The following is a 57,671-nucleotide window of genomic DNA, read 5'->3' as shown; positions in this document are numbered from 1 at the left end:
GAAACAACCAGAAGGTGGTCACTTTTAGTCAGGGTATCCATCGTTCGCCCGACCACGCCATCAGCAAGCTTGTAGGCCCATTCAATATACTTCATATGCTCCTTTGACCTTGCCTCTGTATACTCTGGCTGCCTTGGATCTGTCAGCAGGAAATGGTGTGATTCATGGTCAATTTGCGGTGCGTAGAACATCAGCAAGTCGGGCTGGTATTTTTCTTTTATATAAAGAGAGACATCTGTAGTCCAGTTGACAAAGCGTGAACTGATTTCTTCGTACTCGTCTCTGGAAATCCAGCCTTTCTTAAAAGCCTTTGTGTCATCCTGGACAGGAAAGAAACCGAATTCCGAGATGATTTCTTCTTTGAAGCCATCAGGTCCTTTAATAAGCCCTGAAGTGACAGATGTCCGGTAAATGCTTGCCTTTTCTAGAGTTGGATCTGTCTTCAGTTTAAACCAGAAGCCTGCCGATTTGCGATCCACCTCAACAGGGAAGGAACCCCATTCATTAACTTGTGCTACAGAATCATCCTGAGCAGCAGAACGATTATCCGAAAAAATAAACCGGTCATAATTTGTTTTGCCATCATCTGTTGTGTCCATTGCCAAAATATTGATTTCTCTATTTTTGGCTTTTTGCAGGGGCAGCTTCATTTTTGCTTCTTTTAAAGGACTAAAGCTTTTTTCAGTGTGTTTCCCGCCGTCCGCAGCTTTGAAGTTTAGCTTGTTCAGTGAACTTTCTGCCCAGGTTTCACCGTAATAGACAGCGTAATCTGCCTGCGAACCGGCATCGGGGTTTGACCCGGGAAACAGGACGGTAGCTGTTGTTTTGCCGTTCTTTTTTGCTTCCTTCCAAAGCGGGCTTTTATCAAGAGGCTGGTGAAAGGCACTCTCTCCGTTTGCCAATTCCTTGTGGGGGTCCTGCCACTTGTTGCTGACCATGCCGGTTTCGGAAGGAGTTGTACCCGTTGCAATCGCCGCATGGGAGGGAGCAGTTAGTGATGGAGTAACAGTCTTGGAATCTTTGGCAGCCACTCCATTTTTCATAAGAGACTTGATATGAGGGAGGTTTCCGTCCTTGACATACTCCTTTGTCAGATCGTTGCGCATCCCATCAAAGGAAACCAAAATAACCTTGTTATCCTGATCCTTCATTTCTGACGCATAACCTGGAGTTGGAGAAACAATGGAACCAACCAATAAAATGATTATATAAAAATAGTGCTTTTTCATTATGTTTTCCTCCGTGTTGTATGAAAATTGGTACAAGAGGTTATTCCCTATTAATCTGCCATTTAAACAAAGGTTGAATGAACCCTTTGCATCTATGGACATCAAATTCTAATTTTTTTGGAATAAAGAGGGCGTATCTTCGGATGCCGATTTTCCTGTATTTATGAAACTAGTTAATCCTTTAGTTTCAATAAAATTTTTCCAGTCCCAAAAAGGTAGACTAGCTGTATCTTAATCTATATTTTTATAATAGTTCGTAAATTCGACATTGTTTGGAGGAGAGAATATGAATATATTGAAAGGGCGGTCTGGAAGAAGGGCTCTATTAAAGGGATCAGTTGCTGCTGCTATTTTGACAGGAGCTGTGTTTTCGCCACTTGTTCCTTTAAGTTCCAATCAGAGCGTGGCAGAAGCAGCTTCTTCATCTTACATTGTTGATGCGACCAGCCTTAATGTCCGTTCGGGACCCGGAACAAACTATGAGCGGATAGGAAGCTTGCCTCAAGGCAGCAGTATTCAGGTAATCCAGAGGCTGGATAACGGATGGTATAAGATTACTTACAAAAGCCAAACAGGCTATGTCAGCGGCCATTACGTGAAAACTAATGATAAGCTCTACCGGGTGGACGCAACTGCTTTGAATGTCCGCAAGGGTCCAGGATTGAATTACAGTAAAATCGGCCTTTTGAAGAATGGATCGGTATTGAGCGTTATACATAAGGAAAGCAATGGCTGGTATAAAGTTTCATATAATGGCACTTCAGGCTATGTGAGCGGCGATTATGTAACTATAAGTGACTCCCGAGCAGCAAAGCTAAATGTCCCGCTTATTGCACAGCGGCCTGAATTGCCAAGCGGCTGTGAAGTGACGTCACTTGCCATGGCGTTAAAATATTACGGTGTAAATATCAGCAAAACTACCCTTGCGAAACAAATGCCTTATGATTCAACAGAGTTAGTGAGAAATCCAGACGGATCTATTAAAACTTGGGGAGATCCGGATATTGGGTTTGTTGGAACGCCTTTTGGAAATGGCCACACTATAAACCCGGGACCACTTAAAAAATTGCTGGATCAGTACCGTCCAGGCGGAGTGAACCTGACAGGAAAAGATTTTTCCGAAATAGAGAAGCATGTTTCTCAAGGCAGTCCCGTGCTGGCATGGTTTACGATCAGCCATGAAATGCCTAATAAAAGAAGCTGGAAAACGCCTGCGGGAAAAACCATTAGTTCCCCAACTCCATTGCACTGTATTGTTGTAACAGGAGTGGATGCAGACTATGTTTATTTTAATGATAGCGAAGCAGTCAAAAAAGACGTGAAAATGCCAAAAGACAAGTTTATTAAAATTTATAATTCTATGGGCAAGCGCGCATTGGCAGTGAAATAGCAAGGCAGCTGCCCAAATTCATAGATAAAATCTTATATAGCTAAAAGCATTTGCGGGGTTCGGCGCAAATGCTTTTTTATATAGGAAAAACGAATTAAATACGTCTCAGGTCTTAGATGTCTTTACTTATGTGGTCTATGGCGGGGCTGCGGGGTTTTTTGTATCGTTATACTTGAGAAGTTTTTTAAAAGTGTTTTAATAGATTTAAGGGCGGGTGCCTGAATTTGATTAAATAGTGCTGTTTTTTTCCTGTGGATGAAACTTTGTGTTTGCGAGTAACGTATAAATAGTAGGACTATGAGTCAGGAGTCGATAGAGATGAATTCTTTTGTAGGTTTTGCATTCCGTGTGCTGACGGCTATTCCATTGTCTGTAAGTGTTTGGCTGGTAAGTTATTTTGCCTTTGATCAAACCTTTCTCCTGTCGGGTGCTTTTGGTGTTGGAACGGGACTGCTCACTTATTGGGCGGGCGGAGTGATCCAGAGGCACCGTTTTTTGAAAAAGCATGGATTGACGAGAAGGGAATACCAATATATAAAGAGAAACCTTGATGAAGCGAAGCGGAAGTTAACCCGTTTGCATAAGGCGATGTTTTCGATTCGCCATTTTCCAACGCTAAAGCAGCGGATGGAATTCATGAGGGTGACGAGAAGAATATATAGACTGACAAGAAAGGAACCGAAGCGCTTTTACCAGGCGGAACAGTTTTATTTTTCACATCTGGATTCCGCAGTGGAGCTTGCGGAGAAGTATGTCTTTCTGTCATCCCAGCCGAAAAAGACGCGTGAGCTTGATCAGTCTCTTCAGGAAACGCGCCGTACACTTGATGCGCTAACCCATCATGTTGAGGAGGACCTTCATCGGGTTATAGCGGAAGATATTGATCAGCTCAACTTTGAAATTGATGTTGCCAAGAATTCTATTGAAAAGATAAAAGATTCAAGAATTCACGATGAAAGCAGGAGATTAAAATGACTGAAGAAAATCCGTCCCTGTTAAAAAATACAAATAGTGCGAACTTAATGAATGACCTGTTGGCAGACCCATTTGGGGAAAAGCAGGAGCTTGTTTCTTCACCGTCCCGGGAGGAAAAGAGGACAAGGCTGATTGATGTCATTCCAGAAGAAAATCGGGAAAAGGCTCATCAGCTGGCCAAGCAAATTGACCCGGCCAATCATCAGGCGATGATTTCTTATGGAACGCCGGCCCAGTCAAAGCTATTATCTTTTTCCCATACGATGCTGGAGCATGTCCAAAAAAAGGACGTCGGCGAAGTGGGGGAGATTATTAATGATTTAATGAAGAAATTTAATGATGTTAACCCTGACGAGCTGAAGCCGGAGAAAGCCTCTTTTTTGGCACGGATGTTTGGGAAACTGTCGGGGTCTGTGCAGGAAGTGCTATCCAAGTATCAGAAAACAGGAGCGCAGATTGACCGGATTAGCGTGAAGCTGGAGCGAAGCAAGAACCTCCTTCTTTCCGATATAGTCATGCTTGATAAGCTCTATGAAAATAATAAAGAGTATTTCCATGCATTAAATGTATATATTGCGGCAGGTGAGCTGAAGCTTGAAGAGCTTCATGATCAGACCATTCCGGAGCTTAAGAAGAAGGCAGAGGAAACAAATGACCAGATGAAGTTCCAGGAAGTAAATGACATGATTCAGTTTGCGGACCGCCTGGATAAGCGTCTTTATGACCTGAAGCTAAGCCGTGAAATCACGATTCAAAGTGCGCCTCAAATCCGCCTGATCCAAAACACGAACCAGGCATTGGTGGAAAAAATCCAGTCGTCCATCATGACGGCCATTCCGCTTTGGAAAAACCAGGTGGCGATCGCACTGACACTGCTCCGCCAGCGCCATGCGGTAGAAGCCCAGAAGAAAGTTTCGAAAACAACGAATGATCTTCTTTTGAAAAATGCCGAAATGCTGAAAATGAATACCATTGAGACAGCACGTGAAAATGAGCGCGGCATTGTTGATATTGAAACATTAAAGAAAACGCAGGAGAATCTGATTTCCACTCTTGAAGAGACTTTGAGGATCCAGGAAGAAGGCCGGAACAAACGCCGCCAGGCTGAGCATGATCTCGCCAACATGGAAAGCGATTTAAGGCAGAAGCTGCTGGAGATTAAGGGGAGCTAGCGGCTGAGTCAGGGGAAGATTTCTGAGATTCGTTGATAAAAACGGATTTTCGTTGAAATATTAAATTTTTCGTTGATATATCTTCCAATTTCGTTGATAAAACGGAATTTCCTTTAAATTACACTCTGGATTTCCATTGTTAAAGCAAACATCATCAACATATCAACTTCATAGGATATTAAAAAGAGCGATTTTCAATCAAACGTTTGATTGAAATCGCTCTTTTCTTGTTTAGATCGTCAATTCTGCTTCCACAACGGGAGTTTGCTTTCTAACAGGCAGCTTAATGACTGCCTCGGTTCCATTTCCTTTTTCGCTATTAAAATGGATGGATCCGTTATGGGATTGCACGATTTTGAAGCTGACAGTAAGGCCGAGGCCGGTTCCTTTTTCCTTGGAGGAGTAAAAAGGTTCGCCGATCCGGTTTAGCCGTTCTTCTGACATGCCGCAGCCATCGTCCTTCACAAGGATGGTAACCTGTTCATCTTCAGACAGGAGCGTAATGACCACCTTGCCTCCTTCATTAGAAGCTTCAATGGCATTTTTAATAATATTAATAAAGAGCTGTTTTAACTGGTTTGGTTCGCATTCAATCATGAATACATCGGATTTTAGCAAAAATTCAATTTCAACACTATGCATGCTGGCTTCTGTTTTTAGAAGTGAAATCACATTAAACAGAATAGTCTGGATGTCTGCTTTTGTAAAACAAATGTCCTGCGGCTTAGCCAGCAGCAGCAGCTCGCCGACAATATGGTTAATACGGTCCAGCTCTTCCTGCATGATTTGATAATAGAATTGATGTTTTTCATCCTCCAGCTGCATCAGCTGTACGAAACCTTTTAAGGAGGTCAGCGGATTTCTGATTTCATGGGCAACACTTGCAGACAACTCCCCTACAACGGAAAGCTTTTCTGTTCGGCGCAATCTTTCCTCTGCCTGCCGAAGCTTTGTCACATCTTTGCCATAGCCGATGATTCCTGCAATTTGCCCGTTGACGATAATTGGCAGGGCAGTGCATTGTAAGGTTATTTGGCCGCCATTCTTATGCCTAAACTCAAATTCACAGGTTCTTGGCTTTTTATGTTCAAGAATCGATGTTAAATCTTCTTTCACTTTCTCTTTAAAACGGTCAGGAGAAATATCATAAATATTTTTACCGAGCGTTTCTTCAGGGCTATAGCCTGTTACTGCTTTAAATTGAGGGTTCACCTTCATGATGGTTCCATCAAGATCAGTCATATAGACAATTTCTGTATTGTATTCAAACAGTGATTTGTATTGCTGCTGGCTTTCTTCGAGCAATTTTTCCACTCGTTTTCTTTCCGTGATATCACGCCCGATAATCACGAGGCCTTTACGGCTTCCGTCTGAATGGAAAAGGGGCACCTTAATCGTGTCAAAGGTCTTTTCTGTCCCATCAGGCAAGGGAATGACTTCTTCCAGGCGGGTGATTTTCCCGTTTTTCCACGCCTCTTCATCTGATGCCTCACAGTACCGAAGTGCGTCAGCATAAAAATCAGTATGTTCAGCAAGCTCCGAGTCTTTCTTGCCTTTATAGTCCACATTTTCAAGGTTGAATAATTTTAGGCCGAATTCATTGGATTCAATCCAGCGACCTTCTCCATCTTTAAAATTAACAAAGTCCACCATGGAATTGATTAAAGTGGAAAGCCGTTTTTCATCCTCCCTGGAAGCATTGAGCTCTTCTCTTTTGCCCATAAAATAATAGAGCAGCCATCCTGTAACCAAAATATACAGAAATTCTTTACCCCTTTTAAGGTAAAAAGCAAGAGAAGAAGGTTCAAGCAAGTCTAAGAGGTAGTTGGTTCCAAATACCCACACTAGGCTTACAAAAATATAGAAGCCCAATAACCTTTTCTTATTCATAAGCTTGTCATCCTCCTGTTCTCTATTTGGCTGAAAGGAGGGCTGGTATTCAGTCAAATAAGTTAATTTTTTATTCCTCCATTATAGCTGTATAATAGAAAAGATATTAGCATTCTAAAAATAGTATATACAGGTATTATTTTATATGATTTTGAAAGAGTCTTCCAGTGCCTGTAAATTGGCAGCTGAGAATAATAGACGAAAATAAAAAAGGAATGATTTACATGTACCTTACCATTAAAGAAACCGCAGAGTATTTATCCTATCCTGAAGCATACGTAGAAAGCCTGATTCAGCAAAAAAAGATTCGCGCTATCCATGACGGGAAGCAGTGTCTGGTTTATAAGGAACAGTTTAACTCCCATTTGAAGCAGATGGAGAAATATAAAGAGCTTGTTGAAGAAATCTTAAATGAGCCTATACCAGAGGACCGTGATATTAAAGACGAAGATTAGGGTTGAAAACCATTATGGAGTAATGGAAATTACAGGTCCGGAACTAGTTGAAACAGGCAAAAAGCAAGCAGAGAAATTTGGAGCAGAGATCATAGAAGCGACTGTTGAAAACATTGAAAAAGCTGATGAAGGCATTACTGTTACAGCAGGTGAGAATACATATTCAGCTAAGCATGTAATTGTAGCAGCCGGCTTTCAATAGACCTTGCTGAAAAAGCAGGATTGAAAACAAAGCCTGGTACAGAGCCGCGCATTAAAACAGTTTTAAATGTTGATGCTGAAGGCAAAACGAATGTAGAAGGCATCTGGGCAGCAGGAACGATTGCCGGTGTGAGTGTCCATACGATCATTACGGCTGGAGACGGTGCAAAGGTTGCCATTAATGTAATCAGTGAATTAAACGGCGAGCGTTATGTGGATCATGATTTGATGAAGTAATATTATAAGAAGTAAGAGATGGCCGCCATTCCGTTATGGAGTGGCGGCCTTTTTTTTATGTTTTTTCTTTTATTTGGCTTGAATCTGGGCTTTGGAAAAGTGGAACACAGACAATCTTTGAAGTGGAAGTTGTCTGAATTTCAAAATGAATAGACTTTAATAATAATTCTGAAATTTGGTATTGATTTTGAAAAGGTTTTCATTTATACTTTCACTAAACCGGTTTACTAAACCGATTTACCAAAATCGGTTTTGCGAGAGGAAAGTCACATGAAAAAAATAACGATGTTAGACGTTGCGCAAAAAGCAGGAGTATCAAAGAGTACAGTTTCACAGTACATTAATAATCGATACGAGTATATGGCAGAATCCACTAAGCTGCGCATTGAAGAAGCCATTCGCGAGCTGGGGTATATACCCAATTTCGTAGCTAAAAGTTTGAAGCAAAAGAAGTCATCAACCATTGGAGTGATCGTTGCCAACATACTGCATACATTTTCGACAGAAATTATCAGGGCCATTGAAGATGTCTGCGAAAAAAATGATTTTCATTTGTTTGTCTGCAACGCAGATGATAATCCGGAAAAAGAACGTGCATACATTGATATGCTTTTAGCTAAACAGGTTGATGGTCTGATTATCTTTCCGACCATCGGAAATGAAGATCAATATAAACGTCTAAAGCATTCAAATTTTCCTATTGTTTTTGTGGATAGAAAGCTTGATAAAACCATTTATCCCACATTGCTTTTGGATAATGAGAGAGCAGCTGAGATTGCCGTTCAGCAAATCATCCAAAAAGGCCATGGGAAAATTGGGCTGGTATCCATGTCTGTAAGCCAAAAAGTGACACCCCGGATTGAACGGATAAATGGATACAAAAAAACGCTGAAACAAAATGGTTTGCATGTAAATGATGATTGGATTATTGCGGCAGAACGAAAAGACATTATCCCTGAACTGGAAAAAATGTGGCTGAATGAAGAAACTCCAGAGGCATTTTTTGCTACAAACGATCTTTCGCTCATTGAACTTTTGAAGTTTTTAAGAAAAAAGAAATTAAAAGTACCTGAAGATGTAAGCGTTATCGCGGTAGATGACTCTGATTTTTTGGAAATTTCGGCAACACCGATAACAGCCATCAAACAGCCAACTTTTGAAATTGGCAACGATGCTGCTTCTGTTTTATTAGACTTAATTTCAAATCCTCACTTTGAGGAACAATACGAGATTAAAAGATACGCTCCTGCTTTAGTTAAGCGGGAATCTTTATAGAGTGTTAGGAGAGAAAATAATGTCATCACCATTCAAAGTTTTAACAATCGGAGATGCCATGATAACACTGAACCCAGCTGTAAAAGGACCACTTAGATATGTCACCCAGTTTGAACGTAAGGTGGGCGGTGCAGAACTGAACTTCGCAATCGGATGTGCAAGGCTTGGTTTAGGCAGTAAGTGGATTAGCAGGCTGGGGGAAGATGAGTTTGGCAGAGTCATATATAACTTCACAAGAGGAGAAGGGGTAGATGTATCGGGTGTAGAGTTCGTGAATGGTTGTCCGACTTCACTTAATTTTAAGGAAATCAATGAAGATGGATCCGGAAAAACGTACTATTACCGATACAACTCACCTATTCTGACTATGGCACCAGATATGATCCATGAAAGACTTTTGGAGGAAGTTGACCTGGTGCATTTAACAGGAGTTTTCCTGGCTATTGATCCGAAGAATATAGAAATTACAAAAAAAATTATTGAAGTAGCAAAACGTAAAAATATCCCGATTTCTTTCGACCCAAATATCAGGCTTAAGCTTTGGTCAATTGAAGAAGCAAGAAAAGCTTATAATAGTATTTTTCCCCATGTTGATATTTTACTGACCGGATTGGATGAGATTAGGTTAATTAGTGGAATGGAAGCAGAAGATGAACTTGCTATGTTCGCGAGGGAATATGGGATTAAAGACTTGGTAATTAAAGATGGTGCAAACGGATCAAAACTATTCCGGGATGGTAAATGGACTCGGGCAGAAAGTTTCCTGGTTACTCCTATTGATACGGTAGGTGCAGGGGATGGATTTGATGCAGGATATGTATATGGTTGGCTAAACGGATTCAGTAAGGAAAGGCTTCTCAAATTTGCTAATGGAGTTGGGGCATTAGTGACAACAGTCTCTGGGGATAATGAGGGGCTACCTTATTTAAATGAAGTGAACGCATTTATTGATGATGAGCTCATCATTGAGAGATAAGAGGTGGGCAATGAATACTGTACTTAAAGTTCTTGAAGAAATGAAGGCAGTTTGCTCGAATGTCGTTCCTGAAGACTATGAATCGTTTGTTAAGCTTTTAAAGGAAGATAAACGTTTTTTCTTTACAGGTGAAGGGCGTTCAGGACTGGTTGTGAAGGCCATTGCCATACGTCTTATGCATAGCGGGAAGACTGTCTATGTATTGGGGGAAACTACCACCCCGGCAATTCAAGAGAATGATATATTAATAGTCTTGTCTGGATCAGCCAAAACAGGGCAAACAATAAGTTTTTCTGAAAACGCCTCCAAATCAGGGGCAAAAGTATTTCTGATAACGACTAATAAAGAAGCTATCAATCAACCGTGCTTTACCGGAGGAATGCACATACCTGCGGCAACGAAATACCGTCTTTCAGGTGAACCGGATACGATTCAGCCGCTTGGGAATCAGTTTGATCAAGCTGCACATCTTATTTTAGATGCAGCGATTATTGATAGTTTATCAGAAAGAAATTCGAATGAAGAAAGAAACCTTGGAAAAGGGATAACGATTGCTTCAACGGTACATCAGTTTTTAACAAACTAAATCTATAGTAAAAAGGGGAGAAAAACAATGAAAATAAAGTGGTTATCTGGTGTTTTAGCAGCGACATTGATGCTTAGTGCTTGTGGTTCAGGCGGTTCAAATGGTGCAAGCGGAGAGAAGCAAGAAGGAGAGGTAATCAAGTGGAAGTTTGGCCACTTGGCAGATGAAAATCATATTTGGCATAAAACAGCTGAGGAATTTGCAGATCTAGTTAGTGAAAAAACAGACGGTCAAATTGAAATTCAAATTTTCCCTAATAACTCTCTTGGCGGAGAAACGGATACAATTAATGCGATTAAGGCGGGTACCGCTGACATGGTCATTTCCGGTGAAACCATGCAAAACTGGGCGCCTAAAGCTGCTTTGATGGCAGTTCCGTATGCCTTCCGCGATCTTGACCATGTGAAAAAGGTTGTAGAAGGGGAAATCGGTGAAGAGATTGAAAAGGAAATCACTGAAAAAGTTGGATTGACTCCTTTGTATTATCATACACGTGCTCCGCGTAATTTAACTTCAAGTGAGCCTATTGAGTCACCATCAGATTTAAAAGGTTTTTCAATGCGTGTGCCAAATGTTCCACTGTTCCTGAAGGTTTGGGAAGAAGCAGGTGCTAAACCGCAGGTTATGGACTTCAATGAAGTATTCACTGGCTTACAGCAAGGAGTTATCAAAGGACAGGAAAACCCTGTGGACTTAATTCAGAGCGGTGGATTGTATGAAGTACAAAAATATGTGAATCGTACAGAGCATGTATATTCCTGGATTTATATTCTAGTTGGCAACAAACAGTTTGAGGCCCTTAATGATGAACAGAAAAAAGCTGTAACTGAAGCAGCTGCAGAAGCACAAGCATTTGGAGAGAAACTTTATGATGAAGAAATTTCAAAGATAGAGTCTGAGCTGGAAAGTGAAGGAATGGAGTTTGTCGATGTTGATCAGGATGCCTTCCGTGAAAAAATGCAGCCTGCGATCAAAGATAGCCTCAAGCCTGAACAGTATGATCTATATGAAACAATTCTAGAAGTGAAGTAATAGTTTAATTGGATCAAATTAAAGGCACCGCTGAAGATTCTGCCAGCAGTGCCTTTAATTAAGGGAAGGAATGAAACGATGAAAATCCGAATTTGGCTTGACCGCTTATTAGCCTTTTTGACCGTTTTTAGTTTTTCTGGGGTTATTATTGTGGTTACCATTCAAATCATGTCTCGTTATCTTCCGTATACAGCGATCTGGACGGAAGAGCTTACACGTTATTTGTTTATATATGCCATTTGTTTTGGGGCACCGCTTGCATTATTAAGAGGCGAGTTCATAAATGTTGACATAATCCTCACCAGGATGTCACATGGCTTTCGCCGCTTTTATGAAATCGGCATCTACATACTGATTTTTGCTTTGAGCGCAGTATTAGTGAAGGAAGGGTGGTTCTTTATACAGCTGGGAAAAACTCAGACTTCCGCCACCATGCCATTCCAAATGTCGGCAATTCATGCTGCAATTTTGATTATGAGTTTGTTTTTATTGCTGTATTCAATCGTAAAAATCATTAGACTGATTCGAAATGAAGAGGATTTTAATTCACAAATGGGCGGTGGAGAACTTTGATGGCAGCCATTCTCTTTTTCTCTTTCATAATTTTAATATTCCTGGGCGTGCCAGTTGCGTTCAGTCTTGGCCTGTCTTCGCTATTTTATTTGATTTTGGCTGATATTCCGTTAAATATCATTCCCCAAAAAATGTTTGGAGGGCTAAACTCCTTCGTTTTGCTTTGTATTCCTGGATTTATTCTTGCAGGAAACTTAATGAACGCGGGGGGTATTACAGATCGCATCATTCAGTTTGCAAATAATTGCTTTGGGCATATCCGCGGGGGTCTTGGCTTAGCAAATGTAGGCTCTTCGATGGGGTTCGCAGGTATTTCAGGTACAGCATTGGCAGATACAGCCAGTATAGGAGCTATTCTCATTCCTGCGATGAAAAAAGAAGGGTACGGAGCAGGTTTCTCTGCTGCTGTAACGGCATCTTCATCAACGGTTGGCCCTATTATTCCTCCGTCTCTTCCAATGATTATCGTCGGAACACTTGCGTCGGTATCAATTGGTGACTTGTTTTTGGCTGGTGCTCTTCCAGGTTTATTACTTGGCGTTGGTTTAATGATACCCACCTATATCATTTCAGTTAAGAGAAATTATCCCAAAGGTGAAAGAAAGTCTTTAAAGGAAATATGGAAAAGCTTTACTGGGGCATTCTGGGCACTATTTATGACAGTCATTATTTTGTATGGAATTCTTGGAGGCTACTTCACACCGACTGAAGCTTCTGTCATTGCGGTATTGTATGCCTTTGTCATTGGGATTTTCGTTTATAAAGAACTTCCGATTAAAAAAATCCCGGAAATTATGCTTTCTTCCATGACAGGTACTGCTTCTATCATGCTTCTCGTAGGATTTGCCAACCTATTTGGCTGGATAATGGTAAGTGAGCAAATTCCTCAAATGGTTGCAGATACAATTCTTGGGATATCATCAAACCCAATTGTCGTTATTTTATTGATTAACTTGCTGTTATTGTTTGTTGGAACGTTCATGGAAACGATCGCTGCTCTAGTCATATTATTCCCGGTGTTATTGCCGGTAGCGGCATCTATCGGTATGGATCCGGTGCAATTTGGAGTCATGATGGTACTGAACCTTGTTATTGGCCTTGTAACTCCTCCGGTGGGTGTATGCCTATTCGTAGCATCACAAATTGGTAAAATCTCAATTGGAAAAACAGCAAAAGAATTACTGCCGTTCTTAGGTGTCAGTCTGGCTGTCTTAATGCTTGTGGCTTTTGTGCCGCAAATCTCACTGTTTCTTCCAAGTTTATTTGAATAGGGGGCAGAAAAATGAAAGCAGTTCAAATTCCAAGAGCAATGGAAATGGAAGTCATAGAGATAGAAAAACCAGCTATCAGCAGTCCGGATGAAGTTCTGGTGAAAGTTAAAAGGATGGGAATATGCGGTTCTGATATGCATATTTACCATGGTACAAATCCACTTGCCACCTATCCGAGAATTGTTGGCCATGAAGTAGCAGGTGAAGTCATTGAAGTGGGGTCAAATGTTTCAGGAATTAAGCCGGGTGACCATGTTGTAGTGGAGCCAATCCGCTATTGCCGAGAGTGCTATGCATGCCGAAAAGGACGTCCGAATGTATGTAAGTCTTTATCTGTTTTTGGTGTTCATGAAGATGGAGGCTTACGGGAATTCTTTGTCCTGCCTGAAAAACAGCTTCATGTTGTGAATTCATCTTTAGAATGGGATGAAGCCGTATTGGCTGAACCCTATACTATCGGAGCTCAGGCTGTGTGGCGCGGGGCCGTTGAAAAAGGAGATACTGTATTTATCCAGGGAAGCGGACCGATCGGCATATGCATTTTAAAAATGGCGAAGCTGCAGGGAGCAAGAGTAATTATCAGTGATTTGAAGCAAGAGCGCCTAGCATTTGCAAAGGAAAATGGAGCTGATGAAGTCATTCATGCATCGGAAGAATCAGTGGAAGATCGGATATTGGAATTAACAGATGGCGAAGGGCCCAATGTTGTCATCGATGCGGTATGTCTGCCTTCTACCGTTGAGATGGGGGTTAACCTTGTTTCGCCGGCAGGCACGGTAGTTGTGCTGGGATTTGATGAACGGCCATCTTCCATTCCGCAGCTTCCAATCACTAAAAAGGAAGTAACCATTGTCGGTTCGCGGCTTCAGACAAACCAATTTGAAAAGGTTGTTTCTTTGCTGAATGAAGGAAAGCTTCAATCAAACGGTTTTATCACCCATCAGTTCTCGATTAGTAAAGTTCAGGAAGCATTCCAATATGTAGAGAAAAATCCGGAACAAGTTCGTAAAGCAGTCATTGTTTTCGATTAAGGGGAGATTAGATGAACTTAAAAATAGATAAGCTTAACCAAATAGTGAAATCGAAAGTGGTTGCAGTTGTCCGCGGAAAAACACCTGATGAAGCGATTGATATTTCTGAAGCAGCTGTGGCTGGCGGATTTCGTGCAATCGAAGTGACTTATACTACACCTGAAGCGGAAAAAGTGTTTCAGTCTTTAAGAGGATCGGATAGTGTAATCGGTGCAGGGACAGTGCTGGATCCGGAAACAGCCCGTCATGCCATTTTAAATGGTGCCGAATTTATTGTAAGTCCGCATTTTAATAAAGATATTGCCTTGCTTTGCAATCGCTACAGCATTCCATATCTGCCTGGATGCATGACGATTACTGAAATAATGTCAGCTCTCGAATATGGCTGTGACATTGTAAAATTGTTCCCGGCAAATCGTTTTGATCCGTCATTTATTGGCGCAGTCAATGGCCCCTTGCCTCATGTGCGCATCATGCCCACTGGAGGGGTAAATTCAGAAAATATTCGAGCATGGATTGAAGCTGGTGCGGTCGCAGCCGGCATTGGAAGTGATTTAAATAAGGCATACAGAGCTGGCGGTAAAGAATCTGTAAAAGTACTTTGTGAAAAATACGTCGAAGCGGTTAATGGAGGCAAGGGAATATGAATATGACCTTTCGCTGGTATGGAAGAGGTAATGATACTGTTACACTTGAACAAGTGAAACAGATTCCTGGTGTAAAAGGAATCGTATGGGCTCTTCACCGAAAACCAGTCGGGGAGATTTGGGAAAAAGACGAAATTAAGTCTGAAGTTGAGTATATAAAGTCCTCTGGATTTCATGCAGATGTGGTAGAGAGTGTTAATATACATGAATCTATCAAATTGGGAAATCATGAACGTGACTTATATATAGGTAATTATAAGGAAACGATTCGTAATCTGGGGGCATTTGGGGTTAAGGTTATTTGCTATAATTTCATGCCTATCTTTGATTGGACGCGAACCGACTTATACCGCGCACTGCCAGATGGCTCAACGGCATTATTCTATGAAAAGAATAAGGTGGAAAATCTTGATCCGCAAGAATTAATAAAAACGGTTTCAGAGGCTTCTGATCTGACTCTTCCTGGCTGGGAGCCCGAGAAAATGTCCCGGATTAAAGAGTTATTTGCAGCGTATAAGGATGTAAGTGCAGAGGACTTATGGGACAATCTGCGCTATTTCTTACAGGAAATTCTGCCAGTGGCAGAAGAAGCCGGCATCAAGATGGCTATCCATCCGGATGATCCGCCTTGGTCCATTTTTGGCTTACCGCGAATCATGACGGGAGAAGAGAGTCTGCAGAAACTCCTTTCTATTTCTGATTCTCCTACCAACGGCATTACATTTTGTACGGGTTCATTAGGAGCTAATCCGCAAAATGATATGGTTGACCTGGCAAGCAAATTTGCAGAAAGATCACCATTTGCACATATCCGAAATGTGAAGATTTTTGGAAATGGTGATTTCATTGAAACTTCTCATTTAACAGCAGATGGTTCAATCAATATTAAAGGGGTCGTCAAAGAGTTATCCGAGGTTCAATTTGAGGGTTACGTACGTCCTGACCACGGTCGGCATCTTTGGGGTGAAGACTGCAGGCCGGGATACGGATTATATGACCGGGCTCTTGGGATCATGTATCTTCACGGATTATGGGATGCCTATCAATCTAATAAACAAGGAGAATGTTAATGTTTCCAATTCATGAAAACTTAGAAGGAAAAACAGCTGTCATTACAGGGGGAAGCGGAGTATTATGCTCTGAAATGGCTCGGGAGCTTTCAAGACATAGGGTAAAAGTGGCAATCCTTAATCGAACAGCAGAAAAGGGAGCCGCTGTGTCGGAAGAAATAGAAAAAGCTGGTGGAACAGCTATTGCGGTTGCTGCCGATGTTCTTGATCGCAAATCTTTGGAAAAGGCAAGGGAAGAAGTGATTAAGAATTTCGGACATGTTGATATTTTAATTAATGGAGCCGGCGGAAATCATCCAGATGCTATTACCTCAGTAGAAACATATAATGGGGAATCTCAAGAAAAATCATTCTTTGACATGGATGAAAAAGGATTCTCTCAAGTATTCGCCAGTAATTTTACAGGAACATTTTTAGCTAGCCAAGTGTTTGGTAAGGAATTGTTAAAGCAAGAGTCCCCAATTATTATAAACATATCATCAATGAGTTCATACTCACCAATGACTAAAGTTCCTGCATATAGTGCAGCTAAATCAGCAATCAACAACTTTACAATGTGGATGGCTGTACACTTTGCAGAAACTGGATTGCGTGTAAATGCAATTGCACCAGGTTTCTTTTTAACTACACAGAACCGCAATTTACTATTAAATGAAGAAGGTTCATATACGGCCAGATCCGAAAAGATTATAGCCCATACACCTATGAAAAGATTTGGACAGCCAAAAGATTTGCTTGGTGTGTTACTGTGGCTGGCTGACGAGGAATACTCAGGGTTTGTAACAGGTGTTACTGTGCCAGTTGACGGGGGTTTTATGGCATATTCAGGAGTTTAATATTAAAAAAATCGGCCACGGGGACATCCTGTGGCTCTTTAATTCCATAAGAATTTTTCAAAAAGGAGATTGAAGTGAAAATACAGTTGGCACTTGACCGTCTTACCGAGGAGGAATGTTTCCAATTGGTAGACGAAACATACGAGAATATCGATTGGATAGAAGTTGGAACGGGAGTTATTAAAGAATATGGAATGAATATTGTAAGGAAAATGAAAATTGCTTATCCTGTAAAAACGATCGTTGCTGATATGAAAACATGCGATGCTGGTAAACATGAAGCAGAGCAAGCATTGAATGCAGGGGCGGACATTATTACTGTGATGGCCTTTTCAGACAATAGTACAATAATAGAGGCTTTAAAGGCTACCAAAAACCACCATAAAAAAGTTAAGATTGATTGATTTATTGGGAGTTAGAGATTCCGAAAGAGTAAAAGAAATTTATCATTTAGGTGGGGAATTATTCTGCCTCCACATTGGAAAAGATATGAAGAAGCAAGGAAATCTAGCAGATTCTACACTTTACAAACTAGGCAAATAAAATATGTACAGCGAATCCGAAAAAGCCGATTTGAAAAATATGTTCCCGATCAATTTTAAAAAAAACAAGGATTAAGGGACCCACCAGCAAAACAGTTACGGTCCAAAACTGCCAGGTGCCAAGGTGCGAGTACAGATTCCAATACTCCATTGACTGAGATGCGAGTTCCTCTTGCAATGATACGAGCTTCTGAAAAAATTTCTCCTGCTTGGGTGTCAATAAGATCCCTCCCTGCCAATCGCTGATGGTTATTTTATCCTTCCGGATATTTTTTCATGCAGACTAACATAATCTCTATGGAGCTTTAAAAGGCCAAAGTTTAATCGAATTGTGATAAAATGGAAGGCATTATAAAAGTTGATTTTTGGAAAGAAGGATCGATTGTGAAAAACCTGCAAACTTATTTTATTCTCACTTTTATTATGGCCACATGGGGATTGAATGTTAGCATTATTAAAATTCTTGTCAGCTATTTTCCGCCAGTTACGATTACTTCCCTGCGGATACTAGCTGCGGGTCTAAGCGTATTTATCATATTGGGCGCTATGGGAAAAGTGAGAAAGCCGAGTTTCAGGGAAATGAAATTTATTGTGTTCGGAGGCCTTCTCAGCGTTGTCAGCCATCATCTCCTTTTGGCAATAGGGCTGACTCAGACAAGTGCAGTAAATGGCGGGCTTATTTTAGGTGCAGGGCCGCTTCTGACGGCGATTTTGTCTACTATCATACTGCGAAATAAGCCTACAGGTCTCCAGGTGCTTGGATTCCTGCTTGGGGGTGCTGGTGTTACGTTCATCGTACTTTCAGGAGGAAAAGGGGTCTCCAGCTTATCACAGGGTGATTTTTACGTGTTTTTATCCATACTGTCACAAGCCTTTAGCTTTATTGTTATCAGCAAGGCTTCGAAAACACTTGATCCGCGGCTGCTGACCGGCTATATGCTGATATTTGGCGGAGTGATTTTGTTTGCACTTGGGAGCTTCATGGAACCTGGCGGGCTGAAGGGCATGTCCGAAGCACCAGCATATGTGTGGGCCGCATTTGCAGCATCTGCGGTTCTGGCAACCGCTGTTGGTCATATGGTTTATAACACGGCCATCAGTAAAATCGGACCTGCAGAAGCCAGTATTTTTCTGAATCTGAACACGTTCTTCTCTTTAGCTGGCTCTGCGCTGATTCTTGGCGAAGTGATTACTGTGAACCATTTGCTGGGACTTGTCCTGATTGTCGCGGGTGTTTTATTTGGTTCAGGAGCATTGGATGAGCTGGTAATAAGGCAGAGGCGCAAACGTCATAGCCATCATATTTAAGTAAAAGCAAGGGCCATTGCCTTTGCTTTTTCTTTTTCTTTTTCAAAAAAGTGGAAGGGTGAAAAAGGCATTCAAGGCTATTAAAAGGGAATAGAGAGGCTATAGAGAGAGGAGGAAATTTTAATGTATTTATCAATTACAATTAAAATGGTAGTGGGATTAGTATCATTGTTAGCTGTAACGCGTCTTCTGGGGAAAAAAGAATTATCCCAGGTTACCCCATTTGATTTCTTATATGCTGTTGTTCTGGGAGGGATTGTAGAGGAAACGATCTATGATAATAAAGTGACACCGCTGCAAGTCGCCTATTCTGCAGTTCTTTGGGCTGGCCTCATATATATTATTGAAATCCTCGCCAAAAAGAACAATTTTTTCAGATCCATTCTAAAAGGAAGCGAATCGATCATTGTTAAGGATGGGAAGCTGAATGTGAGGGAAATGCAGAAGAACCATCTTGAAATGGAACAGCTGCGGACAATGCTGCGGCAAAGAGGTATATTTAGCATGAACGAAGTAAAATATGCCTATCTTGAGACAAATGGCGGCTTAAGTGTAATGAAGTATCGAAAGGAAGATCCTGTTACTCCTGAAATGATGGGGATGGATACTGAAGACATAGACCCTTCCATTTTATTGATTGATGAAGGAGAAGTTGTGGACTCTGGCCTAAGGCTCGCTGGAAAAGATGGCGAGTGGCTAAAGGACTCGATTAAGAAAGCAGGGTACAACGATATTAAAGATGTCTTCTGTGCAGAGTGGTCAGAGAAGGAAGGGTTTTATATAGTGACATATAAAAAATAAAAGGCCTTGCAGCATGCAAGGCTCCTGTCTGTTAATAACCTTTTCGGTAATCGACCAGGTTGATGGCTGGTCTTTCTCCTTTTACATAGTTTTTTAAATTGGGGATAAGGATATCCTCGATAACGCGCTGATTATAGAACTCTGTAGACCCGGCCGTATGAGGAGTAACGATTACATTTTCAAGCTCCCAAAGCGGGCTATCCCCGCCCAGCGGTTCTTTTTCAAAAACATCAAGGCCTGCACCGGCAATTTGGCCATTCTGCAGTGCAGCAATCAGATCTTTTTCCACGACAATTTCACCGCGTCCGATATTAATGAAAAAGGCAGTATCCTTCATTAGTGAGAATTGTTCGGCCCCGAATAATTGTCTTGTTTCTTTTGTAAGCGGCAAGGTGACGGCAACATAATCACATTGCGGAAGTACGTCGTTCAGCTGGCTGGACGTGTACATTTCATCTACATATTCTTCCGGTTTTCCGGAGTTGCGAACACCAAGAACCTTCATGCCAAAAGCTTTGGCGATCTTGGCAGTCTCTTTGCCAATGGCACCCACACCGATGATGCCGATGGTTTTATTGTGAATTTCAAGCTTCATGCCGGAATGATGCCATTTTTTTGATTGCTGATTTTTTACATATGTATGGATTTTCCGGGTCAGTGCAAGCATAAGGGCAAATATTGTTTCCGAAATCGGGTTGGCATGGACGCCGTTTGCGCTTGTGATTTGGATGCCCTTAGATTCCATTTTTGCAAGAGGCAGGGAATCGACTCCGGCACTCCAGGATTGGAACCAGCGGAGTTTTGCGTTTTCTTCCAGGATATATTCCCCAATCTCCTTTTTCCAGCCGGCAATTACTTCTGCTTCCTTTACGTAATCCAGCCAGATCTCTGGATCTTTACCTGTGAAGAGTTCCCAATCTGGGATGATTTCGTTTATTTTGTCAAGCTGTGATTGTTCAAGATCATGCGTGACAATGCAGGTTCTTTTTATCATGGTCCAGCCTCCGTTAATTATTTTTAGAAAAGTCGGTAAATATATCATAGCAAAAATGGGAGCATTTCTCGCATAATTGAAAATTTTTTTCTCCTTAACGGACAACTCATGTAAAATAAATAAATATGACTCAGATGCTGCTAAGCGCCAGAGGTGAGAAATGTGGAAAGACAACGGTTCAAGTTAAGTACGATTATTATATTTTTTGTATGCTTGGTCGTTTTTGTATCACTCATTATGACTGACTTATTGATAAGTAACTCAGTCAGTAAAAACATTCGGGATAGTCAAGAGGAGAAAGCTAAAATTGTTTCCCGAACGGTAGCTAAATCAACTATTGTACATGCTGGTCTCCAAAATGAGGAGGCTGCTTACGAAATTCAGGAATATGCAAGGGAGATACAAGAAGCAACTGATGTGATGTTCATTGTTGTGATGGATATGAAAGGCATTCGAAAGTCACATCCAAATCCAGATTTGATTGGAGAAAGCTTTGTTGGAGGCGATGAAAAGGTGGTTCTTGAAGGCAGAGAGTACATATCGACTTCCAAAGGTACCCTTGGTGAATCACTTAGAGCTTTCACACCTATATATAATACCGAAAATGAGCAAATTGGAGCTGTTGCTGTTGGAATCTCTCTCGAAAATGTCCAGAATGCTTTGGAAAGAAGTCATGAAAATATCATATTGGGCTCCTTAATGGGGATACTGGCAGGAGTGGCAGGCGCCATTTTACTTGCAAAATATATAAAACGGATTTTATTGGGACTGGAGCCATCAGCGATTGCAAAAATTTTGGTGGAACGAAGTACGATGCTTCAATCCGTGCACGAAGGAATTATTGCTGTTGATCAGGACTCTAAAATTACATTGGTTAATAAATCTGCTTTAAGAATCTTTAAGAATGCCAATCTGCCGGGCAATCCTGTGGGCATGAAAATTTATGACTATATGCCATCAACCAAACTGGATAGGGTCCTTAAGACGGGCCAGGCAGAGCTTGACGAGGAATTAACTATTAATGGAGTATCCATACTTGTTAACCGTGTACCTTTATTGGTCAATGATCAAGTAGTTGGTGCTATTTCAACTTTTAGGGATAAAACAGAAGTGAACAGGCTTGCCGAGCAGCTGACAGGAGTTCGGACATATGCAGAATCTCTGCGTGCACAGTCCCATGAATTCATAAATAAAATGCATGTTATTTTGGGAATGGTCAGGATGGGCTATCATGAAGAACTAGCAGGTTTTATCAGCAAATTGGTTGACCATCGGAGTCAGGAAGCAGGAATCATCACACGTAATATAAAGGAACCGGCTCTGGCAGGATTTCTAATGGGGAAACTAAGCTACGCCAGGGAAGAGAATGTAGAGTTGAATATTATAAACGAAACGGTTATTCCTGAACCAGATAAAGATGAGACGACTCATGAACTGATTACTATTATAGGGAATTTAATTGACAATGCAGTAGAAGCGCTTGGCGAATGTGATGATAGAACGATTAATTTGCATTTAAAGTATCTGCATCAGCAGCTTTTTATAAAATTAACGGATTCAGGTCCAGGCATCCCAGACGACATTCTTGATGAAATCTTTAAAAAAGGCTTTTCTACAAAGGGGGAAAACCGAGGCTATGGGCTGTATCTAGTGAAGCATAGTATTGAAAAGCTAGGTGGCTCAATAGAGGTTTGTTTTAATGAAGAGCAGATGGTGTTTCAGGCTGCGGTGCCCTATAGAGCAGGGGGGAAGGACGATGATTAAGGTACTGATTGTTGATGATGACCTAATGGTTGCGGAATTTAACAAGCGCTACTTGTCAGAAGTGGAAGGATTTGTCCATTCAGGAACAGTTCATAATGTGGCAGACGGGATGCGGTTTATTGAAGAAAAAAAGGTGGATCTTATTCTGCTGGATGTTTATATGCCTGGGAGGAATGGACTCGAACTCCTTAAAAAAGTAAGGGAAAAGGGAATTGAAGTTGACGTTATTGTAATCACCGCTGCTTCAGATACTGAAAAAATTCAGACTGCTCTCAGACTGGGGGCGGCAGATTACTTAATTAAACCGTTTGAGTTCGAAAGATTTCAGCAGGCACTATTAAACTATAAAGATAAATATCATTTTTTAAAAATAAAACAAAGTATTAACCAGGTTGAATTGGACCAAAAATTCATACTAAACGATCAGAAAACTCCAGGGGAATCAGACCAGCTTCTACCTAAGGGACTGACTAAAACAACACTGCAGGGAGTTGTCAGCACGATTAGAGGATGGGGAAGGACACCGTTCACAACCGATGAGCTTGCTGAGAAGACAGATATATCACGTGTTTCAATTCGTAAATATCTGAGATTCTTAACAGAAGTCGGAGTGCTGGAGGAATCATTAACCTACGGAATTGGGAGACCTGTTTCCCAATATGCTTTTAAAGAAACAAATAGTTATTTGCTTGATGTATATATTTCAAAATAAGGCTGTGTTAAAGTTCATTGCTTTTTTGGCAGCTTGTTGATTGGAGCGGAAATCAACAGGCAAGCTTGACAGAGCACAAATAAGAAAAAAGCGGCGGATGCCGCTTTTTTTAATTACAAAAAGATTTGTATAGTTTCAAAACATATGAAAGGGCTGTCAATTTTTTTATTATGAAGGCATAAAGAATGAAAGCGATTACCAGATAGGAGTTATTCTCATGATCGGAAAAAATCTTAAGCAAGAAGCAATTAATCTTCATCGCAAACATGGAGGTAAAATCGAAGTAGTAAGCAGAATGGATATCAGAAATGAGTCCGATTTAAGTTTGGTATATACACCTGGTGTTGCGGATGTATGCAAAGCAATTGCGGATAACCCCCGTGAGGCTGATTCACTGACATCTAGAGGAAATATGGTAGCGGTCATTACAGATGGTACGGCTGTTCTTGGATTGGGAGACATCGGACCAAAAGCGGCAATGCCTGTTATGGAAGGAAAAAGCATCTTGTTTAAAAAGTTTGCTGATATAGATGCTGTACCTCTTTGCCTTGATACGAAAGATCCCGATGAAATTGTCAATATTATTAAGGCGCTTGCCCCTACATTTGGTGGTGTGAATTTGGAAGATATCTCCGCACCGAGGTGCTTTGAGATTGAAAGCCGTCTTAGAGAAGAACTTGATATTCCGGTATTTCATGATGATCAGCATGGAACCGCCATCGTTGTGCTGGGTGCACTGATAAATGCTCTTCGTGTTGTAAACAAACAGCATCGTACCGTTGAAATCGTTATTAATGGTGCAGGAGCAGCCGGGATAGCTATAGCCAAATTGCTCATGCATGCAGGCTATAAAAATATTACTCTTGTAAGCTTGGAAGGGATCGTCTGCAAGGGGGAGAAGTGGATGAACCCAATGCAGGAAAGCATGGCAGAGGTAACCAATTTAAAAAGAGTTAAAGGGAACTTAAAAGATGCCATAAAAGGCACTGACGTATTCATTGGCGTATCGGGACCGGGAGCATTAAAAGCAGAGAATATAAAATTAATGGATCGCGACCCGATTATTTTTGCTATGGCCAATCCAATTCCGGAAATTTATCCAGAAGAAGCATTGGAGGCAGGAGCAGCGGTTGTGGGAACAGGAAGATCTGATTACCCGAACCAGGTCAATAACCTGCTTGCTTTCCCAGGGATTTTCAGAGGTGCTTTGGATTCAAAAGCCAAGGATATCACAGTGGAGATGAAGGTAGCAGCAGCTCAAGCCATAGCAGATGTGATTTCAGAAAAAGAATTGAATGCAAGTTTTATTATTCCTAATGCGCTTGATCCTAGAGTTCCGCAGGCAGTAGCTAAAGCGGTGTCAGCAATGGCCATTCAAGAAAAGAAGGGCAAAAGTTCAGTGTCTTAAGCTGAACATTTGCCGTTTTTTTAAAAAGGAGGATGATTAGATGGTACAGGCAGTGAGAAAAGAGGAAAGTGACCGCCCCGTAAAAGAGCAAAAGGTAGTTCCAGTAAACTCTTTGATGGATTATAAAATTTTCAATATACCAGTTGTATGGTTTTCCGTATTCGCAGTTATTACGTTAATGAGCATGTATACAGGCAATCTGCCAGGGGGAATGATTGGAAGTTTGCTTGTGATGATTGTTTTAGGTGAAGCTTTTGGCTGGATTGGCGACAGGCTGCCAATCGTAAAAACGTTCTTAGGCGGCGGGGCTATTGTCGCTATTTTTGGATCCGCTTACATGGTGTATAGCGGACTCCTTCCGGAAGATATAACAGCCTCGGTCACCAGTTTTATGAAAGACGGGGGATTCCTTGATTTTTATATTGCTGCGTTGATAACAGGCAGTATATTAGGAATGAATTCAAAAATCCTTGTAAAAGTCGGTCTTCGTTATTTCCTTCCTATTATGGGAGCTGTTATTGGAGCTGTTGCTATTACTGGGGCTGTAGGCTTGATGGTAGGGTTCACTCTTCAGGATGCAGTACTGGTTATTGCGATGCCCATAATGGGCGGAGGCATGGGTGCAGGAGCTGTACCTATGAGCCAGATCTATTCCGAACTTCTTGGGAATGAACCAAGCTATTATATTTCCATGCTAGTTCCAGCTCTTGCGCTAGGAAATGTTTTTGCTATTGTATTTGCAAGTATACTGGACAGGATAGGGAAAAGGTTCCCATCCTTGACCGGTAATGGCCAATTAATTCAGGGCTTTAAATATGAGAAAACGGAATCAAAATATAATATTGGAAAAATGGGTGCAGGCCTATTAGCAGGACTAACCTTTTTCACACTTGGAACTCTGCTGGGCGATTTTCTTCCGCTCCATCCTTATGCCATTATGATTATTTTGGTAGCTGCCGCAAAAATTGCTAATCTAATTCCGAAAAGTGTTGTAGATGGTGCAAGCCAATGGTATCAGTTTGTAGCTAGCAACTGGACGTTCGCTCTTTTATTCGGAATCGGGGTCGCTTACACAGATTTGAATACAGTACTGCAAGCATTATCCCTTCAGTATATTCTTACTGTTTTTGCGGTAGTGCTGGGTGCTATTCTAGGTGCTGGTTTATTGGGTAAATTAGTAGGCTTCTATCCAATTGAGGCAGCAATCACAGCAGGCCTTTGTATGGCAAACATGGGCGGAACAGGAGATGTTGCAGTTCTTTCAGCATCAAAAAGAATGGAATTAATGCCTTTCGCGCAAATTTCATCCAGGCTTGGCGGAGCATTAATATTGCTATTGTCCGGATTGCTGATCCCTTTGTTTTTATAAAATGATGTATACTATTAAGTAAGCATTGGGGAAACCCGATGCTTTCTTCTGTGAAAAGAAAAAATGAAACGTTGGTGAACCTATATGGAGTTTGTTTTGGCAGTCATCCCAGCCTTCCTAATAATAACGGTTGGATATATCGGCCAAAAAATCGTTGGATTCGAACGGAAATCGGTTTCCTCCACAGCCCTCTATTTAATGTATCCGTTCCTTGCATTCCGGACCTTTTATGAAAACAAACTGACAGTAGAGTATTTTTATATTCTAATATTTTGTGTGCTTCTTTGTCTGACGATGATAGTGGTTGTCAAAACTGGGGGCAAAATGATGAAGGCCAGCAGGAAGAAATTATCCGCTATGATATTATCAGCGGTTTTTATGAATAGTGGTAATTATGGCACCCCAATTATCTTATTTGCATTTGGAACTGCCGGATTTGATTATGCTATTATCATGATGGTTATTCAATCCTTTTTAATGAATACGGTAGGAATTTATTATGCAGCCATAGGGAGCAGTGATGAATATAACCTCAAGGAATCACTGCTATCCATTGCAAAGATGCCAATTATTTATGGAGCTATGGCGGGGGTACTGTTTCAGTTAGCAGCCGTTCCTGTTCCTGGGTTTCTTATGCAGCCGGTTAGCCTGATTGCGGATGCAACAATTCCAACTATTATGATCGTTCTTGGTATGCAGTTGGCTACGATTAAAAGAAAAGAGGTTAAGCGGGCTAATTTATATCTCATTGTTGTTATGAAGATGCTAATTGCCCCCGCTGTTGCTGTTGGGCTGATCATGCTGCTGCCCATCGATGGGATGCTGGCTAAGATTCTGATTATACTCGCAGCTATGCCCACTGCTGCTAATACTACGATGTTTTCATTGCAATTTAATACAGAGCCAGATCTCGTATCATACAGCACACTTGTTACTACACTATTAAGTATTGTAACGATTCCTTTGCTGCTGGCGATTTTATCATGAAAAAAGGAAGGCTTTGAGGGAGCCTTCCTTTTTTATATAATTTTAAAGCCTAGATGGTAGTTAAAATTTAAGGCTGGAAGCCTATTAATTTAGCCTTTTTATCGACACCGAGTGTTTTATCATCCGGAAAAGTGATGACAGAGCTGATATAGTCCCAGCGGATGAGGAAGTGGGTCACACAATCTTCCTCTTTCTGCTCTTCCTCAGGGATGTCTGTACCGTCTTCTTCCTGGATTTTTGTGCGTTTGAAGCAAGGATTTTCGACCCAGATTCCCATACTTTCCGTTTTGATCAATTTGACGAGGTACCATTCATCCGGCTGGTAAATGCCGGTTGTGGGGCCTACCAGGTCATTCGGAAAGTTTTTGAATTTTATTTGGATTTTCTGGTCTTTAAAGTTTTCCAGATGCATACTCTAACCTCCTGAACTATTAAAATATCTGTTTCTATACTCTTCCTTTTTTTGATGCTTTTAAACATCACAAAAAAAAGCAAGGTCCACTCTTCAAAGTGAACCTTGCTTGCTTTTAGCGTTCGCCGTCAACATATTTTCCGTGGTCCGGGATAGCGATTTCGTCAAATTCATTGACCAGCTTGGCGAGGCTTTCTCTTAATGTACCTGCAGCCATTGGGACTCCATGTCCTGTAATTGCAACAGTCGGCTGCAGCGCCTCAAGTTTTTGGACAGAGGTGCGGGCTGCTTCCCAATCTGTTGTTAAATAGCGTGGCGGGCCGCTGATTTCCTGCTCCTGTGTCAGCACGCTGTAAAGTGATTCCTGTTTCACGGTTACAAAAGCGTCGCCTGCAATTAAGACGCGGTCAGCTTCTCTGAACAATGAAACATGTCCAGGTGTATGGCCCGGTGTGTGGATCCATTTCCATCCCGCCATATGCGGAACGCTTTCATCCTCAGGCAGTGACTGAACATGGGTACCCAGATCAATGCCTTCGTGCGGGAAGGCCGGGGACATTTTGGCAACCAATCCGCCTTCTACACTGGCATCCGGTTTAGGATAATCTTGTTTTCCTGTTAAAAATGGCAGCTCCAGCGGATGGGCGTATACAGGAACCTGCCAGCGCTCGACCAAATCGATAATGGCGCCAACATGGTCAAAATGGCCGTGCGTTAATATAATAGCCCGCGGTTTTGCATTCTCGCCGTAAAGCTCCTCGGCAGCTTCTATTATTTTGTCAGCTGACTTTGGCATGCCTGCGTCGACAAGTACCCAATCACCAGGCTCTTCGGATACCCGTACAAAACAAATATTTACAATCTGCACTGTCAGGCAGTACACACCATCTGCCTCATTAACAATCATTCCGCTCGTGGAGGAAGTCATAGGCATATAACGTTCGGTTGATGAGCTTTCTTTCAAGGATATTACCTCCCTTAATAGCTTTAAGTATGGGCGAAGAAGGGTGATCGCATGTTTTGGCTTGGGCTGGTAAAGGCGCTTTTCGCTTTATCTTTTTGAGTATACCCGCATAAGGACTTTGTATGCGGCATATCTCGGAGGAAGAGGGAATAATTTCAAAAAAAGCTCTGCCGATGTCCGGCAGAGCTGTCGTTAGGTCAAATATTAAGATAAGAATTCGTGTGGATTTAAGCCGAGTTCCATGCAGATTTCCGTGACAGCTTGTTTTTCATTTTGATCAAATTGGCCATCCGCGTAGCCGATCGCGATGCAATAACGGGCTACAAGGCGGGCAATTTCTGGCTTGTTTCTAACCCGGCCAACAGCTTTAAAGGCTTCTGCCCTGCCGATAATCGGATCCATTTCAATTCGCTGTACAAACATATTGAATTGCTGAATGACTTTTTGTGTATCAAATACTTTTAATTCCTGGCTGCTATTAACAAATTCAATCATTTTTTCACGTTCAGAAGGATCAAGTCTGCCATCAGCCATGCCAACAAGTGCGCATGAGGCGACAACGGCATCCATGACATCCTGGCTCTTGAAGCGTGTAAACAATTCCTGTGCTCTGCGTTTCTGGTCATTGGCCCATTGGACATAGTCTGTTTGATTGGGAGACCAGGAATTTCCGCAGGCATTGCAGGTAAGTTTGAGCTGGTTTTTTCCTATAAAGCCGCCAAGAAGGCCGACAGGTCCGAGAATAAGTCCGCCGATAGCCGCTTTTCCGAGTCCGAACCCTTTTTGTCCCGTTCGAATGTTAGTAGATCCGCAGCGGGTGCAGGCAATGTTTCCATCTGTATAGGGTTGGGCTTGCACTGGCTGCCCGAATCTGGTTTGGCTGCCGAATGATGATGGCTGGGCTGCAGGGCTATTATAGTCTGTTTGATTATAAGAAGGCTGGCTATAGGCAGGCTGATTGAATCCTGTCTGTGCAGGCTGGCTGTACGATGGACTTGGCTGGCTCTGAGGAGAGTTATATCCCTGGGAAGGCTGTCCAAAGTTGCTCGTCTGCTGGTATTGGTTTTGGCTGTATGCAGGCTGCGGGCTTGGCGCAGGCTCATCGTCAACGGAAACGCCAAAGTTACCGCAAAGAGCAGCCAATCCGCCCTGGAATCCGCTTGCGATTGCATTGAATTTCCACTCGCCATTATGGCGGTACAGCTCTGCGGCCACGATGGCTGTTTCAACGGTAAAATCACGGCCAAGATCGAAGCGCAGAAGTTCTTCATTTGTAAGAGCATTAAAAATTCTTACATAAGCATTTGATACTTGTCCAAAGCTTTGGCCTTTTGCCTGGGCATCATGGATGGTAATGGTAAAAGCAATGCGGTGAATATGCTGCGGCACCTTATTTAATTCAATCCTGATTTGTTCATCATCCCCGGCCCCAGCCCCAGTCCGGTTATCGCTGCTGTATAGGATCGACCCATTCCCGCCTGAAGGATTATTATAGAATACAAAGTCACTATCACTTTGGACTTTTCCGGTCGCATCTGTTAAAAATGCTGAAGCATCCAGGTCATATTGGGCTTGGTTGTGGCTGACATCCCAGCCCAACCCTGCCGCAACAACCTGCAAACCGGGATTAGTCTTTGTTAAATCCACTTTTTGTCCCTTGCTTAATCGAACTCCCACAGATTTCACTCCTTCTTGATAATTGGCAAATATGTATAGTTATAGTGTTATACGTCTTAAGCAGTTAGAAGTTTCATAGTTTTCATTATAAGGGAATTGTGCGGCGAAGTGAAACTTGCGGGGCTTTATGCCGGCTGAAAAAATGATTTTGGGGTGGAGACATAGAATAATACTAGAAATAGAAAGGCAGTTATGGAAGAGGGGGAACTGAATTGAAAAAGGAAACAAAGATTTTTGCCCATCGGGGTGTGAGCGGACATTATCCTGAAAATACGATGGCGGCTTTCCAGGCTGCATTGGAAGCTGGAGCTGCTGGCATTGAACTGGATGTGCAGATGGCAAAGGACGGGAATCTGGTTGTCATTCATGACGAAACGGTGGATCGGACCACGAATGGCTCAGGCTATATAAAGGACATGAGCTATGCTGAAATTGTGCAGCTTGATGCAGGGGGCTGGTTTGCTGCTGCTAACGCCGGTGAAACCATCCCGGAACTTGATGCGGTTTTTCAATGGGCTGTCAGGGATGGGAATGATTTGCTGATCAATGTTGAATTAAAAAATGATCTGATTGAATATCCCGGACTGGAGGAAAAAGTTATTGAGTTCGTCCAGCGCTATGGAATGGAGGAAAGGGTGATTCTATCATCTTTTAATGCGGAGAGCATGAGAAGAGTGCGTAAGCTGCATCCAACCTTGCAAACTGGCTATCTGATTACCGGTGTGCCGGAAGATGCCCAGGAGGTTGCGAAAAGCATCGGAGTGAACAGCATTCATTGTGAAGAAGTCTTTGCTCTGTCTGATTTGGGAAGAGAAGCTAGGGAATCCGGCTTTCCATTGCGGGTTTATACCGTAAATGATGAAACGAGAAGTGATTTTTTGGCTAAAGCCGGAGTTGAAGTAATTATGACCGATTTTCCGGAGAAATTTTTGAAGAATTAACTATTTAGGGGATCTTATTGCTATTCTTTATATTTTTAAGGGCATCGAAAAGCCGATTTTGGGCTTGAATAAACATTTAACCGCGAAAAATCCATTTTATCCGCGAAACTATACTGACGTCCCCTCGGCTTTGTCGAATTTGCAGGTGTCCTGGCCGGTTGCAGGCGGGCGGATTTTGCAAGCAACCCAGCAGCAGGCAGGATTTCTTTTAAAAAACAAGCATGCGTCAGCAGATTCTAACAATATACTGCGCACTGCCCATCTGCTAAATTCCAAACTAAAACAAAAAAACAAGCGCAAACATTCTGCACTTGTTTCATAGATCTCCTACCAAAGCACAGGCTTGGCCACCATGAACCAAAGCATGAGCATTAATAGGAATAGGTAAATCCAGACAGAGCGGGTGAGTTTTTTCACTAGAAATTGCTGGTCCGCTCCGGGTTCATCAAATTTTTTCAGGACAGGCGTAAAGGCCCGTGCGAGAAAAAAGACAGATCCCCCCATTACCATCAGGGTTGCGACGATCCAGGATGTCGTCCATGCCCAGTGGCTGTTTACGATAAGAAGGACACCCGAGCCGACAAGCACATGTCCTGCATGCTTGACGAGGCGTACGGATGTCCTGAAGATGCCTATATATGCCTGCTGGACTCCGGGCTGTGCTGATTCCAGTTTATTGACGATCGGAATCAGGACGAAGAATGGCCCAACAGAGAGAATGGCACTGCTGACATGGATATATAGCAGCACTCGGTACAGAATTTCCATCCTGAAAGATTACTTCTTCACAGGGCTGAATTCATGAACCCATACACGCATCTGCGGCAGCCAAGGCATTCCCGGGTGCATAGAAAGGATGGATTGCTTATAGTCCTCCAAGCTTTCAAAGCCTTCCTGGCGTGCGTGCTCGTCCGTTAATTCTCCAAGTGACTGGGAATATACGTTTTCAACGACAAAATCCTGGCCATCAAGCGTCATGATTTCCCCGACATCAGCATATCTGCCGTTGCGGCGTGTAGCTGTTTTCTTTCCTGCTAATACTTTCTCAACATCCTCTTTAACAGTAACCATCCGGTCGACTGAACATGTTTTTGGCGGTAATGTATTTGGATCATGCTGGTTTGACATTATGTAATTCCTCCTTATGTAAATGCTTACTTTAAAACATTACCATATTTTTAAGCAGGAAGGTAGTTTAGCGGAAAAAGTCTGAAACTAAAAGGGGTATAAATCGTATAAAAAAAGAAGGGGGAATGGGGTAAAATGGATATAAACTTATTTTGGATCGGTGCGGGGCTTGCCGCTTTAGGCTATTTTATAGGAGATGGATTGAAAAATTTCAAAAACCCAAAAGCCAGTGTATCGGACTACCCTGTGCTGATTAAAGAAACGGAACTGTATTACCATTTAGGATTAAGCCGGGAAGAAACAGCTGAGCTGCTTGCAAAATATCCGGGTGCACCCAAAATTGAACTGGAAGGAACTGCATATTTTCAGTATCAGCATATAAAAGACTGGCTATCATCCAATCATTTTTATAAAAAGTAAATGGAAAAGGGAAGAGAATAAAAGTTTAGGCGCTTAAGAAGGTTCCTGGATTCGTTGGACCCTAACCCGGAAATTTGGAATTCGGTTCTTGAAAATGAAATAAGGCCGATTGGCCTGCGAAAGAAATAGTATCGGTTGATCCGGTCATTGATCAGGATACAGGCAGGGGCTGAAATACAATCATGAATCCGTTTCAGAGGATGAAGCTGATTTATAAGCAAAAAAGCTTGAGGAAACATCTCCTCAAGCTTTTTCTTATTACTTCAGTTTAAAAGAGCTCTTCAGCGACACAATTCGGTTGAATACTGGCTTTTCCGGTGTGGTGTGTTTTGGATCGACGTTGAAATAGCCGTGGCGGAAAAATTGGAATTTATCCTGCGCCTTGACCTCATTCATGTTTGGCTCTATGAAGCCTTGGACGATTTGAAGCGAGTTCGGATTCACGTAGTCGAGGAATGTCTTTCCTGCGGCTTCGTTTTCAGCTGCGTCATCTGTATCTGCTTCAGCGTTTTTATCAGCATCCTCGTCAAGGATCAATGGCTCGTATAAACGGAATTCAGCCGGAATGGCGCTCTTTGCATCCACCCAGTGAAGCGTTCCTTTGACTTTTCGGCCAGTGAAACCTGTTCCGCTCTTCGTTTCAGGATCATACGTACAATGGAGCTCAACGACATTGCCGTCCTCATCCTTAATGACATCATTGCATTTGATAAAGTAAGCATGCTTTAAGCGGACTTCGTTTCCAGGGAAGAGGCGGAAGTATTTCTTCGGCGGATCTTCCATGAAGTCATCCTGCTCAACATATATTTCTCTGGAAAACGGGATTTGGCGCGAACCCATTTCCGGATTCTCCGGATTGATTTCGGCATCAAGCATTTCCGTTTGATCCTCAGGATAGTTTGTAATAACAACCTTTAACGGACGAAGCACGCCCATTGTACGAGGTGCCTTCAGCTTAAGGTCTTCGCGGACGAAATGCTCAAGCATCGCTTCGTCGACAACGCCGGATCCTTTCGAAACGCCTGTCTCTTTTACAAACTCGCGGATCGCTTCCGGTGTGTATCCTTTGCGTCTTAAACCGGAAATCGTCGGCATGCGGGGATCATCCCAGCCATCAACATATTTCTCGTCCACAAGCTGCTTCAGCTTTCTTTTACTCATAACCGTATTCGTAATGTTCAGACGGCCGAATTCGATTTGCTGTGGAGTGTTTTCCATTTCGCACTCTGCAACAACCCAGTTATAAAGCGGACGCTGATCTTCAAACTCAGTCGTACATAAGGAATGGGTTACTCCTTCGATCGCATCCTCAATCGGATGGGCAAAAGCATACATCGGGTATATGCACCATGTATCGCCTGTGTTATGGTGAGTCGCATGTGATACTCGGTAAATTACAGGATCACGCATGTTCAGGTTCGGTGAGGACATATCAATCTTCGCTCTAAGTACCTTCTCGCCGTTCTCGAATTCGCCTTTGCGCATACGATCAAATAAGTCAAGATTCTCCTCAACCGAACGGCTGCGGTAGGGGCTTTCCTTACCAGGCTCTGTCAGCGTTCCGCGGTATTGGCGGATTTCCTCCTGGTTCAAGTCGTCCACATATGCTTTGCTCTTTTTGATTAAAAGAAGAGCTCGGTTGTACATTTCTTCGAAGTAGTTGGAAGCATAGCGAAGCTCCTCCCATTCATAGCCAAGCCATTTAACATCCTCTTTAATTGCGTCAACGTATTCCTGATCTTCCTTTAACGGGTTCGTATCATCAAAGCGCAGATTCGTTTTGCCGTTAAAATCATCCGCCAGGCCGAAGTTGATGACAATCGATTTGGCATGTCCGATATGAAGGTAGCCGTTCGGCTCTGGAGGGAAACGGGTAATGATTTCTTTATGCTTTCCTGACTCCAGATCCTCTTTAATAATCGTTCGAATAAAATTTGAATTTTGTTCCAAACCGGTATCAGCCTTTCTGTTTATGTAGTTAGTACTTATTTTAATAATATTGGGGAGGAAAATAAAGTGAAACTTCCCTCAGTGCGGTTTTCGGCTGGAAGTTTTGGTTTAAACGGAGACGCTGCAGACCTTTAATCTGTATCCTCTTTTAGAGTCAGTTATTCCCAAATAAAGGAGTTTTGAGCCCAAACTGTCCAATGCCTTATTCATTCTATCTATTATAAACAAGACGATGCAGGAAAAAAAGTTTTTCTGCCAGCGGGTCTTGAAGTTTTACGAAAATGTTAAATTCTTTCAAAAAAGGAGGGTATGCCGCCGTTTAAAAGAATACTTATTAATAGGAAATAACTTTATTGGATGGAGGTAGGATCATGGCAGAAAAGTACTCTGTTTTAGAAGGGGCAGAGCCTTTTTATTTTGAAGGGAACGAAATTGGGATTTTAGTGTCCCATGGCTTTACCGGTTCAACCCAGAGCATGCGGCCACTTGGCGAGGCTTATGCAAAGGAAGGGTATACGGTTTGCGGTCCAAGGCTGAAGGGGCATGGCACCCATCATGAAGAAATGGAAACGACCACTTACCAGGACTGGATTCATTCTGTTGAAGAAGGCTACCAGTGGCTGAAGGAACGCTGCAGCACAATTTTTGTAACAGGCTTGTCCATGGGCGGAACGCTGACATTATACATGGCTGAGAAGTATCCTGAGATTAAGGGGATCATCCCGATCAATGCCGCAATCGAGATTCCGGATATGGCTGCAGCTGCGAATTTAGAGGACGTCAGATTCCTTGATGCCATTGGCTCTGATATTAAAAACCCTGATGTAAAAGAACTTGCTTATGAAAAAACGCCGGTGAAATCGCTTGGGGAAATCACCGTACTAATGAGTAGGGTAAAAGCTGATCTAGGCAAAATAACTTGTCCGGCGCTCATTTTTGTTTCAAAAGAGGACCATGTTGTACCTCCATCCAATTCACAGGACATTTATAACAGCATAAAGTCTGGTGCCAAAGAGCTGGTAACGATGGAAAACAGCTATCATGTGGCGACGCTTGATAATGATCAGGAGCTTATTATACAAAGAACGCTGCAATTTTTGCAGAGAGCACTGGAAACAAGCAGTTTTCAGGGATAATGGTTAAGGGGGCGAACTCAGCTCCCTTTTTTCTTTTGGCGGAAGCGGCGTTAAACCGTAAGGAGAATAGTGGCAGTTTTGATGGGACTGCTTGCATTTTCGCTTGCGCGACAATAAACAGGTATAAGGTTTTTTCCGGCATTTTGGGTCATTCCTTGTCTAGTTTTTGGATAGTAGATTACATACTGTTCCGGCTGCGAGAAAGATTGCTGCGATTAGAAAGCCGTTTGCCAAGCCTGGGGAAGCAAATGAAGTAAAAATGAACAAAAATAGCTAAAACCAACCGCAAATTAGCAGAATGCTGGAGAGAAAATCTTTCATGGCGGGGGTACTTCCTTTGTCTATAGATTTTGGTTAAGAGTGAAAAATGGGGTTTAATAGAAACATGTGAAACCCTGATTATATAGGTGAAAACTTAAAGTTATGAGACATTCTTGTATTACGGGCGAAAGCATGAATTTATTAGCGATATTCTGGTTTTTTGGGGGAAATTATGAGCTAAAAAGACTTTTTTGTCTGAAACCTCTAAAAGCAGATTCTGCTGCCTTATGTGGAGTACCTGGTGCTTAACTTCCTAATAACTGGCATTATACCGATTTTATCAACGAAAACTGCCAATATATCAACGAATTTTTCAATATATCAACGAAATTTCCACAGCGACAAATTCCCGTTCCTTTTTTATTCCAGGTGTGTTAGCATTTAGAGATGCGAAATATTAATCTGCTCAAAATCTTCTTCAGAAAGATTTTTTATGTATAAGGAAAGAAGGGATATCCGTTGAATAAGGCAGTGAAGGAGACTTTATGGACGAAGTCTTTTATTATGCTGATGATCGGGAATTTGTTTGTGTTCATGTCGTTTCAGATGCTTATTCCAACTTTGCCTCCATATATTAAGTCGATCGGGGCTTCAGGCCTTGAGATTGGGCTGGTGACGGCACTGTTCTCGATCGGTGCAGTTTTGAGCCGGCCGTTTATCGGATTCATGCTGGAATATAAAGCGAGGAAGCCGCTTGTGCTTATCGGTGCAGTTGCGCTTCTGGCAATCACGATTGTTTACCCGCTATCAAGTGTTGTTGTCATTTTCCTGATGTTCCGGTTCATTCACGGGCTGGCATGGGGCTGGTCGACAACGGTTAATGGAACAGCAGCAGTAGATGTAGTGCCAAATTCCCGCCTTGGCGAGGGGATGGGCTATTATGGCCTATCTGTTACAATCGGTATGATTATTGCGCCAAGCCTTGGGATTTACTTGTACCAGGTTACTTCGTTTACTAATCTTATTTATATCTCAAGTGTTCTCGGCGCAATCGCGATTGTGCTCCTGGCAATCGTCCATTACCAGACGCCTGAAGCTGTTCAGAAGACGCGAAAAGAGGATCTCAAATTTTCTTACTTAGGATCACTAGTGGAAAAATCAAGCTGGTTTCCTGCTTTCATTACAATCATTGTAACGTTCGGATATGGATCGATTGTGACATTCATTGTGATTTTTGGAGAAGAACGGGGCATTGATCAGATTTTTCTATTTTACTTATTCAACGCGATAATGGCTTCACTGTCGAGGCCAGTTGCCGGTAAGTGGTTTGATCAGCGGGGAGCTAAAGGGCTCGTGCTTCTTTGTACGTTCCTGACTTTCATCGGCATGTGGGTGCTTTCGTTTGCCCATTCGAATTTGTTTATCATCATTAGCGGAATCCTGTTTGGGGTCGGCTTTGGTTCTCTTATACCAACTCTTCAGTCATGGACACTATCCATGACGCCGCCTAACCGCCGGGGAGTAGCGAATGGGATGTTCTTTTCATCGATTGACCTTGGGATCGGATTGAGCGGGCTTGTGTTTGGCGTGCTGGCACAGTTTGTGGAAACAGCAGCTCTTTTTCAAATCTCAAGTGTTTTCCTGATTATTGGCATGATTGTTACCATTCTCCATGGCAGAAGACGGGCGGCCATCCGGGCACAGCAAGTGTCATAAGAAAGAATGAAAACTGGCAGGCAGGAATATATATTTCTGTCAGCCAGTTTTTATTTTTTATTGGGTGGTATTTAAATAAGAAGATATCTTTTGGACTATTAAAAATGTTACACAGAAATACAGGAATGTATCAAAAATGATAGGGAAATGAAATTTTTTGCAGAAAAATTTTTGTTACAATATAAGGATAAAGAGTGAAAATTGGCGCATTCTGCGTTTTTTTAATAAAAATGAATGAGTTGGGGTCTGGTTATTGTCCAGCTCCGCGTCTACCTCCCGAGGTCAAAAGCCAATCCCTATCAGAAGGGAAGAACACCTTCTTACAGGGATCGTCTTATGCTTGTCGGGGGTGAACAAGACGCTTACGCATTTCAAATAAGCACTGCGGGGGATCAAGATGACATTAGAGAAGCAGCTAATCAATAAATCCTATTATCAGACCTTCATGGAAGGCAATGAAAATGTGCATCCAATCAGGGTTTTGGGTGAGATGTATGTGGCTGAGCAGCAGAACGAAGTACCCGATTTAACGTATATCCGCTTTGCACAGGGAGAGGTTTATTTCCTTAACAAAGACTATGAAGCGGCCATTTTTAAATGGGAAAATATCCCGAATGAATTAGGGCCTTGGGCACAGAAGAATATGGCGGATGCCTACTTTGAGCTAGATCTGCTTTCAACTGCAGAGGACTTTTATAAAGCAATTGAAACCGATTCTGATGTGTTGAAAACGGAAGTGCTTCTGCAGCTGTTTACACTTTATATACAGCGCGGCAAGCTCGAAATGGCGGTTGATTCCATTAAAAATGCGGTTCATCTAAATCCGGATTATCCGGATGTCACCGATATGGCGCGAGGCTTCTTTGAAGAGCACAGCGATTGGGGCAATGCGGTTGAGCTGGCTGTTAATGAAGCAATCCGCACAGAATCACTGTCATGGTTTGGGGTTCTGCATTCCTATGTGGAGCAGGGGCGCACCGCTAAAATAGAGCCGAACTATTTCAGCGAAGCATTGGTGACTTTGTTTAAAGCTGACGAGGCACGCTTTGAAAGCCTGTCAGCGGCACTGTGGAATAGCTACAAGCAAAATGACCTGTATTTTTCATGGCTTAAGGAGTTCAACCACTTGCTGCTGAATATTGAGCCAGGGCGGTCCCATACGTGGCAGCAGCTTTCAGAGCTCTATAAGGATACTTACTTTGAACTAATTAACGGCAAGCATCTAATCAGGGATTTGTCCCATTTAATACCGAATCATTTATCCAACTGGATAAAAATTGCGGCGCCTTCCCACACGCTGGTTTCTGCAGCAGCTGTGCTGGCTTGGAGCGAGATTTTCCCTTCTAATATTGACGCTTCTGCTGTCAGCGAGGCGGAAAGCCTTGTAAGCAAGTCTGTACGTTATCAGGATGGCATGGAGGAAGGGTTTAAGCTTTTCGAAACTGTCATGAAGTGGGCAAAGGAAAAAGGTGTCTTAATGGGCGAGCGGTTCGAATGGATGGTCCGTGAGCTTCTGGATTTAGATTCTAACCACCTGCTGATTGCAGGTTCGGCTTCAAATGGAAAGTCTTCTTTTGTAAACACTTTGCTTGGTGAAGAGCTAATGGGGGATGCGACTTCAGCTTCTGTGCTTTTCAAGGATGCCGATGAAGCGGAAATCCATGCGATCACAGATGAAGATGTAAGGAGCATTTCCGACCTTGAGGATTTCAGGCAAAGCGCGGAAAAAAGTCAGCATACACTCATTCGCTGCAAAATGCCGGTCTCCTTTTTACAGGAAAATAGGCTTGCCCTCATTGACACTCCTGGACTGGCCGGGCAGAGCAAGTTCCGGAATGGTGCGTTTCAATATCTGCATTTGGCAGACAGCATGCTGTTTGTCCTGAATGCCGATTCCCCGTTGACAGATAAGGAGCTTGATATGGTTGTCAGAATGAGAGAACAGGCTCCGGAACTGCCGATCCATTTTCTTCTGAGCAAAATGGATCGGGTTCCAAACAGCCAGGATGCAATGGAACTGGTCGAGGAAACCGCCTCAAGGATCAATACGTACTTTCCAAATGCTAAGGTGTTCGCATTCTCCACCCATTATGAAAGCGAAAGCCAGCTAAAAGAGTTATCTGCCTTTATTCGGTCAATGATGGACGGACGAAAACTGAAAGAGGAGCGTACAGCTAAAGTTCTGTATTATATTAAGAAATCCATTAAATTCCTGCTTGAAAAACGCGTGGAGATGGAAAATAGCTTGATTGATACGATTAAATGGAATGAAGAAATGGTTACCAAGCTTACCGGAGCGATCAATCAGCTGAGTGATATGGAAGAAGAAAAAGTTCGCACCATTAAAAAGTCTTACAGCAAAATTAAAGATGAAATGAGACAAGATCTGAAGAAAAAGATTCCTGAGCTGCTGCGGAATAGCTCTGAATTGGTTACCGAAGACAGCGATTTTGGAAAAATCCATAATGAGCTGAATGACGAAATGAATAAGAGAATCCATGAATATATTGAAGAGACGGTACTGCCGGACTTCCATGTTTCCATTCAGGATTGGATTGCGGAAAGCGAAGGCGAGTTCAAGGATAGTCAGGCATATCTGAATGAGATGAGCGAAAGCTTTAATGAACTGTACGGTGAGGAAAAAATGGCGCTGGATTGCGATTTTAAGGTGCTTGATGACTGGCGCCGGGACGCAGACCGCATGACAAGGGGAAGCGTCCAGCTGGAAAAGGTCAATATTCTGAATCGCTTCTCGCCATCACAATTCCTGCTGAAAAGCGCAGGCAAGCTGTTTGGGGCAATTCCGCAGAATAAAGGAATGCTTTATAGTAAATACAGGCAGTATATCGAGAATGAGGATTACAGCGAAATTGCTGAATTGATTACAGATAAATTTATGCAGCAATTCGAATTATTCGAGAAGTCGCTTGAACGGGATATTAAGATGTTTTTCCGAAATCCATTCGATGTGCTGAATAAGACGGTTGAAGAAACACATGAAGAGATTGAAGAAAATAAACAATCCTTAAGCGACATGCGCAAGAACCCTGAAATTTACCGCGATCCGCTTACTCTGTTTGAACTTAAACTCCGCCAGTTTGAATGGATGACAACGGCAGGGGAAAGGGTTAAGGAATATCGTTAATAGCTGGAAAGGAAGATGTGATGAGAGCATCTTCCTCTTTTTTTGAGAAGGATCTGTTAAAGCTCATTGTTGATTTTGGCACTCTGTTGATTGGAACCGAAGAGGCGAGTCCCCGGAAATGCCTTCGCATTTCCTTCTTGATTCAAGGAAGCTGATTCAACGTCCAGCGGGATAAGCAAGTCAATGGGAGACCCCACAGGTGCTTGGCGCCGAGGAGCGTCGGACCTTCCGCAGTTCGCTGAGCGTCTGGAATGGAAATCAACAGGCAAAGTTTAAAAGGGGCAAAGAAAAAAATATTAAAATTGAAAGCGTTTTCCTTCGCTATTTCGAAAAAGTATTATTTGGCTGTTTAAAGCTTTTTATTATAGATTTTTCATATATTAATATAAAGTAGTGTATTTTTATAGAAAACAAATGTCCTCTATAGGTAGAAAAACCTCTTGATTATTTTCAGGATAGGAGTAAAATAAAGATTAAATTTTCAGAGATTAGGAGATGTCAGGATGAAAGTCGTGAAGTTTGGAGGATCCTCTTTAGCATCCGGAAAGCAAATCGAGAAGGTTTTTAACATAGTGACAGCTGATCCAGAGCGGAAGGTGGTCGTGGTATCGGCTCCAGGGAAGCGATTTTCAGAGGATCATAAGGTTACAGATCTATTAATCGCCTGCGCGGAAAAAAAACTGCAGGGGGAAGAAGCAGGAGAATTAACGGCCGCCGTACTGGAACGGTACGGCCAAATTGCTGATGAATTGGGACTGGCTCCTGACATTAAAGATATTATTAAAAAAGATCTGTTTGAAAGGCTGGATGGGGAAAGAAGCAATCCTGAAGTGTTCATGGATCTTGTCAAAGCAAGCGGCGAGGATAACAATGCAAAACTGGTAGCAGCTTATTTTCAGCAGCAGGGAGTGGAAGCCCGATATGTGAACCCGAGAGAGGCCGGCCTGCTCGTCAGTCCGGAGCCAGGGAATGCGCAGGTGCTTTCTGAAGCATATGAAAACCTTTATAGGTTAAGGGAACAGGACGGAATCTTAATTTTTCCAGGATTCTTTGGATACAGCCGGGATGGGGAAGTGTTCACATTTTCGAGAAGCGGATCGGATGTAACCGGTTCTATCCTGGCGAATGCAACAAAGGCAGATTTGTATGAAAACTTTACGGATGTGGATGCTGTTTATGCGGTTAATCCATTTATTGTCGAGCGGCCGAAGGAGATTAAGGAACTAACATACCGGGAAATGCGCGAGCTATCCTATGCAGGCTTTACCGTATTGCATGATGAAGCGCTTGTACCTGCGTTCCGTGCAGGGATTCCAGTGCAGATTAAGAATACGAACAATCCAGCTGCACCGGGGACAAGGATTGTGAATGAGCGGGACAATACAAACGGGCCTGTCATCGGGATTGCGAGTGACCAAGGTTTTTGCAGCATTTATGTCGGAAAATACTTAATGAATCGTGAAGTTGGATTTGGGCGCAAGCTGCTGACGATCTTTGAAGAATATGGTCTCAGCTATGAACATACACCATCTGGAATCGATGACATCTCGATCATCCTGCGGGAAGACCAATTCAAGGGCGGCATGGAAAAAGAAATCCTCAGCCGTATTGAAACAGAACTGCATGCCGATGAGGTGAAGGTCCAGCACAGCCTTTCGCTAATTATGGTGGTAGGAGAAGGCATGCGCCAAAACATTGGAACCATGGCCAGAGCTTCCAAGGCGCTCGCTAAAGCGAAAGTGAATATGGAAATGATCAACCAGGGCTCGTCGGAAGTGAGCATGATGTTCGGCGTTAATGCAGTGGACGAAAAACGCGCGGTGCAGGCATTATATGATGAATTCTTTGCTGCGGTGGTGGCGGCGGTGTGAGCAGACGGGAGTGCTGCCCATAGTTAGGATAGCAGTAATGGGATCTTATTAAAGAATAACGGTATCTCAAGTAATAGGTAAAAAAACAACTTAATTTGAATGATGGAGTACCCGATTCATACTGGGGTGCTCTTTTTTACGGAGGAGATTAAATTTAATCAAGTTCCTCGTGGTCAATCGCTCTGCTGCCTAATTTAATTAGAATAATTACAAGCTGCAAATAAAAAGGGAAAGTTGCTAATAAATTTAAAAAGGTTGCTAATAAAATAAGAAAGCTGCTAATAAAATCCTCCAACTTGTAAATATACAGGATTTTTCCTTGTGGAAAGGGGGATTTCCAGCTAAAGTTACTTGCTAATCTGATGAAATTTCATCCTTAATTCTAAAGTTTCCGGCTTTTTGCAAGAAAACACCTGAAATTGCAATGAATTTCTTAAACTGGTCCTTATATGTGCTGGCTACTGTTTCTGATAATGATTCAGGCGCTATTATTATTGTTCAATTTCAACAGCCATTTAAAGGCAGCCGTTGGGTGGAGGGCACTATCTGCATCTTTCCAAAAAAGCTTTTTCCGCCAAGCGGCGTAAAGGACGAGTGGATTTCAGAAATCTCCTATAAAACCGCTTGATAAGCTCAAAGTCACACCTAATGATTTCCTGTTTAGGCATCAGGTCAACACTCACAATGAAAGAGTTTCTGTCATGAAGTTAATGGTAAAAACGGTGGTGCTGAATAAATCGATTTCAATCAAACATTTGATTGAAAAGAGAAGCTTAAGGGGAATTCCTTAAGTTTTATTTAATTTACAGCATTTTAAAGAATGAAAAAACTCAGGTCTATCCAAAATAAGAAAAAAATTTTTCAATTTTGGAAGGAGCAGGTTTAATGAAAAGAATTGTGCTGTTGGGGTTGCTGTTGTTATTTCCGCTAAACATGCTGGCTGGGCCAAGCAGTACTGCAGCGGAGAAACCATGCATCACTCAATCAGAGGTAAAGTTTGAAAATGAATTCAGGAGACTTTGGATTGATCATGTATTGTGGACAAGCAATTATATTACAAGTGCAACAACTGCAGGTGCGGAGGATCAAAAGCAGGTGCTGGCGAGGCTGCTGAAAAATCAGGAGGATACCGGGAATGCTGTCAAGCCTTATTATGGAGAGGCAGCTGGGAACAAACTGACAGAGCTGCTTAAGGAGCATATCGTTATTGCAGGGAATATTGTAGATGCGGCTAAGAGCGGAAATGGAAACAAAGTGAATCAACTGGACAAAGAATGGCATCGGAATGCTGATGATATTGCGGCGTTCCTAAGCAGCGCCAACCCTTATTTGAAAAATGAAGACGTGAAAAAACTATTATATATGCATTTGGAATTGGTAACAAATGATTTATCTGCAAGCTTGGTAAAGGATTGGGAGGCAAGAATTGTTTCTATTGATGAAGGAATTACACATATTATCATCATGGCAGATGCCATCTCTGGGGCAGTTGTGAAGCAATTTCCGGACAGATTTAATAGCTGATTTAAGGAGCTCCAGCACAAAGCTGGAGTTTCTCTTATTTTTCCTTTGACAAAGCTGGTTGTCCCATTATAAGCTAATGAGCGTGTCAAAAAAAGAATTGTAAAATTTTCACATATAGAGGGAGGGGTATCCGCTGTGTCAGGGGAACAGAGAAAAAAGATGATTATCTTAATGATCAATATGTTTATTGCAATCGGAAGCTTTGGGATTATTATTCCGATATTGCCTGCTTATTTGGAGTCCATTAATCAGGGGGGAACCGCAGCAGGCCTAATGATTGCCATTTTTGCGGGTGCCCAGCTTATTTTTTCTCCAATTGCGGGAAAATGGGCAGACCAGTACGGCCGGAGAAAGATGATCATATACGGATTAGCCGGCCTGACATTATCCATGCTCGTCTTTTATGCGGTGGATTCAATTTGGTGGCTTTACTTTTCGCGGGTAATCGGAGGGATTGGAGCAGCGCTGCTGATTCCAGCCATTTTTGCGTACATCGCTGATATTACAACTTTGGAACAACGAGCCAAAGGGAATGGACTTGTATCTGCTGCGATGTCACTGGGTATAGTTGTCGGACCTGGGATTGGCGGGTTTTTGGCAGACTTTGGGCTGAAAATGCCATTTTTGATTTCAGCACTCGTATCCCTTGTGGCCGTTATTTTTTCAATCGTGTTACTGGAAGAGAGCAGTACATTGCAGCAGCCGACTGCTGAAAATATGCCTGAAGAATCAATGGTTAGGAAGCTGGCTATGTCCATTAAGAAGCCTTATTTTATCCCGCTTATTATCACATTAGTGATGAGTTTCGGGCTGATGGCTTATGAGTCGGTTCTTGGGCTTTATCTTGATAACCAGTTTGATGCAACTCCACAGGAAATCGCCATTATGGTTACATCAACAGGGATCATTAGCGTTATTGTCCAGCTTTTTGTAGTGGATCGGGTTGTCAGCAAATTTGGGGAAGGAATGGTGCTGAATATCTTTTTGGCTGTTGCCGCATTGGGCTTCCTTGTGTCGCTATTTGCTGGCAGCTATGCGTTTTTCTTCGTCATTTCGCTTATCATTTTCCTGGCGACATCCATCCTGCGTCCGGTTTTAACAACACTTATTTCAAAAATGGCCGGCAATGAGCAGGGCTTTGCGATGGGCATGAATAATGCCTATATGAGCATCGGAAATGTGCTTGGGCCGACCATTGCAGGTGTGCTTTACGATGTGCGGATTATGTATCCTTTTGTACTTGGCTTGGCTTTATTGCTGGTTACATTATTTATAACAGTTGCTTGGCAGAAGCGGGCGCCGAAGCCTAAAGCAGCTGTATGATTGAATAAGCTTGGAGACTTTGTCTTCAAGTTTTTTTATATGATAATGGTGCGGTTATACAGCTTTTTGTGGTGTTTCCGAGTATTTCAGTTCAATCGAACTCACTTGCAGGCGCAATTAGCGGATCTTTTCAAATCCCGCCTTTGTGACTGGAGTCGTGGTAAGTGCCCTTATTGTACTCGTAATGTTTGGAGGGCTGACTTCTATCGGCAAGTTTGCAGAAAAAGTCGTGACTTCAATGGTTGTCCTGTATTTGGCAGCCTCGTTAATCGTTATTAATTTTCATATTGTTGCCGTCCCAAAAGCATTGTATATGATTTTTAAATATGCATTTACCCCAATTTCAGCAGCAATTCGCTGGGGAATAGCGAGAAGGGTTATACTCCAATAAAGGGGCATGGGGAGCGCAGCCATTTTTCACCCCGGAGCAAAAATTAAGCATCCGGCATTACAGGGGTTCTGGGGCGTGTTTGAAGTATTCGTCGATAGGATCGTGGTATGTAGGATTACAGCAGTTGTGATTTCGGTCTAAGTAGATGATCCCAGTCCAGTCCGGATGAGAAGATATTGGAAATAAAAATAGACTAGCACATTAAATTGTGGCAATTTTGTGAAAAAAGTTCAGATCGGTTGACATTTTTGAAAAAGTGTAGTATTCTGAAAATAACAAAAATTATTGAGCGAATGACGGCTGCGGGAGAGAGCATCGATGAGGCCACCGAAGGAGCAAGCTTCAAAAAGACCCTTGAAGCAAATCTCTCAGGTAGACAGAACCGCAGCGGGACGCATCTCTGGAGAGCGCGCATGAATAATGCGACACCAAAGGGGTTAAACTCTCAGGTAAAAGGACAGAGAAGGGGGAGGAAAATGCTGCCCCTTTCTGTCCTTTTTATATGGCTGGCAGCCTGTTTCCAGAAATGCGGATGGAGGAACTCAATATGAATACAAATATTAATGCAAACCGGGCGACATTGCTGATATCCTGTCCTGAAAGGCCGGGCATCATTTCATCGGTATCCAATTTCTTATTGGACCATAAAGCGAATATTGTCCATTTTGACCAGCATACAACCGATCCGCTGGCAGGCATCTTTTTCATGCGGATTGAATTTGATATGAATGATTTTGATGAGTCATTCCCAAAATTGAAAGAGGATTTGCCTGAGATGGCCAAGGAATACTCAATGGAGTGGAAGTTGAGCGGCAAGGGAGAACGCAAGCGGATGGCGATCTTTGTTTCAAAAATGGACCATTGTCTGCTCGAACTGATCTGGCGCTGGAAGTCAAAGGAGCTTGAGGTGGATATTCCTTTGGTGATCAGCAATCACCCTGATTTGAAGGAAGTTGTGGAGGGCTACGGGATTCCTTATTATCATATTCCGATTACGCCTGATACAAAAGCCGAAGCCGAGCAAAAGGCGGTGGAGCTGCTGGATGGGAAAGTGGATTTCATTGTTCTGGCGAGATACATGCAAATTCTTTCGCCAAGCTTTATTTCCAAGTATCCGAACAAGATTATCAATATCCATCACAGTTTCCTGCCGGCCTTCGTGGGAGCCAATCCTTATGCAAGGGCGTTTAACCGCGGAGTCAAGCTGATTGGGGCTACGGCCCATTATGTAACGAATGACTTGGATGAAGGGCCGATCATCGAACAGGATGTGCAGCGCGTCAACCATCGCCACACCGCACAGGATCTCAAAATCGCCGGCCGCCACGTAGAAAGGCGAGTCCTCGCCCAGGCAGTGGAATGGCACGTCGAAGACAGAGTCATCGTGCATGGGAATAAGACGATCGTGTTTTAGGTACCTGGTACCACCCGAATTTTGCCGAAAAAATAAGTTAGGGCATCCTAGAGTTTTATAAACATCATGAGAGAAGGTGAGTAAACATGAAAAAGAAAAAGTTATCAATGCTTGAAATGATAAAAGAAAATAAAGAAGAGCTTTTGAAAGATCGCCGTCAGCTTGAGAAAATTGAAAAGAAGATTGACGACAAATATGCAAAAGCGCAATAAGGAAGAGCGCCCGGCCTGGGTTTTAGGCCGGGCGTTCTTTTACGTTCAATAAGCCAATGGATGTGGTAATGGAGGGGACCGTTACCAATCCTGAAGAGGAAAAAAGACTCACTTTCCTGTTTAAGGAGCAGCTAAAAAGCGCCCAGAGATTTCCATGGGCGCTTGAAAAGGTTATTTTTGTTTAAAATATTCCACAAAGGCGTGGTAAATTTCCGTTCCCTGATAAAAAAACAGGCTGGAAGCTGTTAATGAAAACAGGCCGATCATTAAGAATCGCATCCACATCATTTCGTTTTCCTCCTTTAATTGTTTTTTGACAATTAAGGAGTGTAGATCACGTAGTTCGCCTCGTAGAAAATGGGTGTATAGAAAATCTTTTTCCTGCGGGCGATGATATGCATGGCGCTGTATAAGAACAGGATGATCGCCAGGCTAGTGAGTGCTAGCGACTTTGAGACCTGTGTGAAAACATGTTTTTTAGGGTCATCTTTTAAAAGAAAGCTCTCCGCCAGTTCAGATACAGTTATGGCTTTGCTTTCGTCCATAGGGATTCCATTAATATGGACGCCGGGATATTGGGTGATGAGGAAGGATAAGAAAATGGACAGCAGCATAAACGGCATTAATCTAGACTTTTTCAACTCCTCACCCCTTTTTAAAAGATTGTATTTATCATAACCACTGTTGATAGATTAGTAAACAAAAAGATTCTGACAATATTCGTTAATATTCTATGAAAAAATTGTTAAGAATGAAGGGGCCAATGGTCCGGGTGTATTGGGATGATTTGGAAGTAAGTGAAAAGTAACGGAGAGTGAGGAAATCAGTTTCTGACAAAAGACCTATTAAAATAGTCAGGTATACAGCTGGTCCCCTTTACATACCTTCATATTGCTTTAAAAATAGCCTCTTATAATCAACATGAATCCAGATTGGTTAAAGAGGTGAAGAAAATGAGAAATGAAAGATCGATTGATGAGTTAATCAGGAAATTTAATGAGGAAAGCTTGAAGAAGGATATTGACCGCCGCAGCTTTCTTTCGGGAGCAGGCAAAATTGCAGGATTTTCGCTTGCCCTGACGATGGCACAGTCGCTGGGAGTAGGGAATCTGAATGTTGACGCGGCCCCTAAATTCAGCAAGTATCCTTTCACACTAGGCGTTGCTTCAGGAGATCCTCTTTCAGACAGTGTGGTTTTATGGACAAGGCTTGCGCCGGACCTGCTTAATGGAGGAGGAATGCCTAATCACGCTGTTCCAGTTAGTTGGGAGCTTGCTGAAGATGAGCATTTCCGTAATATTGTTAAGCGAGGAACAGAAATTGCCGTACCAGACTTAGCCCACTCCGTGCATGTAGAAGCAGATGGCTTAAAGCCAAATACTATTTATTATTATCGTTTTAAAACAGGAAATGAGATAAGCCCAATCGGCAAAACGAAAACTCTTCCTTCTGCTGGTGCTGATGTGGCAAGCATGTCGTTTGCTTTTGCCTCCTGCCAGCAATATGAACATGGATTTTTTACAGCATACCAGCATATGGCTAAGGAAAATTTGGATTTGGTTATCCACCTGGGCGATTACATATATGAATACGGACCAAACGAATATATCTCACCAACAGGGAACGTCCGCCATCACAGCGGCCCGGAAATTGTCACCCTGGAAGATTACCGGAATCGCCATGCACAGTACAGGTCGGACACCCACCTTAAAGAAGCCCATGCTGCTTTCCCATGGGTTGTTACGTGGGATGACCATGAAGTTGAAAACAACTATGCAGCAGGGATTCCGGAGAAAGGCCAATCTGCAGAAGAGTTTATCAAACGCCGTGCTGCTGCGTACCAGGCATACTATGAGCATATGCCGCTCCGTTTATCTTCCATGCCTCATGGTGAGGGCATGCAGCTGTACAGGGAATTTAGCTTTGGCAAGCTTGCCTCATTCCTTGTGCTTGATTCCCGTCAGTATCGCGATGATCAGGCGAACGGCGATGGCAGCAAACCGCATACTCCTGAGTCGCTGGATCCGAACCGTACTCTTCTTGGAAAAGAACAGGAACAGTGGGTTGAAAGCAAACTTGCCAGCTCCAGCACCCATTGGAACGTACTGGCTCAGCAGGTGTTTTTTGCGCAGCGGAATTTTGGGACAAGTACATCTCCTAGATTCAGCATGGATGCCTGGGACGGCTACCCGGCTGCCCGCCAGCGCCTGACGGATTTTGCTGCCGCAAATAATATGGAAAATCTGATTGTACTGACTGGTGACGTTCATGCGAGCTGGGCTTCCAATCTTCTTACTGATTATAATGACCAGAATTCCAAACTGATCGGAGCCGAGTTTGTCGGAACTTCGATTACCTCAGGCGGAAACGGCTCCGATGTTAGAGCTGATACGGAACGTACGCTTGCAGAAAATCCGCATATTAAATTTTTTAACAACTACAGAGGCTATGTCCGCTGCCAGGTAACGCCGGATCAGTGGCGTGCCGATTACCGGGTGCTTCCCTATGTAACAGAGCCAGGAGCAGATATCTCAACAAGAGCTTCCTTTGTTTTTGAAAAAGATCAGGAAGGCTTGAAGCAAGTATCAACTTCAGCTGTCCCTCAGGGTGTGAAAATGACTGCCGAGGTGGAGGAAGACCGCCACCGCGCCCACGCCCGTGCACATGAGAAGCAGCTTGAGAAAAAGCGCAAAAAGGTCTTGAACTAAAAAAGCGGGGTGAGCAGATGATATCCAATATCGGAATACCAGGTTTAATTCTTGTTCTTGTAATTGCATTGATTATTTTTGGGCCATCCAAGCTGCCTGAAATCGGCCGGGCATTTGGCCGGACGTTAACAGAGTTCAAAAGCGCAGCAAAAGATTTAGTGGGAGACGAAGAGAAGAGCGAAGAGAAAAAGCCGGTTTTGGCGGCTGTGAAAAAAGAAAAATAGTAAGGCTGAAGCAGGCGAGAGATATTCGCCTGTTTTTTTGTATAGTAAGGGGTAAGATAAACATAACGTCAACGATTTCAGTAGAAGATGGCTCGTATATCTTATAATAGAAGGAATGTGAAAAGTTTCACATAGTGTTCACTTTTAAAAGCTCTCCAACTTCAAAAAGTATTATATATTAATACTGTACTTATATTGTTTATTAAATTAATGCCATTAAGGAGGCAATGACATCATGAAAAAACGATTCCAGCTTCTTTTAATAACAGGGCTTGTAATGACACCTTTTTTTACGAGCGCTCATGTAAAATGGTTCACAAATGTGGTTCCTCATAAGGAAACCATTGAAAATATATTATCGCCATTGTTTATGGGATTGGCGTTAACTGCTGCGATTGTGCTGGCGCTGCTTACTATAGTGATTCCGAAAACAACAAATTGGGCAAAGATCAAAAAGCTTGATGACTGGCTCTCAGGTTTCCGCAAATACAGCAGATATATCCTGAAGTACGGAACCGCAGTTGCTTTAATGATCCAGGTGGCTAATGGAACGCTGTTTGCGCCGGAATTTCAGCTAAGCAACACACTGCCTATAATTCTAACCTGGGCTGCGATTGGATTCTTGCTGATTCCGTATCATATCTCTACGAAGATCTCGGCAGTTATATTATTGGGATTATTCGTTTACGTAACCCTCTATAATGGCATTTTCCACATGCTTGATTATGGCTATTATGTTGCGATTATCGGGGTACTATTGGTCGGCAGCACAAAGCTCGAGAAGGCAGGTTTTCCATTTCTTTATTTAGGAACAGGATTGTCCCTTTGCTGGGTGGCTGTGGAAAAATGGGTTTATCCAAGCATGTCGCTTGATATCGTTGCCAATCACGGAGTACCAACATTTGGTTTTGCACCGGCTGCGTTTGTGGTAATGGCAGCGTTTATTGAGTTTGTTGTTGGTTATTTATTGGTTATGGGAATTCTGAACAGGGTAATTGGCTTTGTTGTGACGATTATTTTTATCACAACGACAATGCTATTTGGAATGACAGAGGTCATCGGCCATTTCATGATTCATATTGTCCTGATTATCTTTATTATTGAAGGAGTGTCATTCTACAACCCGCCGATTAAGCTGCACAAAACAAAAACTGATCAATTTGTGTTTGTATTCCTTAACTTTATTTTTGTACTTGCAACGTTCATTTTAATTTATTACCGATTTGCATAAGGATTGACAGCTTAAGTGAGATGTATTATGATTGTTTTAAATAGTTGAATAGTTTCTCCTAAAGGGGAGTAGCTTTTACAGCAGAGTCGTCATTTCGGAGTTAAGAGCTCCCGGCTTTGTTGGCAACCTTACCGTTGTTAGCAAGACCTTTGCCTGTTTCGGGTAAAGGTCTTTTTGTTTTTAAAAAAACCTTTACCGCTTGCTGGTAAAGGTTTTTTTTATTGCCTTATATAAAACTTGGCAAATGAAAAAACCTTCAAATGACATAACTTGCAAGGAAACAGTGCGAAGCTATCCATACTTAAAGATTGAAGGAAAGGAGACCTGAAAGATGAAGAAGCCAAAGATTTCGTTTACAGAACTGATTAAAAAAAACAAAGAAGAGCTCCTTAAGGATCGGGAAGAACTTGCGAAGATTGAAAAACGTGTTGATGAAAAATATACAAAGGTAAAATAAGGGAGGGTTTTAGGTGGAATTATCGCTTTTATTGGAGTATGGCTGGGTATTGTTGCTGCTGATCGCTTTGGAAGGTCTTTTGGCTGCCGATAATGCGCTCGTTTTAGCGATTATGGTGAAGCATCTTCCGGAAGAGCAGAGGAAGAAAGCATTATTTTACGGATTGGCTGGAGCGTTTATTTTCCGTTTTGGATCCCTCTTTGCCATATCGTTCCTTGTAGATGTATGGCAGGTGCAGGCAATCGGTGCGCTTTACCTTCTGTTCATCGCCATTAACCATATCTTTAGAAAAACACTCGTCAAGAAGGGCGAGGAAGAAGCAGGAATTAAAAAGGATAAAAAGAAAACCGGATTTTGGATGACTGTTTTTAAGGTGGAACTTGCGGATATTGCATTTGCAGTTGACTCCATTCTTGCAGCCGTTGCGCTGGCTGTGGCTCTCCCGGATACAGGTCTAGGGCACATAGGCGGACTAGATAGCGGAAAGTTCTTGGTGATCTTTGCCGGCGGAATGATCGGATTAATCATTATGCGTTTTGCGGCTAACTTCTTTGTGGATCTGCTGCATAAGAGACCTGGCCTCGAGATTGCTGCTTTTGGGATTGTCGGATGGGTTGGCGTCAAATTGGCTGTCTACACTATGTCCCATCCTGCATTGGCAATCCTTCCCGAAGGCTTCGCCAAATCGCCTGAATGGAAAATCACTTTTTACGTGGTCCTAATCCTAATTGCGCTAGGCGGCTGGTTTTTATCCAAGGAAAAAAAGGAAATGCCGATGGAGGAAAAAGCAAGCTAATAAAAGGCAAGGCCGAGACCTCTCTGCCTTGTTTTATTGGGAAAGAAAAATGGCATTCTGGTACGGCAAATAGCATATGTTTTTTCCCTTCTGAACAGGGTAAACAAAAAATAGACACCATCAGAAAGGAGAATTTATATGAAGGACAAAAATGTACCGTATAAAGGCTTCAATACTGAACAAAGCAATGGTTTAAGCGAGACACAGGAAGTGAACTATAGCAGTGAGTTTAAAGAGGCATATAAAGCAGAACACAAACAGGATTCCAAGGAATCTGACGATAAAAATGATAAATAGATTTTAAGGAGCTCTGCCATTCAGCTGGCAGAGCTCTTTTTTCAATCAAACGTTTGATTGAATCTTGCCGGGCCCGTTCTGCTCATGCCATTCAGAACGGAGGATGCTCATTTCAATCAGGTTCCAATATTCATCCTTCACCTTATTTGTTTGCCTGAGAAGTCCTTCTTTTTGGAAGCCTGCTTTCTCGTAGACTTTTATTGCCCCTCTATTAAAGTCAAACACACCGAGGCTGACTCTATTTAATTTAAACTCCTCGAAAGCTATGGCGAGGATCTGCTGGATCATTTCGGATGCATAGCCTTTTCCGCGGGAGGCAGGGCTGACAAAGACCTTCCCGATCCGGGCAGTTTCGTTTACGGGATCCATTCTGCCCAGTGAGATATGGCCAACTGCTTTATCTGTTTTTGCTTCTATTACTTTAAATATGTGCTCCGTACTGTTTTCTTGGTTGGCAGACCTGATATACTTTGCCAGCTGCTCGTGATCAAGCGGGTACTTAAAATGGGCACCGCTCCATTGAACCATGAGTTCAGGCGTTGTTATCCAGCTTATAAGCAGGTTAAAGTCTTCTTCTGTAAAAACTGTTAATTTTATCATGGGGGCGTTCTTTCCTTTATAAAATTATTTTGTACATCTTTTTCTATTAATATAAATATATAATAAATGAGATAAATTACTACTCTTTCACTTTAAAAGAGTATAAAAAGCATTTTAATCAAACGTTTGATTGAATGGCTGCAGCACCTTGGCGGACAAGGGTGATTGCGAATGTGAAAAGGGGATTTATTGATGAAAAAGAGGATGATGTGGATAGGCGGCAGTGTGCTGATTTTATTATCCGCTGCATTGCTTGGTTCTGGGAATTATTTTTACAATGTGGCGATCAATCGAAGCCATGACCCGGTGGATTTATATAGCGGGGAAGCGCAGACTGTCAGCGCTGCGTTAGAGGAAGAGACACAGGCGAAACTGGAGGAGGTTATGAAGTGGACGGAGGAACAAACCTTTGACCAGCTTGAGATCACCTCCGAAGATGGCTTGAAGCTGAAGGCTCGCTTTTTGAAAAATCCGGATTCGAACGGGAAAGCAGTGATTCTGGCTCATGGCTATAAGGGGAATAGCGGGCAGATGCCGGGCATCACCAAGTATTACTACGGGCTGGGGTATGATGTGCTGAAGCCTGATGCCAGAGGGCACGGGGAAAGCGAAGGCGATTATATTGGATATGGCTGGCATGAACGCAAGGATTATCTTGGGTGGATTGATTTATTGAAGGAGGAAATTGGTGCAGACAGCATTTTTCTGCATGGATTCTCAATGGGAGCTGCAACCGTATTGATGGCAAGCGGCGAAGATCTTCCGCCTGAAGTGAAGGGGATTATTGCGGATAGCGGCTATACGACGGTCCATGAAGAACTGGCCCATCAACTAAAACATATTTACCATTTGCCATCTTTCCCTTTGATGCAGGTGACAAGCGTTTTTGCAAAACTAAGGGCTGGATACTCGTTCAATGAAGCGTCGGCTATCGAACAGGTGAAGAATAACGAGCTTCCGCTATTTATCATCCATGGTGATCAGGATGATCTGGTGCCGAAGGATATGGCTTATGAGCTTTATGAGGAAGCTGGCGGCGAGAAAGAGCTGTGGATGGTGCCGGGGGCAGGGCATACAGACGGATATACGGTCGCAAAGCAGGAATATCAGGAGAGACTGAAGGAATTTCTTGATAGCGCCCTTGCCCAAAAATAAAAATGGCAGTGACTCACTGCCATTTTTATTTTTGCTTTTTCTTTTTCCAGGGCCTTAGAACGGATATACCAAAGATGAAGACGGTAACAGCGACTTGAAAGTAGACGGCATACTGGCGAATTGTATGATTATCAATAAAAACAGGATTCGATAGTGCCTTGCTGCCTTCCATTTCAAGCAGAGCCATATTTTCCATCATCAATTCATCGACAATTTTAATGCCGACAAAGGTTTGAATGATAAATAAAACCCATTTGACAGTTACCCACCTGTGCTTGAAAAATCCCCAGTTTGTAAAAAGTCCATAAATGAAGCCAACTAATAATGTTCCAACTGCCCCAATCCGAACGATGTAATCGCTAATTGCTACCACATTTTTATACAGTTGCAGGGTTTGATCATAAGTGGCCGTTTCCATGGTGAAATTTAAAACGAGCGAGCTCATAATCCCCCCGAAAAATAAGGAAACGAGAATAATATGAAGAATTTTCAGCCACCTGGCGGCTTTAGTGCCTAGTTTTATCAACCTTTTTCCCTCCTTTTTGAATTACTTCATAAGTGTAGCAAGGGAAAAAGGATGTCCATATCAGCCTCCGCCGTAATTTGGGGTAGGACGCTGGTCTTATTTTGGTAAATAAAAAATCTGCACGTTAATGAGCGAGCTTATTGCCCCTTATGCAGCACATTGCAGGCACTTAGCAGGTTGCCATCGGGGTCTTTGAAGCCAAAGCCGCCTAGGCCGTGTTCCTGATTGATGTTGAGAGGCCCAACTTCTACATTCTTCTCCTGAAGCGATTGGTGGAACTCTTTTAAAGAAGATGTATAAAAATCTATGACACTGTGCTCGACGCGGTCATTGGAATTGACAAAGGAGAGAGATTTCCGTTCTTCGGTTTCAACCAGGAAAATCGTAGGCACACCCTTTGATTGAAAGCTTAGCATGGCATTTTTCTCCCCTTTGAATTCCACTTTTACTCCAAGAACATCTACATAAAATTCAACCGATCGATCCAGATTGGAAACTGGAATTTCGACTGTTGCGATATGAGAAATATATTTGGACATGTTCGCCCTCCTTTGGTATTTAGCTATATTAACTATTTGGCGGAAAGGGGGGGAAATCCTTCCTTCCCTATGCATACAGCCAATTAAACGTTCTATCTCCATATTCGTACAATCATTCTTTGCCCCAAGGCATAAAATATATCATTAAATTGTGTAATGAACAGGAGGTGTAATAATGGACAGAAATGATCTTTTTTTTGCCAGGTTAAAAGGTTCTGAAGAAGTTCCGCCAGTTCGTACAGTTGCTTTTGGCACTGCAAAATTTAAAGTAAGCAAGGATGAAAGGAAAATGGGCTACCGTTTGACAGTTAATGATCTTTCCAACTTTACTCAAGCTCATATTCATTTAGGAAGAAGGGGTGTAAACGGTCCAGTTGTGGTTTTTCTTTTCGGCTTAATCGATCCTGACATTAGTGTAAATAAGGGTGTTGTAGAAGGGATCATTACAGCCAGGGATCTAGTGGGTCCTTTAGAAGGAAAACCTTTATCCGTTCTTATAGACCTAATGAGTGATGGGGACACATATGTTAACGTGCATACAGCCCAAAATCCAGACGGAGAGATTCGCGGGCAAATTAAGCCTTATTGGGGCTAATAAGCATAAATGATTGATTCCTTGAAAAGTGAGCATATTAATTTTTAGAACACTTGAAAGGGGTCATAACGTTGAAAAAGCAGGATGAAAATAATGAAAAGCCTAAAAACTCGCTCACTGAAGAGCAGCAGCTCATCAATGAGTTTGGCAAGCATGAGGGCGGCCAGCCGATTCCGCAGCCTAAGGATTATGATGAGATTGAGTATTAAAAAACCACAAAAGAGACTCCTGTTTGAGGAGTCTCTTTTTTTAATCATAAGCCTCATCAGTATGGAAAACCCGGTTGTCCAGATATCCGTGGAAAAATCATTCTCCTGCACCTATTACAAGGCAGAAACAAAGGCTGCCAATGCAGGGCTGTCTATTCCTGCCACGATCATTTCTTCTAAAAGCCAGATAACAAAAAAAGCTAAGGCCGATGTCTGATACTGTGGCAATGGCATTCCTTTTTGTATGCTCGGTTTCATCTCCGTTCATTCTGAAAATCATCATGTCGCCGAGAACATAAGCTGCAAGCGTCAGAACAAAGCTAATGATCAGCGTTTCGGTGAATCCAATATCAAAAAATCCGGTTAGGACTATTCCCAAAAAAGCTGTGATCATAACAAATTTGATCAGAATTGCTTTTACATGCTGGATGCAATTCCTCCCTATCGTTGTCTATGGAACTATACCCTGCGGACGATAGGATAATCATGGATTTCCAGAAAAATGGGATGGGGTTTAGATGGATGCGAATATCCCAGATGCTTTGGCAACAAGCTGATCTTGGTCGTTGTAGATCAGGCAATCAGTATGGTTCAGAGTGCGGCCCCTTTTTACTAGAAGGGCATCGGCAATCAGGTATTCACCGGTGGCACCCCTTAAAAAGCTAACCTTTAAATCGGCGGTCACGACGGTTTGCATGTGGTTTTCATCCGGTTTAAAAATATTCCCCATCGCCACATCCGCAAGTGTGGAAATAATCCCGCCATGGACAAGCCCCGCGCTGTTGATGAAGAGCGGCTGGATGGGCAAAGTGACTTTCAGATGGGTTTCATCAATTCTTTCATAATGAAATTTTAAAAATTCATCAAAAGGCTGTTTGATTAGCATTATGTACACTCCAATTTGGTTAAGGTATGATGATTTATTCACGACTTTTTGATGAAATCCCTGCTTTTTGGAGAAATTCTTGTGCTGTGAAGTCCGTGCAAATCGTTTAGCCGCGAAAATAGTGTTTTATCCGCGAAAATTTCATTATATCCGCGAAATCCCAAATTTAACCGCGGGGTATACTCCAGGTTTATTTAAATCAAAAAAAGTGTTATTATTTTCAATAAATTCT

At 42.5% G+C, this 57,671-nt stretch carries 57 protein-coding genes, 2 pseudogenes and 1 riboswitch (1 of these 60 running past the window's edge); of the genes and pseudogenes, 43 read left to right on the top strand and 16 right to left on the bottom strand.

The window, feature by feature from the left end:
- Positions 1–1,229 carry the 5' portion of an alkaline phosphatase family protein gene (locus DFO73_RS23120; RefSeq protein WP_110067056.1) on the bottom strand. It extends 688 nt beyond the left edge of the window, so 1,229 of the gene's 1,917 nt are visible here — the first part of the coding sequence; its start codon is at positions 1,227–1,229; its stop codon lies off the left edge, out of view.
- A gap of 286 nt (positions 1,230–1,515) precedes the next feature.
- Here DFO73_RS23120 and DFO73_RS23115 point away from each other — a divergent pair, with 286 nt between their 5' ends.
- The 3 genes from DFO73_RS23115 (at position 1,516) to DFO73_RS23105 (ending at position 4,766) form a co-directional block, all read left to right on the top strand.
- On the top strand, positions 1,516–2,619 hold the full coding sequence (locus DFO73_RS23115; protein ID WP_110067055.1) for an SH3 domain-containing protein: 1,104 nt from the start codon (positions 1,516–1,518) through the stop codon (positions 2,617–2,619).
- Positions 2,620–2,937: 318 nt separating this feature from the next.
- Positions 2,938–3,594 carry a 5-bromo-4-chloroindolyl phosphate hydrolysis family protein gene (locus DFO73_RS23110; protein WP_110067054.1) on the top strand — a complete coding sequence of 219 codons (657 nt, stop codon included), beginning with the start codon at positions 2,938–2,940 and terminating at the stop codon, positions 3,592–3,594.
- Positions 3,591–4,766: a toxic anion resistance protein gene (locus DFO73_RS23105; protein WP_110067053.1), complete on the top strand. Its 1,176-nt coding sequence runs from the start codon at positions 3,591–3,593 to the stop codon at positions 4,764–4,766. The genes DFO73_RS23110 and DFO73_RS23105 overlap by 4 nt, the downstream gene beginning before the upstream one ends.
- 231 nt (positions 4,767–4,997) lie before the next feature.
- On the opposite strand, the gene DFO73_RS23100 is transcribed toward DFO73_RS23105, so the two are convergent.
- Positions 4,998–6,656, bottom strand: coding sequence for a PAS domain-containing sensor histidine kinase (locus DFO73_RS23100; RefSeq protein ID WP_110067052.1), 1,659 nt, complete (start codon positions 6,654–6,656; stop codon positions 4,998–5,000).
- A gap of 224 nt (positions 6,657–6,880) precedes the next feature.
- On the opposite strand from DFO73_RS23100, the gene DFO73_RS23095 reads away from it, so the two are divergent.
- The 13 genes and pseudogenes from DFO73_RS23095 (at position 6,881) to DFO73_RS23035 (ending at position 17,250) form a co-directional block, all read left to right on the top strand.
- Positions 6,881–7,111, top strand: coding sequence for an excisionase family DNA-binding protein (locus DFO73_RS23095; protein WP_110067085.1), 231 nt, complete (start codon positions 6,881–6,883; stop codon positions 7,109–7,111).
- A 1-nt stretch (position 7,112) separates the two neighbouring features.
- Positions 7,113–7,549: pseudogene (locus DFO73_RS23090) on the top strand (FAD-dependent oxidoreductase); the annotation flags it as partial.
- A 270-nt stretch (positions 7,550–7,819) separates the two neighbouring features.
- Positions 7,820–8,824: a LacI family DNA-binding transcriptional regulator gene (locus DFO73_RS23085; RefSeq protein ID WP_110067051.1), complete on the top strand. Its 1,005-nt coding sequence runs from the start codon at positions 7,820–7,822 to the stop codon at positions 8,822–8,824.
- Between the two features lie 19 nt (positions 8,825–8,843).
- The gene (locus DFO73_RS23080) at positions 8,844–9,800 is read left to right on the top strand and encodes a sugar kinase (RefSeq protein WP_110067050.1); all 957 of its coding nucleotides are present in this window, start codon (positions 8,844–8,846) and stop codon (positions 9,798–9,800) included.
- Positions 9,801–9,810: 10 nt separating this feature from the next.
- The gene (hxlB, locus tag DFO73_RS23075) at positions 9,811–10,386 is read left to right on the top strand and encodes a 6-phospho-3-hexuloisomerase (protein WP_110067049.1); all 576 of its coding nucleotides are present in this window, start codon (positions 9,811–9,813) and stop codon (positions 10,384–10,386) included.
- A gap of 27 nt (positions 10,387–10,413) precedes the next feature.
- Positions 10,414–11,418 carry a TRAP transporter substrate-binding protein gene (locus tag DFO73_RS23070; RefSeq protein WP_110067048.1) on the top strand — a complete coding sequence of 335 codons (1,005 nt, stop codon included), beginning with the start codon at positions 10,414–10,416 and terminating at the stop codon, positions 11,416–11,418.
- Positions 11,419–11,496: 78 nt separating this feature from the next.
- Complete coding sequence (locus tag DFO73_RS23065) at positions 11,497–11,991, top strand: TRAP transporter small permease (RefSeq protein ID WP_110067047.1); 495 nt, start codon at positions 11,497–11,499, stop codon at positions 11,989–11,991.
- On the top strand, positions 11,988–13,262 hold the full coding sequence (locus DFO73_RS23060; RefSeq protein WP_110067046.1) for a TRAP transporter large permease: 1,275 nt from the start codon (positions 11,988–11,990) through the stop codon (positions 13,260–13,262). Before DFO73_RS23065 ends, DFO73_RS23060 begins: the two co-directional genes overlap by 4 nt.
- Before the next feature lie 11 nt (positions 13,263–13,273).
- Entirely contained in the window at positions 13,274–14,293 is a 1,020-nt protein-coding gene (locus DFO73_RS23055; RefSeq protein ID WP_110067045.1) for a zinc-binding alcohol dehydrogenase family protein, read from the top strand.
- 11 nt (positions 14,294–14,304) lie between these two features.
- On the top strand, positions 14,305–14,940 hold the full coding sequence (locus DFO73_RS23050) for a bifunctional 2-keto-4-hydroxyglutarate aldolase/2-keto-3-deoxy-6-phosphogluconate aldolase (RefSeq protein WP_110067044.1): 636 nt from the start codon (positions 14,305–14,307) through the stop codon (positions 14,938–14,940).
- On the top strand, positions 14,937–16,010 hold the full coding sequence (gene uxuA, locus DFO73_RS23045; RefSeq protein ID WP_110067043.1) for a mannonate dehydratase: 1,074 nt from the start codon (positions 14,937–14,939) through the stop codon (positions 16,008–16,010). The genes DFO73_RS23050 and uxuA overlap by 4 nt, the downstream gene beginning before the upstream one ends.
- Positions 16,010–16,846 carry an SDR family oxidoreductase gene (locus tag DFO73_RS23040; RefSeq protein WP_110067042.1) on the top strand — a complete coding sequence of 279 codons (837 nt, stop codon included), beginning with the start codon at positions 16,010–16,012 and terminating at the stop codon, positions 16,844–16,846. The genes uxuA and DFO73_RS23040 overlap by 1 nt, the downstream gene beginning before the upstream one ends.
- A 74-nt stretch (positions 16,847–16,920) precedes the next feature.
- On the top strand, positions 16,921–17,250 hold the full coding sequence (locus DFO73_RS23035; protein WP_258309709.1) for an orotidine 5'-phosphate decarboxylase / HUMPS family protein: 330 nt from the start codon (positions 16,921–16,923) through the stop codon (positions 17,248–17,250).
- Between the two features lie 127 nt (positions 17,251–17,377).
- Here DFO73_RS23035 and DFO73_RS23030 read toward each other — a convergent pair whose 3' ends face one another.
- Entirely contained in the window at positions 17,378–17,608 is a 231-nt protein-coding gene (locus tag DFO73_RS23030) for a hypothetical protein (RefSeq protein ID WP_110067041.1), read from the bottom strand.
- Positions 17,609–17,772: 164 nt separating this feature from the next.
- Between DFO73_RS23030 and DFO73_RS23025 the strand changes: the two genes are divergently transcribed.
- On the top strand, positions 17,773–18,696 hold the full coding sequence (locus DFO73_RS23025; protein ID WP_258309708.1) for a DMT family transporter: 924 nt from the start codon (positions 17,773–17,775) through the stop codon (positions 18,694–18,696).
- Between the two features lie 123 nt (positions 18,697–18,819).
- Positions 18,820–19,497 (top strand): DUF421 domain-containing protein, encoded by a 678-nt coding sequence (locus DFO73_RS23020; RefSeq protein WP_110067039.1) that lies wholly within the window; start codon positions 18,820–18,822, stop codon positions 19,495–19,497.
- A gap of 31 nt (positions 19,498–19,528) precedes the next feature.
- On the opposite strand, the gene DFO73_RS23015 is transcribed toward DFO73_RS23020, so the two are convergent.
- Positions 19,529–20,491 carry a D-2-hydroxyacid dehydrogenase gene (locus DFO73_RS23015; RefSeq protein WP_110067038.1) on the bottom strand — a complete coding sequence of 321 codons (963 nt, stop codon included), beginning with the start codon at positions 20,489–20,491 and terminating at the stop codon, positions 19,529–19,531.
- A 162-nt stretch (positions 20,492–20,653) separates the two neighbouring features.
- On the opposite strand from DFO73_RS23015, the gene dcuS reads away from it, so the two are divergent.
- The 5 genes from dcuS to DFO73_RS22990 all read left to right on the top strand — a co-directional run bounded on the left by dcuS (position 20,654) and on the right by DFO73_RS22990 (position 26,731).
- On the top strand, positions 20,654–22,255 hold the full coding sequence (gene dcuS, locus DFO73_RS23010) for a DcuS/MalK family sensor histidine kinase (protein WP_110067037.1): 1,602 nt from the start codon (positions 20,654–20,656) through the stop codon (positions 22,253–22,255).
- The gene (locus tag DFO73_RS23005; protein ID WP_110067036.1) at positions 22,248–22,967 is read left to right on the top strand and encodes a response regulator; all 720 of its coding nucleotides are present in this window, start codon (positions 22,248–22,250) and stop codon (positions 22,965–22,967) included. Before dcuS ends, DFO73_RS23005 begins: the two co-directional genes overlap by 8 nt.
- 217 nt (positions 22,968–23,184) lie before the next feature.
- Entirely contained in the window at positions 23,185–24,375 is a 1,191-nt protein-coding gene (locus tag DFO73_RS23000; RefSeq protein WP_110067035.1) for an NAD(P)-dependent malic enzyme, read from the top strand.
- A 40-nt stretch (positions 24,376–24,415) separates the two neighbouring features.
- Positions 24,416–25,744 carry a 2-hydroxycarboxylate transporter family protein gene (locus DFO73_RS22995; RefSeq protein WP_219993448.1) on the top strand — a complete coding sequence of 443 codons (1,329 nt, stop codon included), beginning with the start codon at positions 24,416–24,418 and terminating at the stop codon, positions 25,742–25,744.
- Between the two features lie 84 nt (positions 25,745–25,828).
- The gene (locus DFO73_RS22990; RefSeq protein ID WP_110067034.1) at positions 25,829–26,731 is read left to right on the top strand and encodes an AEC family transporter; all 903 of its coding nucleotides are present in this window, start codon (positions 25,829–25,831) and stop codon (positions 26,729–26,731) included.
- Between the two features lie 67 nt (positions 26,732–26,798).
- On the opposite strand, the gene DFO73_RS22985 is transcribed toward DFO73_RS22990, so the two are convergent.
- The 3 genes from DFO73_RS22985 to DFO73_RS29685 all read right to left on the bottom strand — a co-directional run bounded on the left by DFO73_RS22985 (position 26,799) and on the right by DFO73_RS29685 (position 29,784).
- Positions 26,799–27,143, bottom strand: a complete 345-nt coding sequence (locus DFO73_RS22985) for a hypothetical protein (protein WP_110067033.1) — start codon at positions 27,141–27,143, stop codon at positions 26,799–26,801.
- 115 nt (positions 27,144–27,258) lie between these two features.
- Complete coding sequence (locus DFO73_RS22980) at positions 27,259–28,077, bottom strand: MBL fold metallo-hydrolase (protein WP_181396111.1); 819 nt, start codon at positions 28,075–28,077, stop codon at positions 27,259–27,261.
- Positions 28,078–28,311: 234 nt separating this feature from the next.
- Positions 28,312–29,784, bottom strand: coding sequence for a TerD family protein (locus tag DFO73_RS29685; RefSeq protein ID WP_110067031.1), 1,473 nt, complete (start codon positions 29,782–29,784; stop codon positions 28,312–28,314).
- A gap of 212 nt (positions 29,785–29,996) precedes the next feature.
- On the opposite strand from DFO73_RS29685, the gene DFO73_RS22970 reads away from it, so the two are divergent.
- Complete coding sequence (locus DFO73_RS22970; protein ID WP_110067030.1) at positions 29,997–30,725, top strand: glycerophosphodiester phosphodiesterase; 729 nt, start codon at positions 29,997–29,999, stop codon at positions 30,723–30,725.
- 327 nt (positions 30,726–31,052) lie between these two features.
- Here DFO73_RS22970 and DFO73_RS22965 read toward each other — a convergent pair whose 3' ends face one another.
- Both DFO73_RS22965 and DFO73_RS22960 read right to left on the bottom strand, forming a co-directional pair.
- Positions 31,053–31,493 (bottom strand): hypothetical protein, encoded by a 441-nt coding sequence (locus DFO73_RS22965; protein ID WP_110067029.1) that lies wholly within the window; start codon positions 31,491–31,493, stop codon positions 31,053–31,055.
- Positions 31,494–31,502: 9 nt separating this feature from the next.
- Positions 31,503–31,853, bottom strand: a complete 351-nt coding sequence (locus DFO73_RS22960) for an ASCH domain-containing protein (RefSeq protein WP_110067028.1) — start codon at positions 31,851–31,853, stop codon at positions 31,503–31,505.
- A 135-nt stretch (positions 31,854–31,988) separates the two neighbouring features.
- Between DFO73_RS22960 and DFO73_RS22955 the strand changes: the two genes are divergently transcribed.
- A complete protein-coding gene (locus DFO73_RS22955; RefSeq protein ID WP_110067027.1) occupies positions 31,989–32,273 on the top strand; it encodes a DNA-binding protein in 285 nt (94 codons plus the stop codon).
- Positions 32,274–32,531: 258 nt separating this feature from the next.
- On the opposite strand, the gene DFO73_RS22945 is transcribed toward DFO73_RS22955, so the two are convergent.
- Positions 32,532–34,223, bottom strand: a complete 1,692-nt coding sequence (locus tag DFO73_RS22945; RefSeq protein ID WP_110067025.1) for a glutamine--tRNA ligase/YqeY domain fusion protein — start codon at positions 34,221–34,223, stop codon at positions 32,532–32,534.
- Positions 34,224–34,594: 371 nt separating this feature from the next.
- Between DFO73_RS22945 and DFO73_RS22940 the strand changes: the two genes are divergently transcribed.
- The 9 genes and pseudogenes from DFO73_RS22940 (at position 34,595) to DFO73_RS22880 (ending at position 47,216) form a co-directional block, all read left to right on the top strand.
- Complete coding sequence (locus DFO73_RS22940) at positions 34,595–35,359, top strand: alpha/beta hydrolase (RefSeq protein WP_110067024.1); 765 nt, start codon at positions 34,595–34,597, stop codon at positions 35,357–35,359.
- An 825-nt stretch (positions 35,360–36,184) separates the two neighbouring features.
- Entirely contained in the window at positions 36,185–37,336 is a 1,152-nt protein-coding gene (locus DFO73_RS22930; RefSeq protein ID WP_110067083.1) for an MFS transporter, read from the top strand.
- 397 nt (positions 37,337–37,733) lie between these two features.
- Positions 37,734–40,481, top strand: a complete 2,748-nt coding sequence (locus DFO73_RS22925; RefSeq protein WP_110067022.1) for a dynamin family protein — start codon at positions 37,734–37,736, stop codon at positions 40,479–40,481.
- A gap of 503 nt (positions 40,482–40,984) precedes the next feature.
- Entirely contained in the window at positions 40,985–42,352 is a 1,368-nt protein-coding gene (locus DFO73_RS22915; RefSeq protein ID WP_110067020.1) for an aspartate kinase, read from the top strand.
- 885 nt (positions 42,353–43,237) lie between these two features.
- On the top strand, positions 43,238–43,876 hold the full coding sequence (locus DFO73_RS22905) for a glycosyltransferase (protein WP_110067018.1): 639 nt from the start codon (positions 43,238–43,240) through the stop codon (positions 43,874–43,876).
- Positions 43,877–44,011: 135 nt separating this feature from the next.
- Entirely contained in the window at positions 44,012–45,199 is a 1,188-nt protein-coding gene (locus DFO73_RS22900; protein WP_110067017.1) for an MFS transporter, read from the top strand.
- A 124-nt stretch (positions 45,200–45,323) separates the two neighbouring features.
- Positions 45,324–45,731 (top strand): annotated as a pseudogene (locus DFO73_RS29480) (alanine:cation symporter family protein).
- Positions 45,732–45,883: 152 nt separating this feature from the next.
- Positions 45,884–45,985, top strand: a riboswitch (glycine riboswitch).
- 152 nt (positions 45,986–46,137) lie between these two features.
- Positions 46,138–47,004: a formyltetrahydrofolate deformylase gene (gene purU, locus DFO73_RS22885; protein ID WP_110067082.1), complete on the top strand. Its 867-nt coding sequence runs from the start codon at positions 46,138–46,140 to the stop codon at positions 47,002–47,004.
- 86 nt (positions 47,005–47,090) lie between these two features.
- Positions 47,091–47,216, top strand: coding sequence for an FbpB family small basic protein (locus DFO73_RS22880; RefSeq protein ID WP_110067014.1), 126 nt, complete (start codon positions 47,091–47,093; stop codon positions 47,214–47,216).
- Between the two features lie 320 nt (positions 47,217–47,536).
- Here DFO73_RS22880 and DFO73_RS22875 read toward each other — a convergent pair whose 3' ends face one another.
- Positions 47,537–47,857, bottom strand: a complete 321-nt coding sequence (locus DFO73_RS22875; protein WP_110067013.1) for a hypothetical protein — start codon at positions 47,855–47,857, stop codon at positions 47,537–47,539.
- Between the two features lie 312 nt (positions 47,858–48,169).
- Here DFO73_RS22875 and DFO73_RS22870 point away from each other — a divergent pair, with 312 nt between their 5' ends.
- The 6 genes from DFO73_RS22870 (at position 48,170) to DFO73_RS22845 (ending at position 52,929) form a co-directional block, all read left to right on the top strand.
- Positions 48,170–49,924 (top strand): alkaline phosphatase D family protein, encoded by a 1,755-nt coding sequence (locus tag DFO73_RS22870; protein WP_110067012.1) that lies wholly within the window; start codon positions 48,170–48,172, stop codon positions 49,922–49,924.
- Positions 49,925–49,941: 17 nt separating this feature from the next.
- Positions 49,942–50,148, top strand: a complete 207-nt coding sequence (locus DFO73_RS22865) for a twin-arginine translocase TatA/TatE family subunit (RefSeq protein WP_110067011.1) — start codon at positions 49,942–49,944, stop codon at positions 50,146–50,148.
- A gap of 235 nt (positions 50,149–50,383) precedes the next feature.
- Positions 50,384–51,379 (top strand): hypothetical protein, encoded by a 996-nt coding sequence (locus tag DFO73_RS22860; protein ID WP_110067010.1) that lies wholly within the window; start codon positions 50,384–50,386, stop codon positions 51,377–51,379.
- A 331-nt stretch (positions 51,380–51,710) separates the two neighbouring features.
- Positions 51,711–51,836 (top strand): FbpB family small basic protein, encoded by a 126-nt coding sequence (locus DFO73_RS22855; RefSeq protein WP_110067009.1) that lies wholly within the window; start codon positions 51,711–51,713, stop codon positions 51,834–51,836.
- Between the two features lie 13 nt (positions 51,837–51,849).
- Entirely contained in the window at positions 51,850–52,632 is a 783-nt protein-coding gene (locus tag DFO73_RS22850; protein ID WP_110067008.1) for a TerC family protein, read from the top strand.
- A gap of 138 nt (positions 52,633–52,770) precedes the next feature.
- Positions 52,771–52,929, top strand: a complete 159-nt coding sequence (locus DFO73_RS22845; RefSeq protein WP_110067007.1) for a YfhE family protein — start codon at positions 52,771–52,773, stop codon at positions 52,927–52,929.
- Positions 52,930–52,974: 45 nt separating this feature from the next.
- Here DFO73_RS22845 and DFO73_RS22840 read toward each other — a convergent pair whose 3' ends face one another.
- Positions 52,975–53,529, bottom strand: a complete 555-nt coding sequence (locus DFO73_RS22840; RefSeq protein ID WP_110067006.1) for a GNAT family N-acetyltransferase — start codon at positions 53,527–53,529, stop codon at positions 52,975–52,977.
- 192 nt (positions 53,530–53,721) lie between these two features.
- Between DFO73_RS22840 and DFO73_RS22835 the strand changes: the two genes are divergently transcribed.
- Entirely contained in the window at positions 53,722–54,684 is a 963-nt protein-coding gene (locus DFO73_RS22835) for an alpha/beta hydrolase (RefSeq protein WP_181396109.1), read from the top strand.
- Between the two features lie 25 nt (positions 54,685–54,709).
- On the opposite strand, the gene DFO73_RS22830 is transcribed toward DFO73_RS22835, so the two are convergent.
- Positions 54,710–55,210 (bottom strand): DUF2269 family protein, encoded by a 501-nt coding sequence (locus DFO73_RS22830; RefSeq protein WP_110067004.1) that lies wholly within the window; start codon positions 55,208–55,210, stop codon positions 54,710–54,712.
- Between the two features lie 137 nt (positions 55,211–55,347).
- Positions 55,348–55,749, bottom strand: coding sequence for a VOC family protein (locus DFO73_RS22825; RefSeq protein WP_110067003.1), 402 nt, complete (start codon positions 55,747–55,749; stop codon positions 55,348–55,350).
- 175 nt (positions 55,750–55,924) lie between these two features.
- Here DFO73_RS22825 and DFO73_RS22820 point away from each other — a divergent pair, with 175 nt between their 5' ends.
- Together DFO73_RS22820 and DFO73_RS28875 are read left to right on the top strand one after the other, a co-directional pair.
- Positions 55,925–56,344, top strand: a complete 420-nt coding sequence (locus tag DFO73_RS22820) for a CHRD domain-containing protein (RefSeq protein WP_110067002.1) — start codon at positions 55,925–55,927, stop codon at positions 56,342–56,344.
- Between the two features lie 71 nt (positions 56,345–56,415).
- Positions 56,416–56,553 carry a hypothetical protein gene (locus tag DFO73_RS28875; protein WP_181396108.1) on the top strand — a complete coding sequence of 46 codons (138 nt, stop codon included), beginning with the start codon at positions 56,416–56,418 and terminating at the stop codon, positions 56,551–56,553.
- Between the two features lie 97 nt (positions 56,554–56,650).
- On the opposite strand, the gene DFO73_RS22815 is transcribed toward DFO73_RS28875, so the two are convergent.
- Complete coding sequence (locus DFO73_RS22815) at positions 56,651–56,947, bottom strand: YndM family protein (RefSeq protein ID WP_258309704.1); 297 nt, start codon at positions 56,945–56,947, stop codon at positions 56,651–56,653.
- Positions 56,948–57,067: 120 nt separating this feature from the next.
- Positions 57,068–57,439, bottom strand: a complete 372-nt coding sequence (locus tag DFO73_RS22810; RefSeq protein ID WP_110067000.1) for a PaaI family thioesterase — start codon at positions 57,437–57,439, stop codon at positions 57,068–57,070.
- Positions 57,440–57,671: the final 232 nt, after the last annotated feature.

The sequence above is a fragment of the Cytobacillus oceanisediminis genome, from assembly GCF_003182355.1.
In the GTDB taxonomy this organism is placed as follows: domain Bacteria; phylum Bacillota; class Bacilli; order Bacillales; family Cytobacillaceae; genus Cytobacillus; species Cytobacillus oceanisediminis_A.
Note: the sequence above shows the minus strand (reverse complement) of the source record. Positions and strands in the feature narration are given on the sequence as shown.

What these genes read in the sequence shown, in the direction of transcription:
- DFO73_RS23115 (WP_110067055.1), top strand. Translation starts at nt 1,516, where the DNA reads ATGAATATATTGAAAGGGCGGTCTGGAAGAAGGGCTCTATTAAAGGGA.
- DFO73_RS23110 (WP_110067054.1), top strand. Translation starts at nt 2,938, where the DNA reads ATGAATTCTTTTGTAGGTTTTGCATTCCGTGTGCTGACGGCTATTCCA.
- DFO73_RS23105 (WP_110067053.1), top strand. Translation starts at nt 3,591, where the DNA reads ATGACTGAAGAAAATCCGTCCCTGTTAAAAAATACAAATAGTGCGAAC.
- DFO73_RS23100 (WP_110067052.1), bottom strand. Translation starts at nt 6,656, where the DNA reads ATGAATAAGAAAAGGTTATTGGGCTTCTATATTTTTGTAAGCCTAGTG.
- DFO73_RS23095 (WP_110067085.1), top strand. Translation starts at nt 6,881, where the DNA reads ATGTACCTTACCATTAAAGAAACCGCAGAGTATTTATCCTATCCTGAA.
- DFO73_RS23085 (WP_110067051.1), top strand. Translation starts at nt 7,820, where the DNA reads ATGAAAAAAATAACGATGTTAGACGTTGCGCAAAAAGCAGGAGTATCA.
- DFO73_RS23080 (WP_110067050.1), top strand. Translation starts at nt 8,844, where the DNA reads ATGTCATCACCATTCAAAGTTTTAACAATCGGAGATGCCATGATAACA.
- hxlB (WP_110067049.1), top strand. Translation starts at nt 9,811, where the DNA reads ATGAATACTGTACTTAAAGTTCTTGAAGAAATGAAGGCAGTTTGCTCG.
- DFO73_RS23070 (WP_110067048.1), top strand. Translation starts at nt 10,414, where the DNA reads ATGAAAATAAAGTGGTTATCTGGTGTTTTAGCAGCGACATTGATGCTT.
- DFO73_RS23065 (WP_110067047.1), top strand. Translation starts at nt 11,497, where the DNA reads ATGAAAATCCGAATTTGGCTTGACCGCTTATTAGCCTTTTTGACCGTT.
- DFO73_RS23055 (WP_110067045.1), top strand. Translation starts at nt 13,274, where the DNA reads ATGAAAGCAGTTCAAATTCCAAGAGCAATGGAAATGGAAGTCATAGAG.
- DFO73_RS23050 (WP_110067044.1), top strand. Translation starts at nt 14,305, where the DNA reads ATGAACTTAAAAATAGATAAGCTTAACCAAATAGTGAAATCGAAAGTG.
- uxuA (WP_110067043.1), top strand. Translation starts at nt 14,937, where the DNA reads ATGAATATGACCTTTCGCTGGTATGGAAGAGGTAATGATACTGTTACA.
- DFO73_RS23040 (WP_110067042.1), top strand. Translation starts at nt 16,010, where the DNA reads ATGTTTCCAATTCATGAAAACTTAGAAGGAAAAACAGCTGTCATTACA.
- DFO73_RS23020 (WP_110067039.1), top strand. Translation starts at nt 18,820, where the DNA reads ATGTATTTATCAATTACAATTAAAATGGTAGTGGGATTAGTATCATTG.
- DFO73_RS23015 (WP_110067038.1), bottom strand. Translation starts at nt 20,491, where the DNA reads ATGATAAAAAGAACCTGCATTGTCACGCATGATCTTGAACAATCACAG.
- DFO73_RS23005 (WP_110067036.1), top strand. Translation starts at nt 22,248, where the DNA reads ATGATTAAGGTACTGATTGTTGATGATGACCTAATGGTTGCGGAATTT.
- DFO73_RS23000 (WP_110067035.1), top strand. Translation starts at nt 23,185, where the DNA reads ATGATCGGAAAAAATCTTAAGCAAGAAGCAATTAATCTTCATCGCAAA.
- DFO73_RS22995 (WP_219993448.1), top strand. Translation starts at nt 24,416, where the DNA reads ATGGTACAGGCAGTGAGAAAAGAGGAAAGTGACCGCCCCGTAAAAGAG.
- DFO73_RS22990 (WP_110067034.1), top strand. Translation starts at nt 25,829, where the DNA reads ATGGAGTTTGTTTTGGCAGTCATCCCAGCCTTCCTAATAATAACGGTT.
- DFO73_RS22985 (WP_110067033.1), bottom strand. Translation starts at nt 27,143, where the DNA reads ATGCATCTGGAAAACTTTAAAGACCAGAAAATCCAAATAAAATTCAAA.
- DFO73_RS22980 (WP_181396111.1), bottom strand. Translation starts at nt 28,077, where the DNA reads ATGCCTATGACTTCCTCCACGAGCGGAATGATTGTTAATGAGGCAGAT.
- DFO73_RS22965 (WP_110067029.1), bottom strand. Translation starts at nt 31,493, where the DNA reads ATGGAAATTCTGTACCGAGTGCTGCTATATATCCATGTCAGCAGTGCC.
- DFO73_RS22960 (WP_110067028.1), bottom strand. Translation starts at nt 31,853, where the DNA reads ATGTCAAACCAGCATGATCCAAATACATTACCGCCAAAAACATGTTCA.
- DFO73_RS22955 (WP_110067027.1), top strand. Translation starts at nt 31,989, where the DNA reads ATGGATATAAACTTATTTTGGATCGGTGCGGGGCTTGCCGCTTTAGGC.
- DFO73_RS22940 (WP_110067024.1), top strand. Translation starts at nt 34,595, where the DNA reads ATGGCAGAAAAGTACTCTGTTTTAGAAGGGGCAGAGCCTTTTTATTTT.
- DFO73_RS22930 (WP_110067083.1), top strand. Translation starts at nt 36,185, where the DNA reads ATGCTGATGATCGGGAATTTGTTTGTGTTCATGTCGTTTCAGATGCTT.
- DFO73_RS22925 (WP_110067022.1), top strand. Translation starts at nt 37,734, where the DNA reads ATGACATTAGAGAAGCAGCTAATCAATAAATCCTATTATCAGACCTTC.
- DFO73_RS22915 (WP_110067020.1), top strand. Translation starts at nt 40,985, where the DNA reads ATGAAAGTCGTGAAGTTTGGAGGATCCTCTTTAGCATCCGGAAAGCAA.
- DFO73_RS22905 (WP_110067018.1), top strand. Translation starts at nt 43,238, where the DNA reads ATGAAAAGAATTGTGCTGTTGGGGTTGCTGTTGTTATTTCCGCTAAAC.
- purU (WP_110067082.1), top strand. Translation starts at nt 46,138, where the DNA reads ATGAATACAAATATTAATGCAAACCGGGCGACATTGCTGATATCCTGT.
- DFO73_RS22880 (WP_110067014.1), top strand. Translation starts at nt 47,091, where the DNA reads ATGAAAAAGAAAAAGTTATCAATGCTTGAAATGATAAAAGAAAATAAA.
- DFO73_RS22870 (WP_110067012.1), top strand. Translation starts at nt 48,170, where the DNA reads ATGAGAAATGAAAGATCGATTGATGAGTTAATCAGGAAATTTAATGAG.
- DFO73_RS22865 (WP_110067011.1), top strand. Translation starts at nt 49,942, where the DNA reads ATGATATCCAATATCGGAATACCAGGTTTAATTCTTGTTCTTGTAATT.
- DFO73_RS22860 (WP_110067010.1), top strand. Translation starts at nt 50,384, where the DNA reads ATGAAAAAACGATTCCAGCTTCTTTTAATAACAGGGCTTGTAATGACA.
- DFO73_RS22855 (WP_110067009.1), top strand. Translation starts at nt 51,711, where the DNA reads ATGAAGAAGCCAAAGATTTCGTTTACAGAACTGATTAAAAAAAACAAA.
- DFO73_RS22845 (WP_110067007.1), top strand. Translation starts at nt 52,771, where the DNA reads ATGAAGGACAAAAATGTACCGTATAAAGGCTTCAATACTGAACAAAGC.
- DFO73_RS22840 (WP_110067006.1), bottom strand. Translation starts at nt 53,529, where the DNA reads ATGATAAAATTAACAGTTTTTACAGAAGAAGACTTTAACCTGCTTATA.
- DFO73_RS22835 (WP_181396109.1), top strand. Translation starts at nt 53,722, where the DNA reads ATGAAAAAGAGGATGATGTGGATAGGCGGCAGTGTGCTGATTTTATTA.
- DFO73_RS22825 (WP_110067003.1), bottom strand. Translation starts at nt 55,749, where the DNA reads ATGTCCAAATATATTTCTCATATCGCAACAGTCGAAATTCCAGTTTCC.
- DFO73_RS22820 (WP_110067002.1), top strand. Translation starts at nt 55,925, where the DNA reads ATGGACAGAAATGATCTTTTTTTTGCCAGGTTAAAAGGTTCTGAAGAA.
- DFO73_RS22815 (WP_258309704.1), bottom strand. Translation starts at nt 56,947, where the DNA reads ATGATCACAGCTTTTTTGGGAATAGTCCTAACCGGATTTTTTGATATT.
- DFO73_RS22810 (WP_110067000.1), bottom strand. Translation starts at nt 57,439, where the DNA reads ATGCTAATCAAACAGCCTTTTGATGAATTTTTAAAATTTCATTATGAA.